This window comes from Stenotrophomonas sp. 1337, from assembly GCF_031455455.1.
GTDB lineage: Bacteria > Pseudomonadota > Gammaproteobacteria > Xanthomonadales > Xanthomonadaceae > Stenotrophomonas > Stenotrophomonas indicatrix.
The window spans coordinates 172,188-229,608 of the sequence record NZ_JAVDSR010000002.1; the positions used below are offsets into that span (position 1 = coordinate 172,188).

Annotated in this window: 49 protein-coding genes (2 of these 49 only partly in view); 27 read left to right on the forward strand and 22 right to left on the reverse strand. The window is 67.9% G+C overall.

Going from position 1 to position 57,421, the window contains the following annotated elements; all coding sequences use genetic code 11:
• Nucleotides 1-314, forward strand: partial view of a M56 family metallopeptidase gene (locus J2X70_RS04670; RefSeq protein ID WP_309909186.1) — the 3' end only. The gene continues 1,630 nt to the left of window position 1, outside the view; the window shows 314 of its 1,944 coding nt (coding positions 1,631-1,944); the start codon falls outside the window, past its left edge; the stop codon is at nt 312-314.
• Nucleotides 315-399: 85 nt separating this feature from the next.
• Here the strand turns inward: J2X70_RS04670 and J2X70_RS04675 are convergent, their stop codons facing one another.
• The 3 genes from J2X70_RS04675 to J2X70_RS04685 form a co-directional block, all read right to left on the reverse strand.
• Entirely contained in the window at nt 400-723 is a 324-nt protein-coding gene (locus J2X70_RS04675; RefSeq protein WP_025876032.1) for an I78 family peptidase inhibitor, read from the reverse strand.
• Nucleotides 724-812: 89 nt separating this feature from the next.
• Nucleotides 813-1,832, reverse strand: a complete 1,020-nt coding sequence (locus tag J2X70_RS04680) for a ribonuclease H-like domain-containing protein (RefSeq protein WP_223483148.1) — start codon at nt 1,830-1,832, stop codon at nt 813-815.
• Nucleotides 1,829-4,318: a DEAD/DEAH box helicase gene (locus J2X70_RS04685; protein WP_025876028.1), complete on the reverse strand. Its 2,490-nt coding sequence runs from the start codon at nt 4,316-4,318 to the stop codon at nt 1,829-1,831. The genes J2X70_RS04680 and J2X70_RS04685 overlap by 4 nt, the downstream gene beginning before the upstream one ends.
• A gap of 191 nt (nt 4,319-4,509) precedes the next feature.
• On the opposite strand from J2X70_RS04685, the gene J2X70_RS04690 reads away from it, so the two are divergent.
• Together J2X70_RS04690 and J2X70_RS04695 are read left to right on the forward strand one after the other, a co-directional pair.
• Complete coding sequence (locus tag J2X70_RS04690) at nt 4,510-5,040, forward strand: hypothetical protein (protein WP_059063117.1); 531 nt, start codon at nt 4,510-4,512, stop codon at nt 5,038-5,040.
• A gap of 37 nt (nt 5,041-5,077) precedes the next feature.
• Complete coding sequence (locus J2X70_RS04695; protein ID WP_025876024.1) at nt 5,078-5,743, forward strand: hypothetical protein; 666 nt, start codon at nt 5,078-5,080, stop codon at nt 5,741-5,743.
• 175 nt (nt 5,744-5,918) lie between these two features.
• On the opposite strand, the gene J2X70_RS04700 is transcribed toward J2X70_RS04695, so the two are convergent.
• The 9 genes from J2X70_RS04700 to J2X70_RS04740 are packed head-to-tail and all read right to left on the reverse strand — an operon-like array spanning nt 5,919 to nt 18,258.
• Complete coding sequence (locus tag J2X70_RS04700; protein WP_309909190.1) at nt 5,919-7,724, reverse strand: hypothetical protein; 1,806 nt, start codon at nt 7,722-7,724, stop codon at nt 5,919-5,921.
• Nucleotides 7,721-9,886, reverse strand: coding sequence for a hypothetical protein (locus J2X70_RS04705; RefSeq protein ID WP_059063124.1), 2,166 nt, complete (start codon nt 9,884-9,886; stop codon nt 7,721-7,723). Before J2X70_RS04705 ends, J2X70_RS04700 begins: the two co-directional genes overlap by 4 nt.
• Entirely contained in the window at nt 9,883-11,004 is a 1,122-nt protein-coding gene (locus J2X70_RS04710) for a BatA domain-containing protein (RefSeq protein ID WP_059063126.1), read from the reverse strand. The genes J2X70_RS04705 and J2X70_RS04710 overlap by 4 nt, the downstream gene beginning before the upstream one ends.
• Nucleotides 11,001-11,897: a DUF58 domain-containing protein gene (locus J2X70_RS04715; RefSeq protein WP_309909192.1), complete on the reverse strand. Its 897-nt coding sequence runs from the start codon at nt 11,895-11,897 to the stop codon at nt 11,001-11,003. The genes J2X70_RS04710 and J2X70_RS04715 overlap by 4 nt, the downstream gene beginning before the upstream one ends.
• 7 nt (nt 11,898-11,904) lie before the next feature.
• Complete coding sequence (locus tag J2X70_RS04720) at nt 11,905-12,888, reverse strand: MoxR family ATPase (protein ID WP_025876016.1); 984 nt, start codon at nt 12,886-12,888, stop codon at nt 11,905-11,907.
• 13 nt (nt 12,889-12,901) lie between these two features.
• A complete protein-coding gene (locus tag J2X70_RS04725) occupies nt 12,902-13,609 on the reverse strand; it encodes a DUF4159 domain-containing protein (RefSeq protein ID WP_025876014.1) in 708 nt (235 codons plus the stop codon).
• A complete protein-coding gene (locus tag J2X70_RS04730) occupies nt 13,609-14,943 on the reverse strand; it encodes a TldD/PmbA family protein (RefSeq protein WP_025876012.1) in 1,335 nt (444 codons plus the stop codon). The genes J2X70_RS04725 and J2X70_RS04730 overlap by 1 nt, the downstream gene beginning before the upstream one ends.
• Before the next feature lie 21 nt (nt 14,944-14,964).
• Nucleotides 14,965-16,599: a TldD/PmbA family protein gene (locus J2X70_RS04735; protein WP_025876010.1), complete on the reverse strand. Its 1,635-nt coding sequence runs from the start codon at nt 16,597-16,599 to the stop codon at nt 14,965-14,967.
• A 27-nt stretch (nt 16,600-16,626) separates the two neighbouring features.
• Complete coding sequence (locus J2X70_RS04740) at nt 16,627-18,258, reverse strand: TldD/PmbA family protein (protein WP_025876008.1); 1,632 nt, start codon at nt 18,256-18,258, stop codon at nt 16,627-16,629.
• Between the two features lie 701 nt (nt 18,259-18,959).
• Between J2X70_RS04740 and J2X70_RS04745 the strand changes: the two genes are divergently transcribed.
• Nucleotides 18,960-19,574 (forward strand): DUF938 domain-containing protein, encoded by a 615-nt coding sequence (locus tag J2X70_RS04745; protein WP_059063132.1) that lies wholly within the window; start codon nt 18,960-18,962, stop codon nt 19,572-19,574.
• Here J2X70_RS04745 and J2X70_RS04750 read toward each other — a convergent pair whose 3' ends face one another.
• From J2X70_RS04750 to J2X70_RS04760, 3 genes are all read right to left on the reverse strand, one after another.
• Nucleotides 19,575-20,861: a type II toxin-antitoxin system HipA family toxin gene (locus tag J2X70_RS04750; RefSeq protein WP_025876004.1), complete on the reverse strand. Its 1,287-nt coding sequence runs from the start codon at nt 20,859-20,861 to the stop codon at nt 19,575-19,577.
• A gap of 33 nt (nt 20,862-20,894) precedes the next feature.
• Nucleotides 20,895-21,254 carry a helix-turn-helix transcriptional regulator gene (locus tag J2X70_RS04755; RefSeq protein ID WP_223483158.1) on the reverse strand — a complete coding sequence of 120 codons (360 nt, stop codon included), beginning with the start codon at nt 21,252-21,254 and terminating at the stop codon, nt 20,895-20,897.
• A gap of 165 nt (nt 21,255-21,419) precedes the next feature.
• Nucleotides 21,420-25,106, reverse strand: coding sequence for an indolepyruvate ferredoxin oxidoreductase family protein (locus J2X70_RS04760; RefSeq protein WP_218788298.1), 3,687 nt, complete (start codon nt 25,104-25,106; stop codon nt 21,420-21,422).
• Nucleotides 25,107-25,277: 171 nt separating this feature from the next.
• Here J2X70_RS04760 and J2X70_RS04765 point away from each other — a divergent pair, with 171 nt between their 5' ends.
• Both J2X70_RS04765 and J2X70_RS04770 read left to right on the forward strand, forming a co-directional pair.
• Entirely contained in the window at nt 25,278-25,913 is a 636-nt protein-coding gene (locus J2X70_RS04765) for a tetratricopeptide repeat protein (protein ID WP_025875998.1), read from the forward strand.
• A 69-nt stretch (nt 25,914-25,982) separates the two neighbouring features.
• Complete coding sequence (locus tag J2X70_RS04770; protein WP_059063136.1) at nt 25,983-26,969, forward strand: hypothetical protein; 987 nt, start codon at nt 25,983-25,985, stop codon at nt 26,967-26,969.
• Between the two features lie 49 nt (nt 26,970-27,018).
• Here J2X70_RS04770 and J2X70_RS04775 read toward each other — a convergent pair whose 3' ends face one another.
• Nucleotides 27,019-28,503 (reverse strand): AAA family ATPase, encoded by a 1,485-nt coding sequence (locus tag J2X70_RS04775; RefSeq protein ID WP_025875996.1) that lies wholly within the window; start codon nt 28,501-28,503, stop codon nt 27,019-27,021.
• Between the two features lie 123 nt (nt 28,504-28,626).
• On the opposite strand from J2X70_RS04775, the gene J2X70_RS04780 reads away from it, so the two are divergent.
• The 9 genes from J2X70_RS04780 to J2X70_RS04820 all read left to right on the forward strand — a co-directional run bounded on the left by J2X70_RS04780 (nt 28,627) and on the right by J2X70_RS04820 (nt 37,601).
• Complete coding sequence (locus J2X70_RS04780) at nt 28,627-29,256, forward strand: ParA family protein (RefSeq protein WP_025875994.1); 630 nt, start codon at nt 28,627-28,629, stop codon at nt 29,254-29,256.
• A gap of 37 nt (nt 29,257-29,293) precedes the next feature.
• Entirely contained in the window at nt 29,294-29,770 is a 477-nt protein-coding gene (locus tag J2X70_RS04785) for a histidine phosphatase family protein (RefSeq protein ID WP_032977995.1), read from the forward strand.
• A 4-nt stretch (nt 29,771-29,774) separates the two neighbouring features.
• A complete protein-coding gene (locus tag J2X70_RS04790) occupies nt 29,775-30,392 on the forward strand; it encodes a YceI family protein (protein ID WP_025875990.1) in 618 nt (205 codons plus the stop codon).
• Complete coding sequence (locus J2X70_RS04795) at nt 30,389-32,446, forward strand: phospholipase D family protein (RefSeq protein ID WP_025875988.1); 2,058 nt, start codon at nt 30,389-30,391, stop codon at nt 32,444-32,446. The genes J2X70_RS04790 and J2X70_RS04795 overlap by 4 nt, the downstream gene beginning before the upstream one ends.
• A 10-nt stretch (nt 32,447-32,456) precedes the next feature.
• Nucleotides 32,457-32,891: a hotdog fold thioesterase gene (locus J2X70_RS04800; RefSeq protein ID WP_025875986.1), complete on the forward strand. Its 435-nt coding sequence runs from the start codon at nt 32,457-32,459 to the stop codon at nt 32,889-32,891.
• A gap of 119 nt (nt 32,892-33,010) precedes the next feature.
• Nucleotides 33,011-33,802, forward strand: coding sequence for a lysophospholipid acyltransferase family protein (locus J2X70_RS04805; protein ID WP_025875984.1), 792 nt, complete (start codon nt 33,011-33,013; stop codon nt 33,800-33,802).
• A gap of 7 nt (nt 33,803-33,809) precedes the next feature.
• Nucleotides 33,810-34,844: an alpha/beta fold hydrolase gene (locus tag J2X70_RS04810; RefSeq protein WP_025875982.1), complete on the forward strand. Its 1,035-nt coding sequence runs from the start codon at nt 33,810-33,812 to the stop codon at nt 34,842-34,844.
• 56 nt (nt 34,845-34,900) lie between these two features.
• Nucleotides 34,901-36,979, forward strand: coding sequence for a tetratricopeptide repeat protein (locus J2X70_RS04815; protein WP_025875980.1), 2,079 nt, complete (start codon nt 34,901-34,903; stop codon nt 36,977-36,979).
• A 10-nt stretch (nt 36,980-36,989) separates the two neighbouring features.
• The gene (locus J2X70_RS04820) at nt 36,990-37,601 is read left to right on the forward strand and encodes a YbhB/YbcL family Raf kinase inhibitor-like protein (RefSeq protein WP_059063140.1); all 612 of its coding nucleotides are present in this window, start codon (nt 36,990-36,992) and stop codon (nt 37,599-37,601) included.
• 110 nt (nt 37,602-37,711) lie between these two features.
• Here the strand turns inward: J2X70_RS04820 and J2X70_RS04825 are convergent, their stop codons facing one another.
• The 3 genes from J2X70_RS04825 to J2X70_RS04835 all read right to left on the reverse strand — a co-directional run bounded on the left by J2X70_RS04825 (nt 37,712) and on the right by J2X70_RS04835 (nt 40,018).
• Nucleotides 37,712-38,182: an META domain-containing protein gene (locus J2X70_RS04825; RefSeq protein WP_309909205.1), complete on the reverse strand. Its 471-nt coding sequence runs from the start codon at nt 38,180-38,182 to the stop codon at nt 37,712-37,714.
• A gap of 140 nt (nt 38,183-38,322) precedes the next feature.
• Entirely contained in the window at nt 38,323-39,150 is an 828-nt protein-coding gene (locus tag J2X70_RS04830; RefSeq protein ID WP_025875974.1) for an META and DUF4377 domain-containing protein, read from the reverse strand.
• 73 nt (nt 39,151-39,223) lie between these two features.
• The gene (locus tag J2X70_RS04835; protein ID WP_033832703.1) at nt 39,224-40,018 is read right to left on the reverse strand and encodes an undecaprenyl-diphosphate phosphatase; all 795 of its coding nucleotides are present in this window, start codon (nt 40,016-40,018) and stop codon (nt 39,224-39,226) included.
• A gap of 219 nt (nt 40,019-40,237) precedes the next feature.
• Here J2X70_RS04835 and glnA point away from each other — a divergent pair, with 219 nt between their 5' ends.
• The 11 genes from glnA (at nt 40,238) to J2X70_RS04890 (ending at nt 52,712) form a co-directional block, all read left to right on the forward strand.
• Nucleotides 40,238-41,647, forward strand: coding sequence for a type I glutamate--ammonia ligase (glnA, locus tag J2X70_RS04840; protein ID WP_010487206.1), 1,410 nt, complete (start codon nt 40,238-40,240; stop codon nt 41,645-41,647).
• 347 nt (nt 41,648-41,994) lie between these two features.
• Nucleotides 41,995-42,333 carry a P-II family nitrogen regulator gene (locus tag J2X70_RS04845; protein ID WP_004134334.1) on the forward strand — a complete coding sequence of 113 codons (339 nt, stop codon included), beginning with the start codon at nt 41,995-41,997 and terminating at the stop codon, nt 42,331-42,333.
• 22 nt (nt 42,334-42,355) lie between these two features.
• Nucleotides 42,356-43,786, forward strand: coding sequence for an ammonium transporter (gene amt, locus J2X70_RS04850; protein WP_025875965.1), 1,431 nt, complete (start codon nt 42,356-42,358; stop codon nt 43,784-43,786).
• A gap of 428 nt (nt 43,787-44,214) precedes the next feature.
• A complete protein-coding gene (locus J2X70_RS04855) occupies nt 44,215-44,961 on the forward strand; it encodes an N-acetylmuramoyl-L-alanine amidase (RefSeq protein ID WP_309909209.1) in 747 nt (248 codons plus the stop codon).
• Nucleotides 44,962-45,077: 116 nt separating this feature from the next.
• Nucleotides 45,078-46,232, forward strand: a complete 1,155-nt coding sequence (locus J2X70_RS04860; RefSeq protein ID WP_309909211.1) for an MltA domain-containing protein — start codon at nt 45,078-45,080, stop codon at nt 46,230-46,232.
• A gap of 109 nt (nt 46,233-46,341) precedes the next feature.
• A complete protein-coding gene (locus J2X70_RS04865) occupies nt 46,342-46,644 on the forward strand; it encodes a hypothetical protein (RefSeq protein WP_033832709.1) in 303 nt (100 codons plus the stop codon).
• A gap of 83 nt (nt 46,645-46,727) precedes the next feature.
• A complete protein-coding gene (locus J2X70_RS04870; protein WP_309909213.1) occupies nt 46,728-48,773 on the forward strand; it encodes a TonB-dependent receptor in 2,046 nt (681 codons plus the stop codon).
• 107 nt (nt 48,774-48,880) lie between these two features.
• The gene (locus J2X70_RS04875) at nt 48,881-49,942 is read left to right on the forward strand and encodes an ATP-binding protein (RefSeq protein ID WP_309909215.1); all 1,062 of its coding nucleotides are present in this window, start codon (nt 48,881-48,883) and stop codon (nt 49,940-49,942) included.
• A complete protein-coding gene (gene ntrC, locus J2X70_RS04880; RefSeq protein ID WP_309909217.1) occupies nt 49,935-51,383 on the forward strand; it encodes a nitrogen regulation protein NR(I) in 1,449 nt (482 codons plus the stop codon). The genes J2X70_RS04875 and ntrC overlap by 8 nt, the downstream gene beginning before the upstream one ends.
• A gap of 93 nt (nt 51,384-51,476) precedes the next feature.
• On the forward strand, nt 51,477-52,046 hold the full coding sequence (locus J2X70_RS04885) for a superoxide dismutase family protein (protein ID WP_025875951.1): 570 nt from the start codon (nt 51,477-51,479) through the stop codon (nt 52,044-52,046).
• 33 nt (nt 52,047-52,079) lie between these two features.
• The gene (locus tag J2X70_RS04890) at nt 52,080-52,712 is read left to right on the forward strand and encodes a superoxide dismutase family protein (protein WP_309909219.1); all 633 of its coding nucleotides are present in this window, start codon (nt 52,080-52,082) and stop codon (nt 52,710-52,712) included.
• A 115-nt stretch (nt 52,713-52,827) separates the two neighbouring features.
• Here the strand turns inward: J2X70_RS04890 and J2X70_RS04895 are convergent, their stop codons facing one another.
• A complete protein-coding gene (locus J2X70_RS04895) occupies nt 52,828-53,715 on the reverse strand; it encodes a hypothetical protein (protein ID WP_025875947.1) in 888 nt (295 codons plus the stop codon).
• Nucleotides 53,716-53,808: 93 nt separating this feature from the next.
• On the opposite strand from J2X70_RS04895, the gene J2X70_RS04900 reads away from it, so the two are divergent.
• A complete protein-coding gene (locus J2X70_RS04900) occupies nt 53,809-55,104 on the forward strand; it encodes an acetyl-CoA C-acetyltransferase (protein WP_088100805.1) in 1,296 nt (431 codons plus the stop codon).
• Nucleotides 55,105-55,227: 123 nt separating this feature from the next.
• Here the strand turns inward: J2X70_RS04900 and J2X70_RS04905 are convergent, their stop codons facing one another.
• A complete protein-coding gene (locus tag J2X70_RS04905; protein ID WP_309909222.1) occupies nt 55,228-56,535 on the reverse strand; it encodes a heme biosynthesis HemY N-terminal domain-containing protein in 1,308 nt (435 codons plus the stop codon).
• 6 nt (nt 56,536-56,541) lie between these two features.
• A protein-coding gene (locus tag J2X70_RS04910) for a uroporphyrinogen-III C-methyltransferase (protein WP_301869471.1) crosses the window boundary here: on the reverse strand, nt 56,542-57,421 show its 3' portion. The gene runs 101 nt beyond the window's last position; only the last 880 of its 981 coding nucleotides appear in the window; its start codon lies off the right edge, out of view — the gene reads right to left on this strand; it ends in the stop codon at nt 56,542-56,544.

Here is a 57,421-nt window from a genome sequence, read left to right on the forward strand (position 1 = left end):
ATCGCGAAGCGGCAGCCGAAGCGGCGCGGGCTACACGCGGCGCGGTGGATGATGCGGCGATTGCACGCAAGGCTGCGGCCGAAGCACAGCGCGCATCACAGGTTGCCCGCAACCGGGCGCTGCAGTCCGAGCGTAGCCGCGAGATGAGCCGACTCGCCAGCCAGCAGGCCGCGCTGGGAAGCCAGCAGGCGGCACTGGGCAGTCAACAGGCCGCGTTGGGTGAGCGTCAGGCACGGCTGCAGGCACAGGCAGCGAAGCAGGCAGAGCAGGTCATCGCGCGTGCGCTGGCCAGCGGCAAGGCCGAGCGGCTCTGACAGAGCGGAGCGCCGGGCCATGCCCGGCGCCCGCAGCGGCGCGTATGCGAATGGAATCCGCCGGGCAGGGCCCGGCGCTACCCCATCAACCGCAGCTGGCGCGCTCGATACGGTTCTGTGCGTCCACCTGCACGGTCACCCGGTCCTGGCGGAAGTCCATGGTCACCGCCATCCCCGGTTTGACCACGCGTGCGTTGCGCGCGCCACTGTCGGCCACCAGCTTCTTGATCGTCGCTTCGTCGGCGGTCTTGCCGGTGAATGCGTCCAGCGCCTCGGGGCGGCACTCCTGCGGACCATCGGACACCTTGGCTGGCAGGCTGCCGGCATCGGCGGAGGCGTTGCCACCGGCATGGCTGCAGGCGGCCAGCGGCAGGATGGCCGCAAGCAGCAACAGGGGGGATCGACGCATGGCAGTACTCCTGGGTGGTGTTCAGTAGCGGCAGTGTCGCCGAGCGCTGTGTCAGTGATGTCAACGCGGCCTGGATCCGCCCTCTCCGTTCATCCGCTTACCAGCGCCAGGGTCTCCCGTTCGCGCTGCTCTTCCCGCACCAACCGCTGCAGCAGCAGGGCCAGGGTCACCACGTCCTGGTGGTTGTGGTCGGCCACCCGGCGCAGATTCACCGCATCACCGCCACGCAGGTAACGCAGCCATGCGGCGGGGGCTTCCGAGCCGGGCAGGTCATCTTCGCGCACCACGCGCAGCAGTTGCCGCTCGATGGTGGACAGCTTGCAGTTCTCCCACGTACCGCGGTAACGGCGGCGAGTGGGATACAGCAGGTCGACATGGTCCAGCGCGGTGATGGGATCGGCCCGGCGGGCCAGCCGATAGCGCGTCTTCAGCAGAGGGGCGTCGTAGCTGCGGCCGTTGTAGCTGCAGAACACGGTATGCGGCTGCAGCCAGCGGGCGAAAGCGGCCAGCATCTCCTCCTCGGCAGCCATCGTCGACATCAGCAGCTGGCGGATGCGCAGGCCTTCGCCACGCTGCGGGCACACATGCCAGTCGGCCGCGCCGATCATGAAGGCGCGGGTGCCGGTGCCGCCGGCCAGGCCGGTGGTCTCGGTATCGAAGAACAGCAGGTCGCGCGCAGCCACGTGCTCACCCTCGCGCTTGGCGAAGGCCAGCGACAGCGGCATGGCGGGAATCGGCTGCGGCAGCAGTGACTCGATCAGGAACAGGCCGGGCGCAATCTCGTTGCCGGGCAGTTGGCGATCCTGCGCGCTGGCGCGTGCCGGCGCAGGTCCACCCCGCGAGCGCATGCCGAGCAGGCGATGCAGGCTGCCGACCTCGGGCCGTCGCAGTGTTGCCGGCGCAGGCGTGGTGGTGGCGGTGCCGGTCGGCTTGTGGCGGATCTCCTGTTCCACCCAGGCAAACACCGAACGCTCGGCCGGTGGCTGCCGCGCATCGTTGGCGGCCATCAGTGCCGGCGGCGTCTGCTGCGTCGGCGCGGCAGGCGTGGCTGCTTTCGGGTCACCCGCCTGCTTGCGAAGCAGCCGCAGCTTGTCCAGGCTCAGGCTCACGGGGCGATCAGCTCCATCGGGTCGCGCGTGCTCACCACCACATCGGCCACCTGCTGGCAGGCCTGCGCATCGAACAGGTCGAGCACGCGCAGCGCCAGCGCACGCGGCGAGGTTTCATCCTGTTCCTGCGCGGCCAGCACCGGGCCGACGCAGGCAGGGCAACCCGCCTTGCAGTCGCAGCGCTGTACCAGTTCGCGCGCGCGCTGCACCAGCTCGGCCTGGCGCTGCCACAGCGGCTCGCTCAGGCCGACGCCACCGGGGAAGTTGTCGTACAGGTATACGGTCGGCACGAATTCCTGCAGCAGTTCCACCGCGCCAGGCTCGCCATCGCTGCCCCGCAGCTGGCCGCGCCCGCTCTGGTCGGCAATCGCGATCCAGGTGCCATCGCCGTTGCCCACCGACTTCTGCAGGTCGCGCGCATCGGCCATCACCGCCACCGTGGCTACGATGTGCAGTGCATAGGCGGCGCCGAGGAACCCATCCAGCGCATCCTGCTTGCTGGCGAAGGCGCGCAGCAGCAGCGCCTGCGGCAGCTGCCACCACACCGCGGTGGTGTGCAGTTCCTGGTCGGGCAGGTTGACCGGGCCGTAGCCGATGTTCTCGTGGGTGTAGTACCGGATCTTCTTGTAACCGGCCACGCGGCGCACCACGTGCACTTCGCCATGGTGCGAATCACCACGGCCGGCCACGCCGCCATCGAAACGGTCCAGCACCTTGAGCTTGGTGAAGTCGATGCTGTCGGTGTAGTAGTCCACGTGGGTGCGGGTGACGTAGGCCTTGCGGCCTTCCCAGTCCAGCGTTTCCACCTGGTAGGGCGTGGACTGCACCATGTGGATGGCGCCCTCGTACAGGGTCAGCGCGGCAGCGGAGTAGTCCACTTCGGCGATGATCTGCTGGCGGCCATCGCTGCGGTCGACCACCACGAAGTTGCCATCGGCCACCGCGCGCAGGCTGACCGCGTTGGCCGGATAGCTGTCGGCGATCCACTCCCAGCGTTCGCCTTCGCGGTGGATGACCTCGGTTTCGGCCAGTGCTTCCAGGAACACCTCAGGATCGATCGGGCCGAAGCCATCGCCGACCCGGAACGGCAGTTCGAATGCCGCGCAGCGGATGTGATCGAACAGGATCAACGGCTGGTCGGGCGCGATGCGTGCGTGTTCCGGCGACGCCTCGGCGAAGAAGTCCGGATGGCGCACCACGTACTGGTCCAGTGGCTGCGAACTGGCCACCATCACTCCGAGCGCGGGCTGCTGGCGGCGTCCGGCGCGGCCGAAGCGCTGCCAGGTGGCAGCCACGCTGCCGGGGTAACCGTTGAGGATCACCACGTCCAGGCTGCCGATATCCACGCCCAGTTCCAGCGCCGAGGTGCTGACGATGCCGTCGATGTTGCCGGCACGCATCGCACGCTCGGTCTCGCGGCGCTCGGTGGGCAGGTAGCCGCCGCGGTACGCGCGGATGCGTGGTGGCTTGCGCGGATCGTGATCGAAGATGTCCTTCAGGTACTTGGTCAGCACCTCCACCATCAGCCGGGTCTGCGCGAACACCAGCGTCTTCAGCCCGGATTTGATCGCGATGCGGGCGATGCGGTTGCTCTGCGAGCGCGCCGAGGCACGCAGACCCAGGTCGGGGTTGATCACCGGCGGATTCCACAGCAGCACCTGCTTCGGCCCGCTGGGTGCACCGGATTCGGTGATGGCGGTGACCGGTGCTTCGATCAGCGCCTCGGCATGCGCCTGCGGGTTGCCGATGGTGGCCGAGCACAGGATGAACTGCGGTTGCACCCCGTAGAACGCGCAGATGCGCTTGAGCCGGCGCAGCACGTTGGTGACATGGCTGCCGAACACGCCGCGATAGGTGTGTACTTCGTCGATGACGATGTAGCGCAGGTTCTCGAAGAACTGCGCCCACTTGGTGTGATGCGGCAGGATCGCCTGGTGCAGCATGTCCGGGTTGGAGACCACGATGTCGCCATGCAGGCGGATCGCCTGCCGCGCGTCGCCGGGGGTGTCGCCGTCGAAGGTGAAGGCCTTCACCCCGAGGTCGCCGGCGCGGTTGAGCTCCAGCAGTTCGGCCACCTGGTCCTGGGCCAGTGCCTTGGTGGGGAACAGGTACAGCGCCTTGGCCTTGTCCTGCATGGCGGCGCTGACCACCGGCAGGGTGTAGCACAGCGACTTGCCGCTGGCGGTGGGGGTAACGATGGCGACGTGGTCGCCACGCTGGCTGGCCTCCCATGCCTCGGCCTGGTGGCTGTAGAGCTGCTCGATGCCGCGTGCCTTCAGTGCCGCAGTCAGGGCCGGTGGCACGGAATCAGGAATAGGCGCATAGCGGCCTTCGCGGCCGGGAATGGCGAAGCTGCCGGTGATGCGATCCTGGTAGCGGCGCTGCAGGCGTGCACTGAGCAGTGCGCCATCGCGCGCGGGCAGGCCATCGCGGGTGGCGAGCTGCTGCTCCGCATCGGCGGTGCGCTTGGCGAGTTCGTAGGCCATGGAAGATGGAGCCGGGACATTTTTCGAGGGGTCACATGGCACCACATTCACGTCTCAGGATGTGAGACACAGCGATGGGATGGAGTGAATCATTCAGTGCCGGGCGCTGTGCGCTGAACGCCTTTGCCACGTCCAACGAAATCTGAAGCCCGCACCCGTATCCTCGACACCTGGACGCAACAGGCAAGGGTATGGCTGTGGCAAAACGGGCAACGCAGGGAGCACTTCTGGCCGGCATGCTGCTGGCGGGCATCGCGCACGCGCAGCAGACGACGCCGGCGGCCGTACCCGTGCCCACGCCTGATCCCGTACCGGCGCCTGCCGTGCCGCCCGCTGCTGATGACGCGCCCGTGGTCGTGCCGCCTGCGCAGGGGAACGTCACCACGCTGGGCGAAGTGCGCGCGCTCAAACCCGAAGACGACCAGCCGCTGGACCTGTACCGCTTCAAGAACCCGATGCGCGCGGAGAACAACCGCTTCAGCCGCGACTGGAGTGAGCCGCCCTCGCCCGAGCAGGTCAGCATGGGCGGCGGTTACATCATGATGGGCGTGGTCAAGGGCGTGATGGCTGCGGCCAAGGGCCTGAACAAGATCACCGGCGGCCCGGACCAGATCCAGTCGGCCATCGCGCGGCCGCCACCGGAACTGAGCGCCGAGCAGCAACGGCGCGCGCTGCAGTTCTGCGCCCAGCAGGATGGTTGCGGCGCACCGCCGGAGAAGTAGGCGTTATCCTGCGGGCCTTCCCTTCGAGGCTGCCTGGATGCTGCTGCGTACCCTGTTCCTGCTTGCAACGCTGAGCCCGCTTGCCGCGTTCGCCAGCGACCTGACCGATGGCGGTTCGTGCCGCAATGGCGCGTTCCCTTCGGAACAATCGGGCTTTGCCCTGGCCAAGGTGGTGGGCACGCCGCGCCTGTACCTGCTGGGCGACATGGACGGCTGCCCGGCCAAGGGCGAACCCGCCTGCCGCCAGCGCAGCTACGTGGTGAGTGGCGATACGGTGGTGACCGGGCGTGATCTTGGTCGCTACCGCTGCGCGTTCTTCCCGAACAAGGTGGGTGGCAGCGCAGGCTGGGTGGATCGCAGCAAGCTGCAGGTGGTGCCGGTACCCGCGCCGACGCTGCAGGCCTGGTCGGGAGACTGGAAGGACAGTGACAACGGCCTGCGCATCCGCGTGCGTGACGGCCAGCTGCACGTGGAAGGCGATGCCTACTGGCCCTCGGCCAACCCGACGCCGGCAGAACGCCCAGGCGGCCCGAACATCGGCGCGGTAAGCGCGCAGGCAGTACCGCGTGGTGCCCAGGTCGACTTCGTGGAGGACACCTGCACGGTGCACGCGCAGCTGCTGGGCGATGTGCTGATCGTGGCCGACAACAGCGAGTGCGGCGGCATGAACGTGCGCTTCAACGGTGTGTATCGGCGCAAGTAGATCCACGCCATCCGTGGATGAAACGCGCGGACGGCCCGGCGCCAACCAAGGCGGCATCTACCCTGCACGGCATCAGTAGATCCACGCCATGCGTGGATGGTGTTCGCGATCCAATCGGTGTGGTCAGAGCCCTTTCGCAGGCGAAAGGGATCCGACCCCGGGATCAACCCCCGGATCAGCGCCGGCGCTCCAGCCACCACAGCAGCGATGCGCACAGCACGAATGCCAGCCACCACGGCCAGCGCGGTCCCGGCACGCGCTGGCTCGCCTGCGCGGTTGCCGGCGCCGCAGTGGCCAGCCGCTGCGCGGTGGCATCCATCATCGCCTGCCGGTGCAGGGCAGGGGCCTGCTTCGGATCGAACACATAGCGCCACTGGGTGCGGTCGCCGTGCTGCAGGCGCTGCCAACCGGCCTGGCGCGGCCACCAGCCCGCGCATCGTGCTGTGCCGGTGGTGCTGTCCACGATCAGTGGCACGCCATCGCCGCGTGCGTCGAAGGCCCGCAGAGGTGCCTGCACGCCGCACAGCGACTGCCGTTCGCCGGCCCAGGCCAGTGCCTGTGTCGACCATGGACCTTCGGTCCCCACCTGCGCGCGTGCGAGGGTGGCGAACGCCGTGCTCCACAACTCGCCGTGGCGATCCTCGCGACCGGCCAGTACCCAGCGCCAGCTGTCAGTGATCGGCAGCAGCCCGATGCGCCCCTTGCCGACGGCGCGCCACCCACCGATGGGCTTGCCGTCGCGATCCTGCAGCAGGGGGCGGCTGTCGGCTGCCTGCAGCGCCAGATATTCCAGCGCCGGCAACGGCGCGGCGTGCGACGCGCGGTCGGCGTCTTCGCCATCGGCGGTGGGCAGGGTGCCGGCGGCAAGCGGCCCGCGACGTGCCTGCAGCATCGTTGCGTCACCCTCGCCGGGCATCGCCGCAACCTGGCTGCTGGCATCGCCCTGCACGGGCAGGCCGAGATCGCGCAGGCGTTGCCGTGCGCTGGCTGATGGCGCGCCGGTACTGCGCACCAGCAGGCCCAGGCCATCGCGCAGGGCCTGGCGCACGGCCGCCAGCTGAGCGGCACCGAGCGCGGCCAGGCTGCGTTCGTCGAGCAGCAGCAGATCGCTGCGCGCCAGCGTGGACGCGTCCAACGCCACGTTGCCGTCGCCCAGGCTGAGGCCTGCGCCGGTCTCGGCCTGCACCTGCACGCGGATGCCGGCATCGGTGGCCCAGCGGCGCAGGTACTTCAGTTCGGCGCCGGGGGCAGCCGAGCGCACCAGCACGCGCAGCGGAGCGGCGGCCAGTGTCTGCTGCGGCACCGGCACACTGTCGGCGACATGGCCCTGCGCATCCAGCAGGCGCAGCTGGAACACGCTGCGGCCTTCGGCGCGGGCGATGCCGCTGAGCTGCACATGGCCGTCCGCCGCCAGCGGTGCACGATCGACCACCGCACCGGCCGGGTCCAGCAGTTCGGCCTGCGCGCGGTCTACCCCACGTGCCTGTGCGTGCACATCGAAGCGCGCACCGGGAGCGGTGTCCACGGGCGGCTGCAGGGCGATCCACCCGTTGGCTGCAGGGGGTGCCTGCCAGCGCGTGTCGGCGGGCAGCACGGCATCGCGGTCACGCGCGGCCAGGCCCGCACCGATCAGTGTCACCGTGGAGGACGGATAGCGGCGCAGTGCGGTGGCGAGGTCCGGCACGCGCGCTGCACCGGCCATATCGGTTGCTTCCGGCAGCAGCACCCGGGTGTCGCCGGTGGGCAGTGCACCCGTCTTGTCGGCCCCGGCGCCGATCACCACCAGGCCGGCCAGGGAAGCGCGCTGTGAGGGCGGCAGCAGGCAGACGTACAGCAGCGCAGCGGCGGCCGCCTGCAGCGTGAGCACGGCGATAAGACGGCCGCGCCTCTGCGTGGGCGAACGCAGCTGGCGCGCACTGGCGACCAGCACGATCAGCGCCAGCGCCACTGCGACCCACACGTTCAATGCCGATGTGCTCATGGCTGTGCGTCCAGCGCGTCGAGGTAGCGCTGCCCCATGGCATCGGCCGCACGGCGTCGCATCACCTGCGGCAGTGGCCGCTGCAGTGCGCGCCACAGCTGCGCGCGCAGGCGCTGCCGGCACTCGGTGCAGCCGGGATCGATGCGTAGTTGTTCGATGGCGGCAGCCAGGTCCAGTGCATCGGGCAGGAAGGCGATGTTGCGCTGCTGCCAGGCGGCCAGCATGTCCAGATCGGGCGTGCCGTCCTCGTCGCCCAATCGCTGCCAGGCCTCGACGACGGCCGGATCGGGCGGCGTGCGCGCGGCCAGCGGCAGGTCGCGGCTGGCCAGCCCGGCACGGTCGCCGCTCAGGCGCCGGCTCTCGTCGATCGGCGGCAGCTCCGGGCCGACGCGCGCCAGATAGATGCGCTCGGCCTGCTGCACCTGCTTGATGAACGCCAGCGCCTTGTAGGCAAACGGCAGGGCCTGCTCGGGGCGGCCCTGGCGCAGCTCGCCTTCGGCCGACCACATCTGGTCCAGCGCGGCTTTCAAGGTGGCGCGTGTCTGCGGGTCAAGCAGCGTCGCCGCCTCGGCGTGGTCGTGGGTATGCCCGTACTCGGACAGCACGTCGGTGGCGCTGCCGAACACCGGTGGCGTGTCATTGCCGCTGGCTGCGCCACCGTGGTCGTGGCCGTGCTCGTCGTGTGCGCCGGCCTCGGCGCCGTGACCGTGCTCATGATCGTCATCGTGTGCGTCTGCCGCCGGCGTATCGCTGGTGGGCAGGTCGCTGGTCGGCGGTGGCTTCGGCGCGCCCTCGCTTTCTTCGCCCAGGAACTGGCCGTAGCGCAGGCGCAGGATGCGCTGGTCGACGCCGATCGCATCGCTGCGCTTGACGAAGGTATCGGCGGCTACGCTCCGGCGTTCGCGGATCAACGCCTCGGCGTCGATGATGATCTGCCGCTGGCTGCGGAAGTACGCGGGCAGGGTCTTCTTGATGCGGCCTTCCAGTTCGGCACCGAGCACGGCCTCGGCGCTGGGCAGGCGCAGGATCACGCTGCTGCTGCGGCCGATTTGTGCTGCCGGCGCGTGGTTGTCGCGCACTTCCAGCTGGGCGATCACATCGTTGCCGGGCTGTGCGCCCAGCGCGGCCAGATCAAGGGTATGGGCAAAGCGCCGTGCCTTCACCTCGCCGCTGCCGCTGAGCGTCACGCTGCGGCGTACGAAGGTGATGTTCTCGCCGCTGCCCTGGGTGATGGTGATCGACAGCGTCGCCCGCGCGGAGACGCCATGATCGTCGCTGGCCTCGAAGCGCAGCGTCCACTGCCGTTGCCCGGGGGTGCCCAGCACCAGGCTGGTGGCAGGCTCGATCACGCGCACCGTCGGCGCACGGTCGGCGACCACGTCGAGCCGATGCAGGCGGGTGTCGGCCAGCGCCGGTTCGCTGACCACGCGATACAGCACCGGGGTACGCGCTACGTCCTGCGCCTGCCATTCACCATTGCGCTCGCGCAACGGCAGGCGTCGACCGTCGTGGAACTGCAGCCAGGCGTTGCTGGGTGCACGGTCGAAGCGCAGTGACCAGGACAGGCGACTGTCGGCGGCGACCTTGGCGTCGAGTGCGTTCTGCGTACGCGTGGGTTGGCCGGTGTAGGCCGGTGCGTCGATGCGCAGTCGAGTGGACTGCAGGCGCAATGGACCGGCCTTGGCGCTGCTTTGCGGCGAGGCAGGCGCCGTTGGGCGCGGTGCGTCGCTGTGCGGCCAGCCCAGTGCCAGCACAGCGACGGCGATGCCGCCAATCCAGCACAGCGCCACTGCCCTGCGTGGCCAGCGTGGTCGCAGCTCGGGGAGGTTGTGTTCAAGCGCAGCCAGCACGTGCGTGCGCTGGCGCTGCTGCAGTGGGTTGAGCGCAGCGCCATCGGCAAACAGCAGATCGGCGCTGTCTTCGCTGGCGCCACTGGCATCGAGCCTGCGCTGCAACCAGCGTCGGTCCAGCTGCCGGGCGCGCATCGTCGCGGCGGCCGCAATGATCAGCAGGGCCACGGTCGCCACGACGCAGGCGATATCGAATCCGGACACGCGCAGCGCGAGTGCCGCTGACGCCAGCGCCCACGGCAGGCCCAGCAGCAGGGTGATCGCCGCGCGGCGCCGACGTGCGCGCTGCCATGCCTGTTGCAGCGCCTTCATGGTGCAGCCCTGCGTCGCGCGCTGCTCGCCATCCAGCGCTCAAGCGCGAACAGCAGCACGATCACCAGCAGCAGCCAGGCGGTGGGTTCGCGCAGGGGCGGCGTTGCGGCGGGCAGGGCCGCCTGGCGTGGTGTCTGGTCCTGCGCATCACCCAGCTGCGGCGTTGATGGCGGTTGCAGGGCCTGCAGCAGGTCGCGCGGCAGGCCGTCATCGCGCAGTGCACTGTTGCGGGCCACGTTCCATTCGCCGGGCAGATGCAGCAGGCGGCCTTGGCCGATGCGCTGCTGCCACAGCAGCGGTGCATTGTCTGCATCGCGCAGCAGTACGGGTGCACCCGCTGGCGGTTTCGCAGCGGTCAGCACCGTGCCGCCCTGCTGCAGCCAGCGCTGCCAGGTGCCAGGCAGCGCATCGGTGGCGGTCCATACGCCGATCTCGCCGCGGGCAGGCAACGCGTCGTCGGCCAGGGGGGCCGCCAATGGTTGCGTGCTCCACGCGCGCTGCAACGCGCCCAGCCATTGCAGCGCAGCGGCCGGTGCATCGCTGCGCGTACGCAGGCGTGGTGCCGGGGAAGCGTGTGGCGGCGCGGTGACGGCCAGCGCGTGTGGCTGCCACTGCACCTCGCGCGACAGCTGCAGGCGGGCACCGTCAAGGCCGGGCAAGGGGTCGGGTACGTGAACGGTCAGCGCAGTGACGGCCGGCAACTGCGCGTCCAGCTCGCGCAGCAGGCTGGGCAGGGCAGCAGCGTCTGCCGGCGCGGGCTGGTCGATGGTGGGGAAGCCCGGCGCCAGCCAATGCCAGTTGCGCGCATCGGTGCTGCCGCGCAGCGCGGTCGCGTCCAGGCCCGGTGCCACCACCGTCCACGCTGCTGGCACGGGCGCAGGACCGGTCAGCGCCGGGCGCGCCAGCAGCAGGGCCAGTGCGGCCAGCAACAGCAGGCGCACCAGCAACAGCGGCCAATCATCGAAGCGGATGCGCTGGCGCGGTCGTACCTGGGCGCGCAGCCAGCGCAGCGCAGCGAAATCCAGTGGCATGTAGGGATGACGGCGGGCGAGGTGGATCAGCAGTGGCAGCAGCCATGCGGCCAGCGCCGCCAGGCCCAGCGGGAACAGCAGGCTCATGCGCCGCCCCTGCGGCCGAACAGCGCCTGCAGAGGCTTGTCCAGCGGCTGATCCAGCCAACCGGTCGCGCAGGCGATGCCACTGGCCTGCAGGCGCGACTGCAGCGCGGCGCGCGCCTGGGTGAAGCGCTGCAGGTAGTCGGCGCGGATCGCGGCGCCATCGCCGAGAAGTTCATCGCCCGTTTCCGGATCGCGGAAACGATGGCCTGCGTCGAAGGGGAAATCGCGCTCGTCGGCCGTCAGCACCTGCAGCAGCATCACCTCGCGGCGGGCGCTGGCCAGCTGCTCCAGCAGCACGATGCCCGCGTCGTCGAAGCCATCGCCGATGGCCAGCAGCAGATCGCCGGGGCGCACGCGCTCCCACAGCGGTCGCAGCCGCTCTGCGGCCGGCCATGCGCCGCGCGCCTGCAGGGCATGCAGCTGCAGATGCACGCGGTCGCGCTGGCGCGCGCCATGCGCGGCCGGCACCAGCTGCAGGCCTTCGCCATTGATCGCCAGCAGGCCGAAGCGATCACCCTGCTGCAGCGTCAGCTCGACCACGCAGGCAGCCAGCTGCCGCATGTGATCCAGGCGGCTGCGTCCGGGCGCTGTATGGTCGGACTGGCCCGCCGAGGCCGTGGCATCGAGCAGCAGCCAGACGGTGATCGGGCTTTCGCGCTCGGATTCGCGCACGAAGAAGCGGTCCGAGCGCGCATACAGCTTCCAGTCGATCTGGCGCAGTTCGTCACCGGGCTCGTAGGCGCGGTACTGGGCGAATTCCAGGCCGGCGCCGCGGCTGCGGCTGGCATGCTGGCCGATGCCGCTCGCACCGCTGGCCAGGCGTGGCCGCAGGCGCAGCGCACGCAGGCGCGCACGCAGGTCGGGTGGCAGCAGCAGCGGCGTGCCTGCGGTCACCAGTGGATCAACCCGGGAAGGGAACGGCCTGCAGCAGTGCGGCGACCACATCGTCGGCCCGCTTCTGCTCGGCTTCGGCGGCAAAGGACAGCAGCAGGCGATGGCGCATCACCGGTGCCGCCAGCGCCTGCACATCCTCGCGGGTGGCGGCGAAGCGTCCCTGCAGCAGGGCGCGCGCCTTGGCGGCCAGTACCAGCGACTGCCCGGCACGCGGACCCGCGCCCCATTTCACCCACTGGTTGATCGCCGCCGGTGCGCCATCGCCGGGGCGGCTGGCGCGGACCAGGCGGGTGATCCAGGCCAGCACGTCGGGGCTGACATGCACCTGGCGCACCGCCGCCTGCAGCGCGATCACCGCTTCGGCATCCATCACCTTCGGCACGCTTTCCGTGGCACCGCCGGTGGTCTGTTCAAGGATCTGCCGCTCTTCTTCCTCGCTGGGGTAATCGACCAGCACATGCAGCAGGAAGCGGTCCAGCTGTGCTTCGGGCAAGGGGTAGGTACCGGCCTGTTCGATCGGATTCTGCGTGGCCAGCACGAAGAACGGCGCCGGCAACGTGTAGGTCGTGCCGGCGTAGCTGACCGTACGCTCCTGCATCGCTTCCAGCAGCGCCGCCTGGGTCTTGGGCGGGGTGCGGTTGAGCTCGTCGGCCAGCAGCAGGTTGGTGAAGATCGGGCCCTGCTGGAAGCGGAAATGGCGATGACCGGTGCCGTGGTCTTCTTCCAGCAGTTCGGTGCCCAGGATGTCGCTGGGCATCAGGTCCGGGGTGAACTGCACGCGCCGGAACTGCAGTTCCAGTGCCTGCCCCAGCGAGCGCACCAGCAGGGTCTTGCCCAGCCCCGGCGCGCCTTCCAGCAGGCAGTGGCCACCGGCCAGCAGGCCGATCAGCAGCTGCTCGACCACGGTGTGCTGGCCGACCACGGCGTGGGCCAGGGCGCTGCGCAGCGCATGCAGGCGCGGCAGCAGGGAATCGAGGTCGGGGGAGGTCATGGGCGTGGTCCGTTCAATTGTTCAATGCGTACATCACGATGTTGACGCCGAAGCGGGTGTTGTCTTCGGCCAGGAAACGCTTGTTGCGCCAGTCGTAGTCCCACTCGCAGCCGTAATCCTTGTTGCTGTAGAGCAGACCCAGCCGGCCATCGACCTCGATGCCTTTCAGGTAGTCGTGCACCAGGTCATCGCCCCAGCCGTTGAGCTCGAAGCTGGTCGCGGGCGGGCCGTCGGGGAAGCGGAAGAAGCTGCGGTACAGCGCGTGGCTGTTGGGCAGTTTCTGCAGCGCCTTCGGCCCGAACAGCCGGCCCATCTGCGCTTCGAACGAGGTGGCGAACAGGCCGTCGATATCGTGGTTGCAGTCGTCGACGAAGACGAAGCCACCATTGCGCACGTAGCGCACGAAGTTCTGCCGTTCGGCGGCGTTGAACTCGACCAGGGTGTGCCCGGCCAGGTAGCAGAACGGCGCCTCCAGCATGCGCGGGTCGGCCAACGCCACCACGCGTTCCTGCGGGTCCACCCGCAGGGAGGTGTAGTCGATCAGCGAGGTGATCAGGTTGGACGGCATGCGCGCGTCCACGTCCCAGTCGCCGGAGTCGTACTGCAGGCGGGTGAACCAGAAGTCGTAGCGCGAACTGCGCGGGCCTGCCTGCGCCCATGCTGGCAGCGCCGCCGCCGAAGCGGCAGCGGCCAACCAGCGCAGGCAGGCCCGTCGATCCATCAGACCGCGTCGGACAACGAGGTAAAGGTGAAATCGCGCAGCTTCATCGGCGGAATCATCATCACGAAGTTGGACTCGTCACCGGCCACGCGCACCGGCTTGCCCAGCTCTTCGATGTTGTTGAGCATGATCACCGGCGATTCGTTGAAGCGGAAGTTCTTCACCGGATGCTTGATCTGCCCGTTCTCGATGTAGAAGGTGCCATCGCGGGTCAGGCCGGTCAGCAGCACGGTCTGCGGATCGACCATGCGGATGTACCAGGTACGGGTGACCAGGATGCCCTTCTGGGTGCCGCGCACCAGTTCGGCGGTGCTCTTCTCGCCACCGCTCATCAGCAGGTTGCCGGGCGTGGCCTTGGCGGTCTTGCCCTGCTTCTGAGCCCAGAAGCGCGAGTAGTCGAGGTTGGCGACCTTGCCGTTCTCGATGATGGCGATGCGCTCACGCGGCATGCCCTCGTTGTCCCACGGCAGCACCGGCGCGTCCGGGTGCCACGGGTCGGCATGCATGTTCACGCGCGGATCGTAGACCTGCTCGCCCAGCTTGTTGCCACCGCCCTTCTTCGACAGGAAGCTGCGCCCTTCATCGGCCGAGCGTGCGCTGAAGAAGTTCATCATGAAGCTGATCAGGCCGGCGGCTGCTGCCGGCTCCAGGATCACCGTGTACTTGCCGGGTTCCAGTGCCTTGGCTTCCTGCGACTCGGTCGCCTTGCGCATGGCGATGCGGATGTCCTGGTCGGCCTTGAAGTCGGCAGCGTCCTTCAGGTTGCGACCCACCCAGCCCGAACCACGGCCGTCTTCGGTGCGCACGGTGCAGGTGTAGTCGAAGTTGGTGGTGCGCTGGTAGCCGAAGTTGCCATTGCTGTTGGCCGTGGCGTAGAAACCCTGGCCGTCTTCGAGGAAGCCTGCAGCGATCAGCCCGTTGCCACGGCACGGCGCGATCGAATCGGCGGCGACCTTGGCGCGGAAGGCCGGATCGATGGCGGCGGTGGATTCGCTGAAGGTCGGGCTGGGGCGGTAGGTCTGCTTGCCGATGGCCGGCATGAACTCCGGGTTTTCCGGGGCCAGGCGGGCCAGGTCTTCGGCGCGACGCACCACGCGCTGCAGCGCCGCGTCGTCGAACTCGTTGATCGAGGCGGTACCCACGCGCTTGCCGAAGGCCACGGTGACGGCCAGCTCGGTGTTGTCGACGATGCCGCTGGTGGACACGTTGTTCAGCGCGAAACGGATGTTGCCGTTGATGGAACCGGCCAGTACGGCCGTGCACTCATCGGCCTTGGACAGGGCGATGACCTTGTCGAGGATGGCCTTGGCCTGGGCTTCGGTGAAGATACTCATGGTGTAAGGGCTCCTGACCGGTCAGCCGAGGCTGCGTGCGGTGTTGATGACGTTGATGCCGTTGAAGCGCGCGGTGGACGAACCGTGCGAGACCGCCGAGACCTGGCCGGGCTGGCCCTTGCCATCGAAGAACGAACCGCCCAGGCGGTAGTCGCGTTCATCAGCCACGGCGCTGCAGGCATTCCAGAATTCCGGCGTGCGGATCTGGTAGGCCACGTCTTCGAGCATGCGGGTGATCTTTCCGTTCTTGATCTCGTAGAACAGCTGGCCGCCGAACTGCGCGTTGTAGCGCTGCTGGTCGATCGAGAACGAACCATCCCCGATGATGTAGATGCCGTTCTCCACGTCCTTGATCATGTCCGACACGCTCAGCGGCGACTTGCCCGGCGCCATGGACACGTTGGCCATGCGCTGGAACTGCACGCTGGACCACGAGTCGGCATAGCAGCAGCCATCGGATTCGGTCTTGCCGAGGATGTGGGCCTGGTCGCGGATGGTCTGGTAGTCGACCAGCTTGCCGTTGCTGATCAGGTCCCAGCGCTTGCACTTCACGCCTTCATCGTCGTACGCGACCGCGCCGAGGCTGCCCGGCTGGGTCTTGTCGGCAAAGATGTTCACGTGCTCGCTGCCGTACTGGAAATGCTGCTCGCGCTTGTCCAGGGTGGCGAAGCTGGTACCGGCGTAGTTGGCTTCGTAGCCGAGCACGCGGTCCAGTTCCAGCGGGTGGCCGATCGACTCGTGGATGGTCAGCCAGGTGTGCGACGGATCCAGGATCAGGTCGTACTTGCCGGGCTTCACCGACGGCGCCTTCAGCTTCTCCTGCGCCTGCTTGGCCGCCGCGATGGCATCTTCCTTCATGTCGTAGGACGAGCCGTAGTTGACCACGCCATTGGGCGTGAGCACCTTGCCGGCAGCCGCGCCATCGAGGTACTCGTAGCCCAGGCCCATCGGTGCGGACAGGCCTTCGCGGGTGCGGAACTTGCCGCTGGCCTTGTCGATGGCGGTGATCGTCATCGGTGCCCAGATGCGGTGCACGTCCTGGTCGATGTAGGAACCGTCGGTGGAGGCGAAGTACTTCTGCTCGTTCACCAGGAACAGCATCGAGTTGACGAAGCTGGCACCGGCGCCCATCGCCGCAGCATTGACGTCCAGCAGCAGGTCGACCTTCTCCTTGATCGGCACCTCCATCGCGTTCTTGCGGATCGGCGTCTTCCAGCTGACCTCGCCCACGCCCGGTGCCTTGGCCAGCTGCACCGGCGCGGTCTGCACGCCCGCGTTGGCCTTGGCGATCGCCGCGGCCTGCTGCGCGGCACGGGCCACGTCGGCGGTGCTGAGCGCATTGGTGGCGGCAAAGCCCCAGGCGCCGTTGACGATCACGCGGATGCCCACACCGGTGGACTCGGTGTTGACCACGTTCTGCACCTTGTCCTCGCGGGTGATCACGAACTGCCGCAGGTAGCGGCCGATGCGCACGTCGCAGTAGGTAGCGCCGGCGCTGCGCGCGGCCTGCAGGGCGGCGTCGGCCAGGCGCTTCTTCAGCGCAGGGTCGAGGCTGGACTGCAGTTGCTCGGCGGCGATCGCCTTGCCGAAGAACGACGGCACGATCAGGCCGCCAGCGGTAAGCCCGGTCAGGGCCAGGAAGTCACGTCTGTGCAAGGCTGCTCTCCATGAAGGACGGGTGGCTCAAGCGCCGAGACTGCGCGCGGTGTTGATGATGTTGATGCCGTTGAAACGGGTGGTGGACGAACCGTGCGAGACCGCCGACACCTGGCCGGGCTGGCCCTTGCCGTCGAAGAACGAACCGCCAAGGCGGAAGTCGCGTTCATCGCAGATGGCGGTGCAGGCGTTCCAGAACTCCGGCGTGCGGATCTGGTAGGCCGCATCCTCGACCATGCCGGTGATCTTTCCGTTCCTGATCTGGTAGTACAGCTGGCCGCCAAACTGCGCGTTGTAGCGCTGCTGGTCGATGGAGTACGAGCCGCGGCCATGGATGTAGATGCCGTTCTCCACGTCCTTGATCATGTCCTCCACGCTGAGCGGCGTCCTGCCCGGCGCCAGCGAGACATTGGCCATGCGCTGGAACTGCACGCTGGACCACGAGTCGGCATAGCTGCAGCCATGCGAGGCGTCGCGGCCGAGGATGTGCGCCTCATCGCGCGTCGCCTGGTAGTCGACCAGGATGCCGTCGCGCACCAGGTCCCAGCGCTGGGTCTTCACCCCTTCGTCGTCGTAGCCGACCGCGCCGAGGCTGCCCGGCTGGGTCTTGTCGGCGAAGAAGGTGACGATGTCGCTGCCCCAGCGGAAACCGGCATCGCGCTTGTCCAGCGTGGCGAAGCTGGTGCCGGCGTAGTTGGCCTCGTAGCCGAGCACGCGGTCCAGTTCCAGCGGGTGGCCGACGTTCTCGTGGATGGTGAGGAACAGGTTGGACGGATCCAGCACCAGGTCGTACTTGCCGGGCTTCACCGAGGGCGCCTTCAGCTTCTCGCGCGCCTGGCGGGCGGCGGCGATGGCGTCCTCGACCGGGTCATAGGAATCACGGTACGCAGTGATGCCACCGGGCAGCTGCACCTTGCCGCGTGCATCGCCATCAAGGAACTCGTAGCCCATGCCCATCGGCGAGGACAGGCCGGCGCGGGTGCGGAACTTGCCGCTGGCCTTGTCGATGGCGGTGGCGGTGAACGGCAGCCAGATACGGTGGATGTCCTGGTCGATGAACGAGCCGTCGCTGGAAGCGAAGTACTTCTGCTCGTTGACCAGGAACAGGGTGGAATTGATGTAGTCGGCACCCGCATTCAGTGCGGCCGCATTGAGCGCCAGCAGCAGCTCGACCTTGTCCTGGATCGGCACTTCCATCGCATTGCGGCGGATGGGTGTCTGCCAACGCACCTCGCCGACGGCCGGGGTGGGCGCCAGCTGCACCGGGCGGGACTGGATGCTGGCATTGGCGCGGGCGATGGCGGTGGCCTGTTCGACGGCGGTGCGCACCGCCGCTTCGGTCTGCTGGTGGGTGGCGGCGAAACCCCAGGCACCGTTGACGATCACCCGCACGCCCACACCGGACGATTCGCGGTTGGTCACGTTGCCGACCTGGTGCTCGCGGGTGATCACCGACTGGTTGAGGTAGCGCCCGATGCGCACGTCGCAGTAGCTGGCCTTGGCCGAACGCGCGGCAGCGAGGGCGACCTCGGCCAGGCGCCGGCGCTTGGCCGGGTCGACCGGGGCCAGCAACTGCTCGGCGGCGATCAGCCGCGAATGCGGCAGGGCCAGGCCCGCCAGGCCCAGAGCGGAAAATGCCAGGAACTCACGTCGTTGCACAGCGTCTCTCTCTCACTTCCGTGCGGCCGGCAAAGGACCGATCCGATCACGTCAACTCCTCGACTTTCGCCAGCGGCGGACATTCGGGCAAGTGACTGCAGTCATGGTCGGGGAGGGTTTCGGCAGGGCTTGTAGCCCTGCACCTGCGGTAGTGCCGGCCGCTGGCCGGCAACCTCAGCAGCAACGTCAACGTCAAAAGCGGGCTCTCCGTGGGATGGTGGGGCGGTGTGGGGTGGCAGGACACGCCGTAAACCCGTCCATGGGGGCTCGATGGCGCCATCCATGGCGCCAACGGTCCTGCCACCCCACACCACCCCACCTCTGACAGATCTCCGTGGCTGTTGGTAGGTGTCGACCTTGGTCGACACATCTGTCAGGTATCGAAATAAATCTGGGGTCAGATCCGTTTTCCGCAGGAAAACGGATCTGACCCCAAGAGCCGTTCCAGCAGATCGCGGAAAACTGTCGAAGGCGGGAGGGGGCCGGTGGCGGGGGTGTCCGCGGCATGGATGCCGCGGCCAAGCCCCCAAGGATGGGTTTACGGCGTCCCCCGCCACCGGACCCCCCCCGCCATCCCGCAGGAGCCAGCTTCTGCTGTTGCTCTGGCAGTTGCCGCGGCCTCTGCAGGTGCAGGGCGCAGCCCTGCCGAGCAATACCCCCCTCGTGCACAATGAAGCCGACCCCGCCTGGACGCCGTCTCGATGTCGAGCAAGCCGTATTCAGAAGCCTGCGAACGCAACCGCGAACCGATCGCCGCTGCGCTCGACCCGTGGATGGGAGATCGCCACCGGGTGCTGGAGATCGGTAGCGGCACCGGCCAGCATGCTGCTTTCTTCACCGAGCGCTGGCCATGGCTGCGCTGGCAGCCCAGCGACCATCCGGATCATCTGCCCGGCATCGAGTCCTGGCGCGCGGAGGCGGCGCTGCTGAACCTGCTGCCACCGGTGGCGCTGCAGGTGGAACTGCCGCCAGCGCCCGGCCTGAGCTTGCCGGAAGGCAGCACGTTCGACGCTGCATTCAGTGCCAATACCCTGCACATCATGAGCTGGGAGCACGTGCAGGCGTTGTTTGCCGCACTGCCACCCCTGCTGCGCCACGGCGCGTTGCTGGCGGTGTACGGCCCGTTCAACTACGGCGGTCGCTACACCAGCGACAGCAATGCGCAGTTCGATGCGTGGCTGAAGGCGCGTGATCCGCGCAGCGGCATCCGCGATAGCGAAGCGGTGCAGGCACTGGCCGCCGACAACGGCTTTACCCGCCTGGGGGATGTGGCGATGCCGTCCAACAACCGCCTGCTGCTGTGGCGGTTGGGGTGATCAGGCGTCGGGTTGTTCAAACTGCCGCAGGCAGCGTTGACAGCTCATATCGATGGCATCGAGCAAGCGGTTCAGTACCGGGTGACAAATCCCCTCCGCGTGGAGTTCCGCATGTAACTGTCGCGCGAGCGTGGGAAGTTGGCTGGCCATGTCGAACAATCCAGACAGTGCCTTGTCTGCATCAAGTCTCATTGCCTCAGCGGTAGACCGCCAATCCATCAAGCGGACGTCCCACCAGCGGTAGTGGCTGCCAATCTTCATCGCCATCTTGATCTTGCGGTGCTCAAGTTCGGTGTAGGGCAGGGCACTGGAGATATCGTACAGAGGGGCAAGGCGGGCCCTTCCCTGGGCGCCTATCAGCAGCGAATAATTCTTCGCGTGCGCATCCGTGCCGCCGATGAGGTAGTTGAATTGCAGTGCCTGCAGCAGTGCCTCGACATCCGAGCGCGGTTGACTGGAGTGATCCCATAGCGCTCGTGCAAGATCGGCAGGACCGGGTCCACCCTGATTCTGATACTTGATTTGGGGCATCACGCCCAGAGCCTGGCAGAAGTCTTCCTGGTGTACACGCTGCCATCCAGCCGCCGTACGTATGCGGTCGTATCGCCTTACGGAGATTGCCTGTGCGTCTTCCACGCAGATCATTTCAGCAAACGCGGCGGACATGCCAACGTGTCTGGCCAGACGTAGGCAGAACACCTCATTCTCGATGAATCCGTCGTAGTCGCCGCTGGGTGGCTTGAGGATATGGGTCGTTGGAATACGACCGGCGGGAATCTCCCAGCCCCCGTCGTCGCGCTGTAACAGGGCGATCTTGGCTTGCGCCCCGGCCAGGCTGAACTGTCCGACATCATCGAGTCGGCGTGCTGCGGCTTGGTCCACACGTACACGCTGCAGGCGTTGGGCGATTTCATGCGTGGACAGTGGCTCCTGCCTGTCGCTCTCGCCCGAAAGGACGGCCGCGAGCCGTTCACTTCTCACAAACTGGACGGCTCCCGCGCAGTCCTCACCCACGTGGGAGAGCAATGCGACCGGATTGCGGGCTGATACATGGAATCGCGAGGCCCATCGTTGCAGCAGTACCTCGTTGTCCGGAAGCAGTCCCCACAACACCGCCGATAGCGTTGCGCTGGGCGCACTGTCCTGCGCCAACGGAAGTGCGAGAGACAAGGGATAGGCCCCCGGCGTCTGGCGCCAACTGTCCGCGTAACGGAACGTTGGATGCCCATGTGCATCCTGCCCAAGGTATCCAGCCACTCTGTTGGAAAGGAGTACGTTGAGGTCCATGCCGGAAGCGCGGTTTCCAGGGAGAAGAGGTTCTCAGAGATCCTTGCTGCGGTTACGACCATCGATCGGCACACCTGCCTTGCGACGTTCATCCGGGTACAGCCGGTTGCCATCCACGATAGTGTCGATATCGGGCAGCACTAGAGGCATTTCCGACGAATCAGCAACGGATGACTCGCCCTCGACGTTACCGACGGTCAGTACCAGGCCGAGTACATTCAGTGTCCGCAGTACAAGTTGCAGTTCGGCCCGGGGTTTGCCCTTCTCCATTTCGATGACCCACTGCCGGCTCACTCCCACGCGTTCGGCCAACTGCGCCTGATCCCAGCGGAGTGTCTTGCGACGTTGGCGGATGACCACGCCCAGGTCTCGGGAAGTTCGGAGGACGTCCATTCCGCGAATGTATGCGCTCGACGACATCCAGGCAATAGTCGCCGTTCGATGACATTTCGTCGAATGTAATCGAACGGCGACTATTTACAAAATGTCAGCGTTCGTTGTCATGAAGCGACGGTATGCGTGGGGCAGGCAGAGGCCGGCCAGCGGCCGGCACTCCCTTCAAGCCACCTGCACGATATGCAGCGCCTTCGGGTTGCGCCACTGCGCCAGCAGCACTGCTTCGCGGGCCTTGGCCTTCTCGAAGTGCGCTTCCTTGACGTGGCCGAAGCCGCGGATGTGCTCGGGCACGCTGGCAATCTCCACCGCCAGTGCCAGGCGGTCGTCATCCAGTCCGTCGATCAGCTGCTGCACAGTCGCCTCGTAATCGGTGATCAGCTGGCGCTCCATGCGACGCTCTTCGGTGCGGCCGAACACATCCAGGCGACCACCGCGCAGGAACTTCAGCTTCGCCAGCAGGCCGAACGCCTTGAACATCCACGGGCCGTATTCCTTCTTCTGCAGCCGGCCCTGTTCGTCCTTCCTGGCGAACAGCGGCGGTGCCAGATGGAAACGCAGCTGGTAATCGCCTTCGAACTGCTGCTGCAGGCGCCGCTGGAAATCGCCGCTGGTGTACAGACGCGCCACTTCGTACTCGTCCTTGTACGCCATCAGCTTGAACAGGTAGCGGGCCACGGTTTCGGTCAACGCGGTGGAGCCGCCGATGCGCTCGGCTTCGGCCGCGCGTACGCGCTCGACCAGGCTGCGGTAGCGGTTGGCGTAGGCGGCATCCTGGTAGTCGGTCAGGAAGGCCGAGCGGCGCTCGATCATCTCGTCCAGCGAGCGCGACAGGCGCGCGTCGTCCAGCGGCAGGAAGGCGACATCACCACCGTGCGTCGGCAGCCCGCGCAGCTCGCGCTCGTCACCGGTGTTGCGCGGTGCGGCGGTAGCGCCCCACTCGTTGCCTTCCCATTCGCCCGGCGGCAGCGCATGCAGCGGGCCCGGCGTGTTCTCGGTGTCGGTGTGGCGGTTACGCACCAGGCCGGCGGCCTGCTGCACGGCCTGCGGATCGACCGCGGCCAGGCGGCCCCAGGCGAAGGCCTGCTGGTTCATCGCCACGGCCGCGCCGTTGAGTTCGATGGCGCGCATCAGCGACTCGAACGACAGCGGCACCAGGCCCTGCTGCCAGGCGTAGCCGAGGATGAACAGGTTGGCGGCGATCGCATCGCCGAGCAGCGCGGTGGCCAGCTGGGTTGCGTCCAGCAGCAGCGGCTCCTCGCCACCCAGGGCCACGCGCACGCCGGCGATGATGTCGGCGGCGGGGAACTGCATGTCCGGGCGGGTGGTGAAGGTGCCCGGCATCGCTTCGTAGGTATTGAGCACCACCTGCGAACGGCCAGCGCGTACCTTCGACAGCGCCCAGTAGTCGTTGACCACCACCATGTCGCAGCCCAGCACCAGATCGGCTTCACCAGCGGCGATGCGCACCGCATGGATGTCGTCCGGGCGGCGGGCGATGCGGATGTGCGTGGTCACCGCGCCACCCTTCTGCGCCAGGCCGGTCTGGTCGAGCACCGAGGCGCCCTTGCCTTCAAGGTGACCGGCCATGCCCAGCAGGGCGCCGATGGTTACCACGCCGGTACCGCCAACGCCGGTGATCAGGATGTTCCAGGGGTGCTCCAGGGTGCCGCGCACCACCGGTGCCGGCAGGTTGTCCAGCAGCGTGGAGGCATCGCGCTTGCTGCCCTTGCGCGGTTGCCCACCGTGCACGGTGACGAAGCTCGGGCAGAAGCCGTTGACGCAGGAATAGTCCTTGTTGCAGTTGGACTGGTCGATGTCGCGCTTGCGACCGAACTCGGTCTCCTTCGGCAGCACCGACACGCAGAAACTCTTCTTGCCGCAGTCGCCGCAGCCTTCGCAGACCAGCGAATTGATCATCACCCGCTTGGCCGGGTCTTCCAGCTTGCCGCGCTTGCGGCGGCGGCGCTTCTCGGTGGCGCAGGTCTGTTCGTAGATCAGGATCGAAACACCCTTCACTTCGCGCAGGCGCTTCTGCACCGCATCCAGCTCGCTGCGGTCGTGGAATTCCACGTCGCTGGGGAAATGCTCGCGCTGGCGCGTCCACTTGGCGATGTTGTCCGACAACACCATGATGGTGTGGATGCCCTCGGCCCGCATCTGCTTTGCGATGTCCGGCACGCTCAACGGGCCGTCCACCGGCTGCCCGCCGGTCATCGCCACCGCGTCGTTGTAGAGGATCTTGTAAGTGATGTTGACGCCGGCGGCGATCGCCTGGCGGATGGCCAGCGAACCGCTATGGAAATAGGTGCCGTCGCCCAGGTTCTGGAACACGTGCTGGGTGTCGGTGAACGCGGCCTGCCCGGCCCACGTCACGCCTTCGCCACCCATGTGGGTGAAGGTGTCGGTGCTGCGGTCCATCCAGGTCACCATGTAATGGCAACCGATGCCAGCCAGCGCACGCGAACCGTCCGGCACGGTGGTGGAGGTGTTGTGCGGGCAGCCGGAGCAGTAGTGCGGCACGCGCGGGAAGCTGGCGCGCGGCAACGCAAGCTCGGCTTCCTTCTCCTGCATCCACTGCAGGCGCTGCTCGATGGATTCGTTGTTGAAGAACTTCTGGATGCGGCGACCGATCACGCCGGCGATGGTGGCCGGGGTCAGTTCGCCGGTGGACGGCAGGATCCACTCGCCGGCCTCGTCGTACTTGCCGACGATGGACGGGCGCTGGCCCCAGCTGGCCGGCCAGTTGAAGAACTGCTCCTTCATCTGGCGCTCGATGAAGGCACGCTTCTCCTCCACCACGATGATGTCTTCCAGGCCCTGCGCAAAGCGCGCGATGCCTTCCGGTTCCAGCGGCCAGGTCATGCCGACCTTGTACACGCGGATGCCGATGTCGGCGCAGGCCTGCTCGTCCAGGCCCAGGTATTCCAGTGCCTGCAGCACGTCCAGGTAGCTCTTGCCGGTGGTGACGATGCCCAGCCGCGCACGCGGCGCGTCCATCACCACCTTGTCGATGCCGTTGGCACGCGCGAAGGCCTGCGCGGCTTTCACCGCATAGCGGTGCAGGCGCATCTCCTGGTCCAGCGGCGGATCGGGCCAGCGGATGTTGAGGCCGCCGGCGGGCATGTCGAAGTCCTCCGGCAGCACGATGCGCCGGGCCAGCGGATCAACCTCGACCGAGGCCGACGATTCCACCGTCTCGGCAATCGTCTTGAAGCCGACCCAACGCCCGGTGTAACGGCTCATCGCCCAGCCGAGCAGGCCCATGTCGAGGATGTCCTGCACGCCGGCCGGGTTCAGCACCGGCATCATCGCGCTGACGAATTCGTCCTCGCTGCCATGCGGCAGCGTCGAGCTGCGGCAGGCATGGTCATCGGCGGCCAGTGCCAGCACACCACCATGGCGCGACGTGCCGGCGGCATTGGCGTGCTTGAACACGTCGCCGCAGCGGTCCACGCCCGGGCCCTTGCCGTACCACATGCCGAATACGCCCTGCACGTTGGCACCGGGGAACAGATTGGTCTGCTGGGTACCCCACACCATGGTGGCGCCCAGGTCCTCGTTGAGGCCCGGGGTGAACTTCACCTTGGCCGTTTCCAGGTGCTTGCGCGCGCGCCACAGTTCCAGGTCGAAGCCGCCCAGCGGGCTGCCGCGATAGCCACTGATGAAACCGGCGCTGTCGATGCCCGCAGCTTCGTCGCGCAGGCGCTGCATCAGCGGCAGCCGCACCAGCGCCTGCACGCCACTCAGGTAGATCCGCCCTTCGTTGCGGGTGTACTTGTGGTCGAGCGTGTAATCACGGTCGAGCAGGTCGGCGGAAGCGGGCGAGGTGAGTTGCGCGGTACTGGTCATGGCTGGCCTGTCAGGATCGGCTGGCACCGGCCGCGCAGGTGCACGCGGCGGGAAAGGCGCGAATTGTAACAGTGGGGGGCCAGGGCCCCCGGCACTCGCGCCGGGGCCGTGCTGGGGTTAGGATCGGGGAGAGAGAGGGAGGGTTGGTGTTTCAACCTTGGGGGAATTGGGATGTCAGTTGCAGGACAGTTCCTGGCCGGCGTGTTGCTGGTTTCGGGAGCGGCCACTGTGTGGGCCGCGCCGGCATTGCCGGCACCGCAGGAGTTCTATTTCGACAGCGACGCCGCTGCCGCGCCGATCACGGTGGTGCAGGGTGAAGGCGAAGACCTGGTGGCACAGCTGCTGAAGCATCGCGAGCGTGGCCGCAAGGGGCTGGAAGCCACGGCGCAGCTGGCGTCGGTGGCCATCGCGCAGGGGCGCGCGGAACTGGGCGACAAGCTCTATCGCGAGGCACTGGCCGAGGCGCCGGTGCAGAGCGCGCTGGGCCGCAGCGTACGCTGGAACTATGGCTGGGACCTGTTGCGGCAGGGCCAGGCGCTGGCCGCGCTGGAACAGTGGCAGGCCGCTGCCAGCACCCTGCGCAGCAATCCGGGCTGGGTACCGCCGAGCTATGCGTTGGCGCTGTGGCGGGCTGGCCAGCAGCAGGAGGCGGTGAAGTGGTATGCCGCCGCCGTACGGACCGAGCCGGGGCAATGGCGCGACAGCAGTCATTACGCGCAGCTGTTGCCGCAATGGCGCGACGACGAGCGTGCCACGCTGGGTGAAGTACAGCAGGCCTGGGCGGCCGCACCTCCAGCCTGGCCCTGACAGCGGCCGGCCGCTGGCGGCGTGCAAGGGGGCCTACAATGGTTGGCCCTTCGCTGCCATGAGCTCCGGATGCGCCAACGCGCTACCTTGCTGTTGTTCCTGTCGCTGCTGCTGCCAGGGGGACTGAATGCTCAGGACCGGTCCGTGCCGGACTGGCTGCAGCCGGTCGTCACCCGCATCGCCGCCCTGCAGGCCAGCGATGTCCCGGCCGAGCGCTGGCAGGGGGCCGAGTTGTCGCTGGCATTGGGCGTACAGGCCGACGGCCAGCGCCTGACCGATGCCGATGCACTCACGCCGGTTTTCCTGGACGCCTGGCAGGCCGCGCCAGCGCACCGCTTCCACCGCCACCGCCTGTTGCGGCTGTGCCAGGGCACGCTCACCTGCGGTGACCCCGTCGGTCGCAATCTTGGCTTGCCCACGGCTGCGCCCACAGGTGCCGGGCTGTTGCCGGCACTGCTGGAGGCGCAGCGTGCGGACGATCAGGACAACGGCGAGGGCGCGTGGCAGGCGGTGCAGGTGGCCTGGCGGTTGGAAGAAGTCGGCATGGCGACACAGCAGCTGCGCGCCGCCGCGGAACGGCAACCGTTCGGTGATGGGACGCGGCGGCTGCTGGCGATGCAGCTGCAGGCGCTGGCAGGGGTGTCGTTGTCCGACACGCCGCTGGAGGAGGCGGACCGCAGCCCGCGGCAGATCGTCGAAGACGCCCTGCTGGGGTCGCTGGAGGAACGCACCTTGTGGGACTTCGCCGGCATTGCGCTGTGCGGGCAGGCACAGCACAGCGCAACGTGCAGGAGGCTGGCCACGCAGATGACAGCCAGTGGCGATCTGGGTCTGCAGGAACTGGCGCTGCGGCTGGTGCCCGCCGATCCTGATGCCCAGCGCGCACTTGACTGGCTGCAGTGGCAACAGCTGAGTGCGCGGCGGCGGGGGCTGCCCGCCGGCTACCTGCAGCGCGCCGCGCGCGAAGGCACGACGGCAGCCATCAGCCGCCTGTTGCAGGAAAACGGTCTGCCGCTGACCCCGCCCGCTGGCTGGAGCCCAGACACCGCACCCTGACCGACAGGGAATCCACGCCCCGCGTGGATGGACGCGGTGGCGGCGACCCTCAGTCGTCCGCGGACACCGTGCGCCCCGACGCCCATTCCCGCAACGCCGCCACCTGCTCGGCCATCAGCACCGACAACGGCCGTGTCGTGCGGATCTCGCCCATCAGCAGCTCGGTGTCCAGCGGCCGGCCTTCGGCATGCGCCGAATACAGCCCGGCCACGATCGCCTGCTCGATTTCCGCACCGGAAAACCCGTTGGCCGCTGCGGCCAGTGCCGGCAGCGCGAAGTCGTCGGCATTGAGCTGGCGCCGTCCCAAGTGCAGCCGCAGCAGTTCCACGCGCACATCGGCCGAGGGCAGGTCGACGAAGAAGATCTCGTCGAAGCGGCCCTTGCGCAGCAGCTCGGCCGGCAGCTCGTGCACCTGGTTGGCGGTGGCCACGATGAACACCGGCGCCTTGCGCTCGGCCATCCAGGTCAGCAGGTAGCCGAGCACGCGGCGCGACACGCCGCCATCCTCGGTGCCGGTGGCCAGGCCCTTTTCGATCTCATCCATCCACAGCACGCACGGCGCCAGCTGCTCGGCCGAGGCCAGTGCCTGGCGCAGGTTGGCTTCGGTCTCGCCGTGGTACTTGTTGTACAGCGCGCCCACGTCCAGGCGCAGCAGCGGCACGCCGAAGCCGGCGGCGGTGGCCTTGGCCAGCATCGACTTGCCGCAGCCCTGCACGCCCAGCAGCAGCATGCCGCGCGGCGGGTCCAGCCCGGCCGGTGCCGAGCCGGCGATGAAGGCGACGCGACGCTGGTTGATCCAGCGCTTGAGCCGGTTGGCGCCGGCCACATCGCCGAAGCGCGCGCTGTCATGTTCAAAGAACAGGTGGCCGCTGCGGTTGAGCAGCTCGAACTTCAGCCGCGCCAACTGTGGCAGGTCGTCGTCGCGCAGCGCGCCATCGGCATAGATCAGCTGCCGCGCGATGCGCCGCGCATCGACCAGGCTCAGGCCCTGCAGGTTCTTCAGGATCTTCTTGACCGCCTCGCTGTCCACTTCCACCCGGCGCCCGCCGTGTTCGCGTGCATAGGCATCGGCTTCCTCGCGCAGCATCTTCAACAGTGCATTGGCGTCGGGCAGGCGCGGGTTGAAGCGCACCGCCAGGGCTTCCAGTTCGGCGGGCAGTTCCACCTTGGCGCCGATCAGCACCAGCACGTGCGGTTCGCTGTGGCGGCGCTGGATCAGGTCGCGCAGGGCACGCTGGTGGCTGGCGTAGCCCAGGTAAGGGTGGAAATCGAGCAGCAGGTACACGCCGCGCTGGTCGGCCTGGCGGATCATCTGCAATGCGGCGCTGGCATCGGGCGGACCGACCGGCTCGTCCTCGCGCTCCAGGTCGATGCGACGCAGGCCCTCGGTGATCGACCAGCGGTGCAGGGCCCGCCAGACATGCATCAGCGTCTGCCGGAACAGCTCGACGATGCGACCCTCATCCTGGGTCTCGACCACGATCAACGGCGTGTTGGCGCGGATCAGCGCGCTCAGGTCCTGCAGTTCGCTCATGGCGGTTCGATCCTTCGGGGGCGCCACGATAGCAAAGGCCGGGGGCACTGGTTCAGCACGGCTCTACCTTCCGTCACCATCGGCGGTGTACGCTCGGGGCACGTACCCGGAAGCGAGGCTGGCATGAAGACGATCCTGGTGGCCGGTTCCAAGGGCGGGGTGGGCAAGACCACCATCGCCACCCACCTGGCCGCGTACGCGGCATTGCAAGGCAAGGCCACGGTGATCGCCGATGCCGACCCGCAGGGCTCCAGCACCCGCTGGGCACAGCGCCGGGCCGGGCTGGAAAGCGCGGTGCTGCCGATCGACGTGTACCGCAAGAAGCAATGGGCGCAGAAGCTGCCCGACGGTACCGATACCGTGGTGATCGATGCACCGGCCGGCGCGCTGGCCGACGATATCCCGCATTTCCTCGACGCTGCCGATGCCGTGGTGGTGCCGGTGCTGCCCTCGGCACTGGACATCGAAGCCATCGTCGGCTTCCTCAACAGCCTGGCCCAGGTACCGCGCGTGCACAGCCGCAAGCTGCCGGTCGGGCTGGTGCTGAACCGCACCAAGCCCTGGACCCAGACCTCGCAGCAGGCCCTGCAGATGCTGGCTGACTGGCCTTATCCGGTGGTCGCCCAGCTGCGCGACAGCCAGAGCTATGTGGTCATGACCGGCCTGGGCCGCAGTCTTTTCGATTACCGCTCCGCCCAGGTGCGCGAGCACCAGGCCGACTGGGAACCCCTGTTGTCCTGGCTGAAGCTGTAACAGCCGTAGGTCTCCATCCCTTCATTGGAATCCCGCAATGCGCGAACTGATCCTGCTCCGCCACGCCCACGCCGAACCGGCCACCACCGGCCAGGCCGACCTCGACCGGCCGTTGTCGCCGGTGGGGCTCGCTGAAGCCGAAGCCGCCGGCAAGTGGCTGAAGGAGAACAACCTGCTGCCGGACTGCGTGCTGTGTTCACCGTCGCGGCGGACCCGCGAAACCCTGGAAGCGGTGATGGCAGCCATCGGCTATGTCGAAAAGCGCCTGGAAGACCGCATCTACGAGGCCACCCCCGGCACCCTGGCCGCGCTGGTGGACGAGCGCCGTGACCTGGACCGGGTGCTGATCGTCGGCCACAACCCCGGGCTGGAGCAGCTGGTGGCGCTGATGACCGATGGCACCAGCAGTGATTACCGTGGCATGCCGCCGGGCGGCGTGGCCGTGCTCGGGTTCGCCCGCGAGGCGACGATCGAGCCGGGCGTGGCCAGCCTGAACGCCTTCTGGTGGCCGTGAGCCGATGAGGTTGGCGTTGCCGGGCCGCTGTCTGCTGCCAGTCGTTCTGGCGATCGGCCCGGCCTGGGCTGCCGCACCGCCACCGACCGCGCTGCCGGCGGTCGTGGCCGAACCGCCGCGTACGCTGCAGCTGGATGTGGTGCGCTCGCAGATCGGTTTCGAAGTCCGCACCCGCTTCGGCCAGCGCATCGAGGGCGTGTTCCCCCGTTTCGAGGGGCGTATCGAAGTGCTGTCCGATGGCCGCCACCAGGTCCACCTGAAGATGTTCACCCGCACCGTGGAGATTCCCGGCAAGGACCGCTATACCGGCTGGATGCGCGGCCCCGAGTTCTTCGACGCCGGTCGTTACCCGTTCGTGGAGTTCGACTCGCTGCCGTACTGGCCGGAGACGGTTGCCGAGGGCGGCGGTATCGACGGCCGGTTGACCCTGCGCGGGGTCAGCCATCCGGAGACGCTCAAGGTCGAGAAAGCGGAATGTGCCCGACCCGGCTATGATTGCGACGTCGTCAGCCGCGGTACCGTGCAACGAGGTCGGTATGGCATGGACAGCTGGCAGCTTGCCTTGAGTGACCGAGTGACTTTCGTATTGCGTGCGCGCCTCAGCGAGGCGCCGAAACCGTGAATCCTTTGCTGCGTGTATTGGCGCTGGCAACCGTGTTGCTGGGCAGCGGCTGCGCGTCGCTGTCGCATGCCCAGCGTGATCGCGCCGAGGCGATTGCCGTGCAGGCGCGCTCGACGCAGGTCGATTGCCAGCAGGCCGACCGCTGCGCGCTGGATTCGCCCCTGCGGGCACTGGCCGGCCGGGCGTTCAGCGAATCGACCCCGGACCAGCCGCGGCACTACGCCACCCTGCTGGACGAGGGCGAAGGTGCGCTGGTCGCGCGCCTGAACCTGCTGCGCAGCGCCACCCGCAGCATCGACCTGCAGACCTACATCTTCGACAAGGACGACAGCGCCCGCCTGGTCATCGACGAGCTGCTGGCGGCATCGCGGCGCGGGGTGAAGGTGCGGTTGCTGATCGACCAGCTTTCGGCGATCTCCGACCTGCAGATCCTCGGCGCACTGGCCGGTGCCCACGAGAACTTCCAGCTGCGGGTCTACAACCCGACCTTCGGCAAGGCCCGTCTGAACTACTTCGACTATGCCGGCAGCGTGCTGTGCTGCTTCCGCCGCTTCAACCAGCGCATGCACAACAAGCTGCTGGTGGTTGACGATGCGATCGGCGTGGTCGGTGGGCGCAACTACCAGGACGACTATTACGACTGGGACCGCGAATACAACTTCCGCGACCGTGACGTGCTGATCGCCGGCCCCGAAGCACGCGCGATGGCGGCCAACTTCGATGCCTTCTGGCGCGCGCAGCGCAGCGTGCCGGCCGAGCGCCTGAACGATGTCGGCCGTACCCTGCTCAAGCAGGGCGTGCCGCTGCTGCCGCCGGCGCAGTTCCGCAGGCCCGAGCGGGTGGAGCGGGTCAGCGAGGAAGCCAACGACGTCGCCTTCGTCACCCGTTCGTTCGTGGATACCGCCCTGCCGGTCGCCTCGGTGCGCTATGTGGCCGATCTGCCGCGCAAGCACCGGCGTGAGCGCGCCGACGCCCCACTGGCCGGGCAGCATGTCACCGAGCCGCAGCTGGATGCACTGATCTCCAGTGCGCAGCACGAAGTGATCCTGCAGACACCCTACCTGGTGCTGTCCAAGCCGGCACAGAAACTGTTCCGCGAGCTGCGCAAGCGCCCGCAGCCGCCGCGCGTGGTGGTATCCAGCAACAGCCTGGCCGCCACCGACAACCCGATCGTGTATGCGCTGTCCTACAAGTACAAGCGGCGCAACATGCGCGAGCTGGGCTTCAACATCTTCGAATTCAAGCCGTTCCCGCTGGATGCCCCGGTCGACTACCGCAACCTGCTGCCCGACCCGATCGCAGCGCCGGGCAGCGATACCGGCCGCAATCCGCTGCTCGGTGGCAGCGCGGCGGGCAGCAATGCCGGTGGCGGTAGTGGTGGTGATGCGGTGGCCGCTGCGGATGTGGACGACCGGCCGGCGCGGGTGATCCATCCGCGTACCGGCAGTGCGTATGAGAATGCCCGTGCGCGCCGGCGTGCTGCCGGCAGCGAAGTCGAGACCCGCCTGCTGCGTACCGAAACGCGCCCCTCGTTCCTGGGCAGCAAGGCGGTCAACAAGCCGCTGCCGGTCACCCGCAAGGGCGCGCGCATGGGCCTGCATGCCAAGTCGCTGGTGGTCGACCGCCGCATCGGCGTGGTCGGCACCCATAACTTCGATCCGCGCAGCGAGAACTACAACACCGAAGGCGCGGTGATCATCGACGATCCGGCCTTCGCCGAGCAGCTGGCCCAGAGCATCCTGCGCGATACCCACCCGCAGAACTCCTGGACGGTGGCGCCGCGTGCCAAGCCGCCGGTCCTGTCCGGCCTGAACTACAGCGTCGGCAAGGCCTCCGAGGCGCTGCCGATCCTCGACTTCTGGCCGTGGCGCTACGCCACCGACTACGAATTCAAGCCCGGCCCGGACTGCCCGCAGCCACTGCCGCGGCAGAGCGCCGATTTCCACCGTTGCTATGTCGCGGTGGGCGACTTCCCCGAGGTCAATGTCGGGCCGAAGTGGCTGCTGGTGCGCATGCTGACCGCATTCGGCGCCGGCCTCGTTCCCATCCTCTGAAGGTAGCCGCATGACCCAGGTATTCCGCGAAGCCGTTTCCATCGAGCAGCTCAACGCACTCAGCCGCAATACCGCCATCGATACCCTCGGCATCGTCTTCAGCGCCGCTGGCGAGGACTGGCTGCAGGCGACCATGCCGGTGGATGAGCGCACCCGCCAGCCGTACGGCATCCTGCACGGTGGCGCCTCGGTGGTGCTGGCCGAAACCCTGGGCAGCAGCGCCGGCAACCTCTGCGTGGATACCGCCAAGCAGGTCTGCGTGGGCCTGGAGATCAACGCCAACCACGTACGCGCCGTGCGTTCGGGTACGGTCACCGGCACCGCGCGCGCGGTGCACGTGGGCCGCAGCACCCAGCTGTGGGAAATCCGCATCGAGGACGAGCAGGGCCGGCTGGTCTGCATCTCGCGGCTGACCCTGGCCGTGGTGGCGGCCGGGCACGGTTGAGCCGTCGCGGCATCGGTGACGGCGGCGGAACCCAGCGTTCCCCGCCGATGGCCGCCGTCAATGAGACTTATGGCCGAATTCGGCTGGCAGCGATGGCAGCCCTCCGGTATCGTGCGTGGATGACTTCCCCCACTCCGGCCCCCCGCGGCGGCGTGGCGCGTGTGTGCCGTTACCTGTACCGCGTACCGCTGCTGTTGGTCCACATCACCGTGTTCCTGCCGCTGATCCTGATCGGCATGCTTCCGCCATGGGGCGAGCTGCGCGTGGGCGATGCCACCTTCGGCGCCAAGGTAGTGAACTGGTGGCAGGGCGGCCTGATGTGGATCTTCGGCTTCCGCCTGTCGCGCGTCGGCCAGCCGCTGCCGGGCGCAGTGCTGTTCGTCGCCAACCATGTCAGCTGGGTCGATATCTCCATCCTGCACAGCCAGCGCATGATGGGCTTTGTCGCCAAGCGCGAGATCGCCAGCTGGCCGGTGGTCGGTTGGCTTGCCGCGCGCGGCCAGACCATTTTCCACCAGCGTGGCAACACCGAATCGCTCGGTGGGGTGATGCAGGTGATGGCCGACCGCCTGCGCGCCGGCAAGGCGGTAGGCGTGTTCCCGGAAGGGCGTACCCGCGGCGGCCACGACGTTGGCCCGTTCCATGCGCGCATCTTCCAGGCCGCCGTCGAAACCAGCGTGCCGGTGCAGCCGGTGGCGCTGATCTACGGCGTGCGCGGGGATGCACAGACCATCGTGGCCTTCGGCCCGGGCGAGAGTTTCTTCGCCAATTTCCTGCGCCTGCTCGGTGAGCCGGCGCGGCATACCGAAGTGCATTTCCTGGAGCCGATCGGCACCCAGGACCTGGAAGGCCGTCGGCGCATCGCGGAAACTTCGCGCGCGCGCATCGTGGCGGCCATGAGCGGGGATTGAGGCGAGGGTGGCCGTGTCTCCGCCACCGACCCTCGACGCTGATGCGCCGATGCTCACCGCGTCCGACTATCAGCCGCCGCGCTGGCTGCGCAATCCGCACCTGCAGTCGATGCTCAGCTCCAGCCGCATGCGCCTGCAGCGCGGCCTGCTGCTGCTGGCCGCCACCGGCGCGGTCAGCGAGGAGCTGATCCTCGATGGTGGCGAAGGTGTGCGCCTGCAGGGCTGGCACAGCCATGTCGAAGGGCGCGAACCGCGCGGCATCGCATTGCTGCTGCATGGCTGGGAGGGCAGCGCCGAATCCAGCTACATGCGCATGGCCGCTGCCCGCATGCTGGAGCAGGGGTTCGACGTGGTGCGGTTGAATTTCCGCGACCACGGCAACACCCATCACCTCAATCCCGGCATCTTCCACTCCAACCTCATCGACGAAGTGGTGCATGCCGCAGGCGATGTCGCCCAGCGCTGGCCCGATCTGCCGCTGGTTGCAGCCGGCTATTCACTGGGCGGCAACTTCGTGCTGCGGCTGGCCCTGCGCGCGCCGGCCGCCGGTGTACCGCTGCAGCACGTGGCCGCGGTCTGCCCGGTGCTCGACCCCGGGCTGACCATGGAGAACATCGAGAACGGCCCGGCGATGTACGACTGGTACTTCCGCCGCAAGTGGGCCGGCTCGCTGCGGCGCAAGCGCGATCTGTTCCCCGAACTGAGCGACTGCGACGACCGTGTGCTGAACATGGACATCCGTTCGCTGACCGCCTGGCTGGTCGAGCGGCACACCACGTTCGGTTCGTTGCAGGCCTATTTCGATGGCTACTCCATCGCCGGCGACCGCCTGTCCACGCTGCAGGTACCTGCTGACATCCTGATGGCGCAGGACGATCCGGTGATCCCCTACGCGACCTTCCGCGATTGGCAGCTGCCGCAGCAGGCGCGGCTGGAAACCGCCTGCTGGGGCGGCCACTGTGGCTTCCTGGAAAACTGGCGCGGCGATGGGTTCTCCGAGCGCTGGGTCGCACAGCGCCTGCGGCGGGTCCTGCCGGGCTGAACCGGCACCGGCGCGCGGCCCGCTACAATGCGGGTTTGACCTTGAACCGGACGGCCATGCAAGACCAGATCCTCCAAGCGTTGCGCCAGAACGATGCCGGCCAGGCCGTGCAGCTGGCCCAGGCGTGGACCCGTGACGAACCCGGCAAGGCCGAGGCCCACCGCTGGCTGGCGCTTGCGCTGCAGCAGCAGGGCCAGGCCGAGGCCGCAATGGAGGCGTTGCAGCAGGCGCTGCAGCTGGCCCCCGATGATGCGCAGCTGCACCTGCAGCACGCCGGCCTGCTGCTGGCACTGCGCCAGTTCGACGGGGCCGATGAAGCCCTGCTGCGCACCACCGGGCTGGACCCCAACGCCTTCCCGGCCTACCTGATGCAGGCGCACCTGGCGGTGGGCCGCAACGATTTCGACGAGGCCCAGCGGCTGTCGACCCTGGCCTCGCGGCTGGAGCCGGACCATCCGGAACTGCTGACCATCGATGGCATGGTCGCGCTGCGCCGCGGCGACGCCGACCGTGCGCTGGCCCTGCTGTCGGCGGCCAGCCAGGCGCTACCGGACGATACCCGCGTGCTGTACGCACTGGGCTTTGCCTATCTGGGCAAGGACATGCTGGCGTTTGCCGAGCAGGCGTTCCGTCGCGTGCTGGCGTTGAACCCGAAGATGTCCTCGCTGCACGGCATGGTGGTGCAGCTGGCCTTGCGCCAGGGCAACGTGGAGGCCGCCGCCGAGGCAATGCAGCAGGCGCTGCAGGAGCCGGAGCTGGACGTGCCGCCGATGCGCCGCCTGGCCGGCGAACTGGCACTGCGCAGTGGCCAGCCGCTGCAGGCGCTGGAGCACCTGCTGCCGCTGCTGCAATCGCTGCAGGGTGATCGCCAGGTGCTGCAGCTGCTGCTGATGTCCTGGCAGCGCCTGGGCCGCGAAGATGAAGCCCGCACACGCCTGGATGACGCTCTGGAAAGCAATGACCAGCTGCATGACCTGTGGCTGGCACGACTGGCCGTGGAAGACGTCGGCAGTGCCGGCGCCGTAGCCGTCGTGGAGCGCTGGATGGCAGCGATGCCTGGCCACCTGCCGGCGCTGGAAGCGCGCATGCGCCTGCATGACATGGCCGGCGAGCATGAGCAGGGCGAAGCCATCGCCGAGCGCATCACCACCCTGGAACCGGGCCGCGTCAGCGGTGAAAGCCGTCGCGTCGAGGGGCTGCTGCAGCGTGACCCGGCCGCCGCCGTGGAGCGCGTGCAGGCCCTGATCGCACAGGCACCGGAGGGACACCGCGCGGATCTGCGGACCTGGCTGGGCGAGATCCAGGATCGCGCCGGGCAGCCGGAAGAAGCGCTGCGTACGTGGATGGCGCTGCAGACCGACCAGGCTTCGCAGCGGCTGCCGTTGCCGCCGCAGGCCAAGGCACCGCCGAGCTGGCCGGAGATGGCCAGCATCGACGAAGCGACGCGCGACAGCGGCTCGGCGCCGATCTTCCTGTGGGGCGCCCCGGGTTCGGGCGTGGAGCGGGTGGCAACCGGCCTGGCCGCTGCCAGCCCGGTGCTGCGCAGTGATCGTTACACCGCCACGCCACCGGACGATGCCTTCCAGAACTACAACACGCTGCAGGACCTGGCGTCGGGCGTGCTGAGCCCGGAACGCCTGGTCGAGCGTTGGCGCGAGCACCTGCCCGCCCGCGGCCTGGAAAGTGACACCGTGATCGACTGGCTGCTGTGGTGGGACAACGCGCTGTTGTGGGCATTGCGCCCGCAGCTGCCGCAGGGTCGCCTGCTGCTGGTGCTGCGCGACCCGCGCGACATGCTGCTGGACTGGATCGCCTATGGTGCCGCCGCGCCGCTGGCGATGACCTCGATGGCCGAAGCCAGCCAGTGGCTGGTGCGTTCGCTGACCCAGATCGCCGCGCTGCACGAGGAAGACCTGTATCCGCACGTGCTGCTGCGCATCGACGACATCGGCAACGATGCGCATGCGATGGCCGACCTGCTGGGCCGCGTGTTCGGGCGTCCGATGCCGCCGGCTGCACAGCTGGGTGCACCGCGCCTGCCTGCCGGCCACTGGCGCAGGTATCGCGACGTGATGGGCGCCGCTTTCGCCCAGCTCACCCCGGTCGCGGTGCGCTTGGGTTACCCGGAAGAGTGAGGAGCATCTGATGCAACTGAGCAGTCACAGCCTGGTCAACGGTGCGCCGATCGACCGTGAGTTCGCCGCCGGCGATGCCGCCGGCTTCGCCCCCGACCGCAACCCGCACCTGGCCTGGAGCGGCGTGCCCGATGGCACCCGCTCGTTCCTGCTGGTGTGCGTGGACCCGGACGTGCCAACGGTGCCGGAGACGGTCGGCCGCGATGACATGAGCGTGCCGCGCGATCAGCCGCGCGGCGATTTCGTGCACTGGGTGATGGCCGACATTCCGGCCTCGGTGCAGGAGATCGCCGCTGGCAGCTGCAGCGATGGTTTCGTGGTGAAGGGCAAGACCGCGCCGGCCGGCCCGGCCGGCAGCCGCCAGGGCCTGAATGATTTCACCGGCTGGTTCGCCGGCAATCCGGACATGGCCGGTGATTACCTCGGCTACGACGGCCCGTACCCGCCGTTCAACGACGAGCGCGTGCACCGCTACTTCTTCCGCGTGTTTGCGCTGGATGTGGCCACGCTGTCGTTGCCGGAACGCTTCACCGCCGCCGATGCGTACCGTGCAATGCACGGCCACGTACTGGCCGAAGCGGCGCTGCACGGCACCTATACGTTGAACCCGGCGTTGGCCTGATAACAGCCTTCGGGTAGTGCCGGCCGCTGGCCGGCATCCGCTGTACGTGGCAGCCGGCCAGCGGCCGGCTCTACCCACCAGCGAAGAAGGGCGGCCAGTGGCCGCCCTCTTCATTTCGCCGGCTGCGGCGCGGGTTTGAACACCAGCACTTCGCCCTTGGCATTGCGCACGACCAATGCACCGGTGTCGTCCAACGCGAGGGTGGGTGCGGTATCGCGACCGTGAAACAGCGTTTCGGCTCGCCGTTCCTGCGCATCCACCTTGGGATTGATGCACAGCGCGGTGGTCCGGATGCCGCTCTCCAGGATCAGCCGGTCGTCCTGCAGGTGGTAATGACTGCTGGCCTGGTTGCACAGGTTCAACTCGCTCATGTAGCCGGGCTGGAAGCGCAGCGTGTACGGCGCCCGGCCCCTGACGAACAACGCGTCGATACGCTTGCCCTGCGCGTCGGTGGCGCGCGTGAGCTGCCACGGATGGGCTTCAAGCTGGTCGGTGGTGGGTGTGCTGGCGGCGCGTGCACTGCTGCCAATGCCAATGCCGATGGCCAGCCAGGCCAGTGTGAGCATGTACGTCCGTTTCATGCCGATCTCCCTGATGCATGTGGGTAGTGCCGGCCGCTGGCCGGCATGTTCCGCAGGTCGCCTGAGCTGTGTGCAGCCGCCGGCCAGCGGCCGGCCCTACCCACAACGAAGAAGGGCGACCTCGCGGCCGCCCTTCTGCATTACTTCTTCTCGATGGCCGACTCGACCACCATGTCCAGCACGTACGCCTGCGACGGCGCATCGGCCGGCGGGTTCTTCACTTCGTAGCGCTTCACGCGCACCACGTTGCGCACGCCGTCTTCGTGGGTGTAACCCTCGATGTTGCCGTAGAAGTTCTCGAACTTGCCCGGCTCGCCCTGCTTCAGGCCCTTGTCGTCGAACTTCACTTCGCGCACCTGCAGGCACTGGTAATCCGGGATCAGCGGGTGCGAGCACTTCTCGGTCTTCGCAGCCACTTCCAGGAACACGGTTTCGCCGGCGCCGCCATAGCGCGTTTCAGCGGTCGGTTCCGGGTTGAACACCAGCACGTCGCCCTTGGCGGTGGTCAGGGTCAGCACGCCGTTGGCATCCTGTTCGGCCTTCAGTTCGCCCTGCAGACGGCTGGAGACGGCTTCGTCCAGCGCCATCAGCGCCTTGTCAGTGCAGGCCATCATGGTCGAGGCCATCGCGCTCACGCTCAGCTTGCCATCGGCCAGGGTGTAACCGCCGCCCATGCGGTTGCAGGTGTTGCTGACCGACAGGCGGCCATCAACGAAGTCCAGGGTGACCGGCTTGTCTTCGCGGGCGAACAGCGCATCGATGCGCTTGCCATCGGCCGCGGTGGCCTGCTGCAGCAGCCAGTGCTGGCTCTGCAGGCGCTGCGCATCCAGGTGTGCCAGCGCCTTCTGGTCGCCGGCCTTGGCCGCGGCCGGGGCCAGATCGTCACCGCCGGTACCGGCCGGGGCAGGGGTCTGGCTGCAGGCGGCCAGCAGGGCCAGCGGGAGGAGCAGGGTGAGCTTGCGGTTCATGGTGATTCTCCTTGGGGAACCGAGGGGGAAACGGAGCGGGGCCGGCAACGGGGTTCCCCTGCCCCGGCGCTGTTCAGCTGCCGGATGGCAACCACAGCAGCAATGCAGCGCCCAGGGCGATGCGGTAAATCGCGAACGCCGTGAAGCGATGCGACTTGATGTAGCCCATCAACCACTTCACTACGACGAAGCCGGTGATGGCTGCGGCAAGGAAGGCCACGCCAACGTCGGTCCAGTTCTCGCTGCCCAGATTCCCTTCCTTGGCCAGTTCCAGGAAGGTGTAGGCGCTGGCGGCGAACATGGTGGGAATGCCGACCAGGAACACGAACTCGGCAGCGGCCGCGCGGCGGCTCAGGCCCAGCAGCATGGCCAGGAAGATCGCCGAGGCCGAGCGCGAGGTACCGGGGAACACGCCGGCCAGCACCTGCGCCAGGCCAACACCGATGGCCACCGTCCAGGTCACCTGGTCGCGATCGGGCAGGCGCGCGGTATAGGCCTCCACCAGCAGCATCCAGATGCCGCCGATGATCAGCGCCCAGGCCACCGGGCTGACGGTTTCCGGCAGCGACCAGCCGGCCTTGCGCACCACCAGGCCGACTACTGCGGTTACCAGGAAGGCCGCGCCGAGCTTGAACACGTACTCGCGGTTCTCGCGCTGGCCGAAGCCGGTGGCCAGCTGCAGCAGGCGCTGGCGGAACACCAGCACCACGGCCAGGATCGCACCGGCCTGGATGATGATGTTGAAGAAGTCCGATCGTGCGCCCAGCCAGTGCTGGGCGATCAGCAGGTGGCCGGTGCTGGAGATCGGCAGGAATTCGGTCAAGCCTTCGAGGATGCCCAGCAGCAGGGCGGAGAGCAGGTCGGACATGGACGGTGCGGGCGCTGGCGGCGGAAGAAGCCCGAGAGAATAGACGATCCACGCCGCACCAAACGGGTGCGTGCGGTAATCCGCGCACCCGTTTGGTGCATGTGCGTCTGCACCGCGCTGGGGCAGGCGCTTTGAAATCAACAACTTGTGAAGGCCGAAAAGTTGGCACGGTCGTTGCTGTACCTCAGCAGGCATTCATTCCCATCCGAGGTCGTACCGATGTCCGTGGAAAACGTTGAGAAGCTGATCAAGGACAACCAGATCGAGTTCGTCGATCTGCGTTTCGTCGACATGCGTGGCGTCGAGCAGCACGTCACCTTCCCGGTCAGCATCATCGAGCCGTCGCTGTTCGAAGAAGGCAAGATGTTCGATGGCAGCTCGATCGCCGGCTGGAAGGGCATCAACGAATCGGACATGGTGCTGCTGCCCGATACCGCCAGCGCCTACGTCGACCCGTTCTATGCCGATCCGACCATCGTGATCAGCTGCGACATCCTCGACCCGGCCACCATGCAGCCGTACGGCCGCTGCCCGCGCGGCATCGCCAAGCGCGCCGAGGCCTACCTGAAGTCCTCGGGCATCGCCGAAACCGCGTTCTTCGGCCCGGAGCCGGAATTCTTCATCTTCGATTCGGTCCGCTTCGCCAATGAAATGGGCAACACCTTCTTCAAGGTCGATTCGGAAGAAGCCGCCTGGAACAGCGGCGCCAAGTACGACGGCGCCAACAGCGGCTACCGTCCGGGCGTGAAGGGCGGTTACTTCCCCGTTCCGCCGACCGACACCCTGCACGACCTGCGTGCGGAGATGTGCAAGACCCTGGAACAGGTCGGCATCGAAGTGGAAGTGCAGCACCACGAAGTGGCCACCGCCGGCCAGTGCGAGATCGGCACCAAGTTCAGCACCCTGGTGCAGAAGGCCGACGAACTGCTGCGGATGAAGTACGTCATCAAGAACGTCGCCCACCGCAACGGCAAGACCGTCACCTTCATGCCCAAGCCGATCGTCGGCGACAACGGCAGCGGCATGCACGTGCACCAGTCGCTGTCCAAGGGCGGCACCAACCTGTTCTCCGGTGACGGCTACGGCGGCCTGAGCCAGCTGGCACTGTGGTACATCGGCGGCATCTTCAAGCATGCCAAGGCCATCAACGCCTTCGCCAACTCGGGCACCAACAGCTACAAGCGCCTGGTGCCGGGCTTCGAAGCCCCGGTGATGCTGGCCTACTCGGCGCGCAACCGTTCGGCCTCGTGCCGCATTCCGTGGGTGTCCAACCCGAAGGCGCGCCGCATTGAAATGCGCTTCCCCGATCCGATCCAGTCGGGCTACCTGACCTTCACCGCGCTGATGATGGCCGGCCTGGACGGCATCAAGAACCAGATCGACCCGGGCGCACCGAGCGACAAGGATCTGTACGACCTGCCGCCGGAAGAAGAGAAGCTGATCCCGCAGGTCTGCTCCTCGCTGGACCAGGCGCTGGAAGCGCTGGACAAGGACCGCGAGTTCCTCAAGGCCGGTGGCGTGATGAGCGATGACTTCATCGACGGTTACATCGCGCTGAAGATGCAGGAAGTGACCAAGTTCCGCGCGGCGACCCACCCGCTGGAATACCAGCTGTACTACGCCAGCTGACCGGCTGCGATGGCGGTGGGTAACCCCTCCCACCCGCCGCCATCGCATCCGTCTTTGCGGCTGGGGAGCCGCAGGGCGGGCTCCGGCCCGCCGTGGTAGAGCGGACCGTTGGTCCGCTGCATTGGAAACGCGGGCCCTTGGCCCGCAGATCCAGGGGCAAGAGAGAGACCGGACACGCGACATGGGCCGCCCTCCCTCCCGCGTCGGCCGTGCAAGGAGAGAGGCACGGCTGTCCCGGCCCGATTCGTGTCCGGTGCAACAGCCACGGCCATCACCACGATGGCCCGTGGTTGCCTGATGCCATCGCGCGTTCGCGCGCTGGCCCCATCCACCATCGGGACATGCGCATGAAACTGATCTCCGCCATCATCCGACCGTTCAAGCTCGACGAGGTCCGCGAGGCCCTGTCCGATGCCGGCGTGTCGGGCATCACCGTGACCGAAGTGAAAGGCTTCGGCCGCCAGAAGGGCCACACCGAGCTGTATCGCGGTGCCGAGTACGTTGTCGACTTCCTGCCCAAGATCAAGATCGAAACCGTGGTCACCGACGAACGTGCCGACGCAGTGATCGAAGCGATCCAGTCGTCTGCAGGCACCGGCAAGATCGGCGACGGCAAGATCTTCGTGACCGCTGTCGAGCAGGTCATCCGCATCCGCACCGGCGAAATCGGCGCCGACGCGCTGTAAGCCCCCTTCCGGAGACTCCCCCATGAAGATGCGCCTTTTCACCGGGTGGCAAGCCCGGTTCCATCTGGTGTGCCTGCTGATGCTGTTCAGTGCGCTGGCCGCCGGTGTCTGGCCAGGCAGTGCACATGCCCAGGCCCAGGTCACGCCGCTGCAGAGCGAAGCCGTGGCCGTCGAGCCCTTGCAGGACCCGACGGCCGCTGCGCCTGCGGCTGCCGAAGCAGTGGCCGCGCCCGCCTATGACCACGGCGACGTCGCCTGGATGCTCACCTCCACCCTGCTGGTGCTGCTGATGGTGGTACCGGGCCTGGCCCTGTTCTACGGCGGCCTGGTGCGTTCGAAGAACGTGCTGTCGGTGCTCAGCCAGATCCTGGTGGTGTTCTCGCTGGTGCTGCTGTTGTGGGTGGCCTATGGCTACAGCGCAGTGTTCAGCGCCGGCAATCCGTTCTTCGGCTCGTTCACCGAATTCGCCTTCCTCAAGGGCTTCACCCCGGAGTCGGTGGGCAACACGCCGATCAAGGGATTGCCGGACTACCTGTTCGTCGCCTTCCAGTCGACCTTCGCCGGCATCACCACCGCGCTGATCGTCGGTGCCTTCGCCGAGCGCATCAAGTTCCGCGCGGTGCTGCTGTTCTCGGCGCTGTGGTTCACCCTCAGCTACATCCCGATGGCGCACATCGTCTGGGGCGGCGGCTACCTGGGCGAACTGGGCGCGATCGATTTCGCTGGTGGCACCGTGGTGCACATCAACGCCGGCGTGGCCGGTCTGGTGGCTGCATGGTTCGTCGGCAAGCGGCTGGGCTACGGGCAGACCGCGTTGAAGCCGCACAACGTGCCGTTCACCTATATCGGCGCGATGCTGCTGTGGGTCGGCTGGTTCGGCTTCAATGCCGGTTCTGCCGCCGCCGCCGACACCGTCGCCTCGCTGGCCTTCCTCAACACTGTGCTGGCCACCGCTGCAGCGGTGCTGGGCTGGACGCTGGTGGAAGCGATCAGCAAGGGCAAGCCGTCGGCACTGGGCGCGGCCTCGGGTGCGGTGGCAGGCCTGGTTGGCATCACCCCGGCGTGCGGTACCGTCGGCCCGCTCGGCGCGATCGTCATCGGCCTGGTTGCCGGCGTGGTCTGCGTGTGGGGCGTGACCGGCCTCAAGCGTCTGCTGAAGGTGGACGACACCGCCGACGTGTTCGGTGTGCATGGCGTGGGCGGCATCGTCGGTGCGATCCTCACCGGTGTGTTCAGCGCGCAGTCGCTGGGCGGCACCAAGGCCGATCTGGATATCGGCCACCAGGTGTGGGTGCAGGTGGTCAGCGTCGGCCTCACCGTGCTGTGGTCGGCCGTGGTGACCGCAGCCATCCTGCTGCTGGTCAAGGTGGTGGTCGGCCTGCGGGTGACCGAGGAGGCCGAGCGTACCGGCCTGGATGTGACCTCGCATGGTGAATCGGCCTACGAGGCCTGATGCATCTACATGGTGGGTGCCGACCGTTGGTCGGCACTGCACCTGCTCTGGTAGGTGCCAAGCTTGCTTGGCACTGCTCCTGCGCTGGACTGCTCCTGCTCTGGTGGGTGCCGACCGTTGGTCGGCACTGCATCTACTCTGGTAGTTGCCAAGCTTGCTTGGCACTGCTCCTGCGCTGGATTGCTCCCGCTCTGGTGGGTGCCGACCGTTGGTCGGCACGGTCGGTGGCCCAGCCACGCATGGCGTGGCTCTACTCCTGCTCTGGTGGGTGCCGACCGTTGGTCGGCACGGTCGGTAGCCCAGCCACGCATGGCGTGGCTCTACTCCCGCTCTGGTGGGTGCCGACCGTTGGTCGGCACGGTCGGTGGCCCAGCCACGCATGGCGTGGCTCTACTGCATCGTCCGGGCTTATCGCGCACAATCGGGGCATGCACCCGATCCGCACTTCCCTGATGCTCTCGGCCTGCCTGCTGCTGGCCGCCTGTGCCTCCACGCCGCAGGAAACCCGCAACCCGCTTGCCACCTGGGTGCCGTCGCCGAACCAGAACGCGCGCACGCCGGTCATCATCGTCATCCACCACACCGAGCAGAAATCGGTGCAGCAGAGCCTGCACACGCTGCGTACCGCCAACAGCGGCGGGCGGGTCAGTGCGCATTATCTGATCGGCGCCGATGGCCATCGCTACCAGCTGGTGGCCGATGAGCGCCGCGCCTGGCACGCCGGCTCCGGGCGCTGGGGCACCATCACCGACCTCAACTCCGCGTCCATCGGCATCGAGCTGGACAATGACGGCCGTACGCCCTTCAGCCCCGCGCAGATCGAAGCGCTGATCGTGCTGCTGCGCGACCTCACTGACCGGCTCAACATCCCACCGCGACAGGTGATCGGTCACGCCGACCTGGCGCCGACGCGCAAGGAAGATCCCAGCCGCTTCTTCCCGTGGCAACAGTTGGCCGAAGCCGGTTTCGGCGTGTGGCCGCGCGCTGCCGATGGTGCTGCGCCGGAAGGATTCGATGCATGGGCCGCGCTGGCGCGCTTCGGTTATCCGCTCGACAACCGCGAAGCAGCGGTACGGGCGTTCCACCGCCGTTTCCGTGGCAGCGACACCCTGCCGAAAGTCCTCGACGCCGAAGACGCGCGCATCCTGCATTCGCTGTTGCTGCAGACCCCGTAGCCGGTAGCGCCGGGCCATGCCCGGCGAGCGCACCGCGCGGGATCCGCTTCTCGCCGGGCATGGCCCGGCGCTACCCAAGGTTGCCGCGCCACCATCGGCCCCACTACATTGCGACGATGATCACTGTTACGTCGCCGCGCGCGCTCCTCACTTTCTTGGCCGTTGCCCTGCTTGCCGGCTGCGCCACCACGGGCACCCGGCCTGAAGCGCCGGCCGCTGCCAAGCCCGCTGCCGCCACCTACGCCAAGGTCGACTGGAAGGCTCTCCCGGCCGTGACCGATGCCGACCTGCAGGCCGGCTTCGCCGCTTGGCGCAGCAGCTGCACCCGCCTGAAGAACGATGCGACCTGGGCCAAGCCCTGCGCGACCGCCAGCACCGTGTCCGACAAGGACGCCAGCGCGATCCGCGCATTCCTGCAGCGCGATCTCGATGTCTATTCCCTGCGCGCCGGCGGCCATCGCGCCGACGGCCTGATCACCGGCTACTACGAACCCATCTATCCGGGCAGCCTCACCCGTACCGACACCGCCACCGTGCCGGTGTACGGCACACCCGATGATCTGGTGGTGGTGCAGCTGGACAGCGTCTATCCCGAACTGAAGGGCAAGCGCCTGCGCGGTCGCGTGGAGGGCAAGGTGCTCAAGCCCTACGACGATGCCGGCAGCATCGCCAGCAAGGGGGCCAAGGCGCCGGTGCTGGCCTGGCTGACCGATCCGATGGACCTGCAGCTGCTGCAGATCCAGGGTTCGGGGCGGGTGCGCCTGGCCGATGGCAAGCAGGTGCGGCTGGCCTATGCCGAACAGAACGGCCATCCCTATCGCGCGATCGGCCGCTGGCTGGTGGAGCAGGGCGAGCTGAAGAAGGAAGACGTCACCATGGACGCGATCCGCGCGTGGGCGAAGGCACATCCGACGCGCGTACCGGAACTGCTGCGCAGCAATCCCAGCTACGTGTTCTTCGTGCGCAGCGCGGACAGCCCGGAAGGTCCGCGCGGTTCGTTGAACGTGCCGCTGACCGCCGGCTACAGCGTGGCGGTGGATCGCACCGTGGTGCCGCTGGGCAGCCTGCTGTGGCTGTCCACCACGCGCCCGGACGGCACGCCGGTGGTACGCCCGGTGGCCGCGCAGGACACCGGTGGCGCCATTGCCGGCGAGGTACGTGCCGATCTGTACTGGGGCAGCGGCGATGCCGCCGGCAAGCTGGCCGGCGACATGAAGCAGCAGGGCAACCTGTGGCTGCTGTGGCCGAAGGGTGTGGCGTTGCCGCAGTAGGTCAGCAGGGGTCAGATCCCCCTCCGCAGGAAAGGGATCTGACCCCCATATGCCTGATAATGGCGCCATTCCGAACTTTCCGGTCGCGCATGCGGCCAGGACCCATGCAATGAAATACGCAAAGAACAACGCAAAATCCAACACGAAGAAGTACTACAAGCACTGGGCCGAATCGGGCCTGGGCAAGGGCAACGTGCTGATGGAAGCCCGTGGCGAGAAGATCGTGCGCCAGGTGGAAATCTACGGGGCCAAGGTCGTGTGGGCCGATGAAACCGGCCAGAGCGATGACCGCTTCGTGCTGGCCGACCAGCCGGTGTCGTTCATGGATTTCGACGAAGACGACGAGATCAGCGCGCGCGAGTTTGAAATCGCCTGGAAGAAGGCCCGGGAAGCCACCGGCTACCCCGTCTAAGGTCGAGGGAGCTGCAGTCATCGGATGGCTGGCGGAATCGAAATGTTATAAAGTTTCATTTCCAACCTCCCGCCCGCCCCCTGATGAAGACTCCCACGCTGGTGGCCGCGCTCGCGGCCGCCCCGTTCGCCCCTGAAGCATTCGCCCAGTCCGCCGACGCAGCGCTCACCCTGGGCAAGGTCGATGTGCACCAGCACAGCGAGGGGCAGCTGAGCGCACACCAGGTGCTGACCTCGGTGGACGTGCTGGGCGCGGACCAGATCGAAAGCCGCAATGTGTCGCACAGCTGGGAACTGCTCGGGCAGATGCCCGGCATCCAGCTGACCGAAACCCGGCAGGGCGCCGAGTCGGGCAAGGTCAGCTTCCGCGCCTTCAACGGCGAGGGCTACCTCAATGCCATCAAGACGCTGATCGACGGTATCCCCAGCAACGTCAACAGCGGCAACCAGCGCTTCATCGACATGCTGTTCCCGCTGGAGATCAGCTACATCGAAGTGGTGCGCGGTACCAACGATCCGCGCTATGGCCTGCACAACATCGGCGGCAACGTGAACTTCGGCACGCGCCAGGGCGGAACCTACACCGACGCGCGGCTGGCCTATGGCAGCTACAACACCCGCGATGTGCAGCTGGCGGTGGGCCGCGAAGCCGACGGCTTCGCGCAGAACTACTTCGTCGGCACCCAGGCCAGTGACGGTTATCGCGACCACGACAGCTCGAAGAAATACGCGCTGGGCGGCAAGTGGTTCTTCGGCTCGCTGGAGGAGGGGCTGCGCATCGGCCTGACCGCGCGCGCCTACCATCACGAGGCCGACGAACCCGGTTTCATGACCGCGGAAGAGCTGCATGCGGGCCGCCGTGGCAGCGACCTGCGCAACGCCAATGACGGCGATGACCGCGACATGCGTCAGTTCGCCGCGCACCTGGACATGAAGCTGTCCGACGCGGTGACCTTCGGCACGCGGCTGTACTACAACCGCTATGAAGACGACCGTCGTGTGACCTTCAGTGACCTGCCCAGCGGCAACCTGCCGCGCCAGCGTCGTGTCTGGGACGAGCGCCAGGCAGGCCTGCTCGGCACGCTCACCTGGCAGGCCAGCCCCATGCTTACCGTGGAAGGCGGGCTGAACTACGAGCAGCAGGACAATGGCTACCGTCGCGAGCGCTACGCCTACGCCGAGCCCACCGATTTCAGCCAGGTACCGGCACGCGTGCAGAACAACGACCGCCACAGCTTCGACAACTGGGGCGCCTACGTGCAGGCCATCTACCAGCCGGTCGAAGCGTGGAAGATCGTGCCGGCCTACCGCGTGGACCGTTTCAGCGGCCACACCCGGCTGATGAACGGCGCCACCGGCCGCCTGCAGGACTACGGCAGCATCGGCCAGCCCAAACTGAGTGTCATCCACAGCCTGGGTGAGTACACGCACATCTACGCCAACTGGGGCCGTACTTTCCAGGTGCTGACTGGTTCCACCGCGCCGGCCTACCTCACCCCGGGGCAGGCACCGATGCAGCCCTCCACCAACACCGGCATGGAGCTGGGCCTGAAATTCCAGCCCTTCGCCGGCAGCCAGGCCCGGCTGGCGGTATGGCAGCAGGACGCGGAAAACGAAGTGTCCAACATGCCGGCCACCGGCACCACGGTCATGCTGGGCAAGACCCGCCGCCGCGGCGTGGATGCGCAGATCAGCGCGCAGCTGGGTGACGCGTGGACGCTGTGGGCCTCGCATGCCTACCAGGAGGCGAAGATCACCCGCGACGACCGCGCCGCTGGCGTGACCCTGCAGGGACGCGAAGTGGCCGCCACCCAGCGCCACATCAGCAACCTCGGCCTGGACTACCAGGCCAGCGATGCCCTGCAACTGGGCCTGCAGGCGCGCGCGCAGGGCGATTACTACCTGGAAGAGCGCAACGCCACTGGCAAGTTCGGCGGCTTCGCCGTGCTCGACCTCAGCGCGAAGTATCAGATCACCCCGGCCTGGAGCGTGGACCTGCAGCTGAAGAACGTGACCGGCCGCGAGTATGCCTACGCGTGGTACGACAGCTTCTTCTGGGACAGCGCCCGGCCGATGTTCTCGCCCGCCCCGGGCCGCGCGGTCTTCGTCGGCCTCAACATGAAGCTGTAACCGCAAAGCCGGTAGTGGTCGAGCTTGCTCGACCTGCAGGGGTCAGCGCCCTTTCCTGACGGAAAGGGCTCTGACCCCACACCCACGTTTTGCACTACATTGGTGCAATGCCCGACCCCGCACCCCCGCCGTCCCTCGATGCCCTCGGCACGCCGCTGGCCTGGGCCGGGCCCGATGGCCGCATCGCCGGCTGCAACCCGGCCTTCGCGCGCTGGCTGGGCGTCAGCGGCCGGCGCCTGCTCGGTCAACCCTTGGCCGCGCTGGAAGTGCAGGGTGAGGCGCTGGCCCATTTCCTGGCCCGCGACGAGCGCGACAGCCTGCGCCTGAACCGGCTGGCGTTGGCGCTGCCAGGCGAAGCCGCGCGTTTTGCCGAAGGCTGGATGAGCCGCCGCGACGATGGCGGCTGGCTGCTGGAGGCGCATCCGGTCGATGAGTTCCCCGGGCTCGACCCGACCCAGGCCCTGCCCAGCGCGCTCAGCGCAGCGCTGAAGGGCCTGGCGCACGAACTGCGCAATCCGCTGGCCGGGTTGAAGGGCGCCGCACAGCTGCTGGCCCGCCGCGCGGCGCAGCGCGATGCCAGCGAACGCGAACTGATCGACCTGATCGGCTCGGAGATCGAGCGGCTCAATGGCCTGCTCGAGCAGCTGCTGTCACCAGCACCCGCCGCGCCACACGCGGCGCTGAACATCCACGCCGCGTTGGAGCGGGTGCTGCGCCTGGCCGAGAACGAGGCCGGCTGGGCGGTGCGCCTGCAGCGCGACTACGACCCCAGCATCCCCGAATTCGGTGGCGACGCCGACCGCCTCACCCAGGCGGTATGGAACCTGGTGCGCAATGCCATCCAGGCCGGTGCCGGCAACATCACCCTGCGCACCCGCGTTGAACACGGTGTGCGCATCGCCGAGCAGCTGCACACCCTGGCGTTGCGGCTGGAAATCGCCGACGACGGCCGTGGCGTGCCCGAAGAACTGGCCGAACATCTGTTCCTGCCCCTGGTCAGCGGTCGCGCCGAAGGCACCGGCCTGGGCCTGGCGCTGGCCCAGCAGGTCGCGCGCGAGCATCGCGGCACGCTGACCTACCGGTCGCGCCCGGGCCATACCGTATTCACCCTGCTGCTGCCGATCGGCAACGGCACCGCCGCCGCCGAGGAGGCCCCGCGCGATGTCTGAGTCTTCCGTGTCCCCGCCGTGCATCTGGGTGGTCGACGATGACCGCGCCGTGCGCTTCGTGTTGTGCACCGCGCTGCGCGAGGCCGGCTACCAGGTGGTCGACTTCGACAGCGCCGCTCCCGCACTGCAGGCGCTGGCCGATAGCCCGCCGCCTGCGCTGCTGTTCACCGACGTGCGCATGCCCGGCGACGATGGCCTGGTGCTGCTGGACAAGCTGAAGGCCGCGCTGCCGCAGCTGCCGGTGGTGGTGATGTCGGCCTACACCGACGTCGCCAGTACCGCCGGTGCGTTCCGCGGCGGTGCGCACGAGTTCCTGTCCAAGCCGTTCGATCTGGACGACGCGGTGGCACTGGCCCAGCGCGTGCTGCCTGCGGTGGCGCCGGCCATGGCCGCGCCGACGCCCGCGGCAGAAGCCGCCAGCGACCAGCCGCCGCAACTGGTGGGCGATACGCCACCGATGCGCGCGCTGTTCCGCGCCATCGGCCGCCTCGCGCAGGCGCCATTGGCGGTGTTGATCATCGGCGAAACCGGTACCGGCAAGGAGCTGGTGGCCAACGCGCTGCACCGCGAATCACCGCGTGCGCAGCATCCGTTCGTCGCGCTGAACACCGCCGCCATTCCCGCCGAGCTGCTGGAAAGCGAGCTGTTTGGTCATGAAGCGGGTGCGTTCACCGGCGCGCAGCGGCGCCACATCGGCCGCTTCGAGCAGGCCAACGGCGGCACCCTGTTCCTCGATGAAATCGGTGACATGCCGTTGCCGTTGCAGACGCGCCTGCTGCGCGTGCTCGCCCAAGGCGAATTCTTCCGCGTGGGCGGACGCGAACTGATCCGTGTCGATGTGCGCGTGGTCGCCGCCACCCACCAGGATCTGGAAGGGCTGGTCGCGCAGGGAAAATTCCGAGCCGATCTGCTGCACCGCCTGGATGTGGTGCGCCTGCAGCTGCCGCCGCTGCGCGAGCGCCGCGAGGACATCGCGCAACTGGCCACCACGTTCCTGGCGGCTGCCGCGCGCAGGCTCGATACGCCGCCCAAGCGGCTGACCGCCGCCGCCCTGCAGGCGCTGCGCGAGCACGACTGGCCGGGCAACGTCCGCGAACTGGAAAACGTGTGCTGGCGCATGGCCGCACTGGCCGCCGCCGACACCATCGGTGTGGCTGATGTTGATACCGCGCTCAACCGCACCCGCAGCCGGCGCAGCAGCGCGGCCGCCGGTGACCCGGGCCAATGGGAAGCGCTGCTGTCCGAATGGGCACGCCGGCAGCTGGCCGAGGGCACCGAGGGCCTGCACGCGCAGGTGCGCGAACGGGTCGACCACGCCCTGTTGGAGGCCGCCCTGCAGATCACCCACGGTCGTCGCGCCGAAGCCGCCGCGCGCCTGGGCCTCGGCCGCAATACGCTTACCCGCAAGCTGGGCGCCGGTCGCCGCCGCGGCGGCCATTGAACGGTGCCTGCACGCGATCCTCGCACCCGCTTGCCGAACTGTTGATCCTCCATGGACGATGCCGTCCGTAGTGTTACCTGCAAGGAGTCCTCGATGCGTTTGTCCTTCGCCCTTCTGCCGCTGTCCGCTGCCGTGCTCCTGTCTGCCTGTGGCAGCGCACCGAAGAAGCCGCAGCCCACACCGCCGCCGGTGGTCACCACGCCCGTGGCCCAGCTGGCCGAAGCCAACCTGGCGCCAGCCTCGGCCAGCATCGTCAGCGGCCGTCTGGTGCTGAAGACCGAAAGCGGTGGCGTGCACTTGACCGGCCTGGTCGGCGGCCTGCAGCCGATGCAGCAGGCCGGCTTCCACATCCACGAGCGCGGTGACTGCAGCGCGGTGGACGCCAGCAGCGCCGGCAACCACTTCAATCCCGCCGGCGTCGCGCACGGTCGTGCAGGCAGCGGCAAGCACCACCTCGGTGACATCGACAACCTGCAGGCAGACGCGCAGGGCCGCGCCAACATCGATGTGCATCTGAAGGGCGTTACTCTGGGCGGAGGCGCCGCCACGGATATCGCCGGGCGTGCACTGGTCGTGCATGCCAGGGCCGACGACTATCGCAGCCAGCCCGCCGGCAATGCCGGCGTCCGCATCGCCTGCGGCGTGATCCGGGTAACCCGCTGATCACACCACCGGCATTTCCCAAGGAGAGTTTCCATGCGTCTGATCCACACTTCGCTGTTCGCGGCCATCGCTGCACTGGGCCTTGCCGCCTGCAACCAGCAGCCGGCAGCACCGGCAGCCGAAGCCCCGGCCACCACCCCGGCCGAAGGTTCGGCAGCGCCGGCCGACCCGGTCACTGCACCGGCTGCCGCAGCGGCCCCGGCAGCCGATGCCTCGGCCACTGCCGAACTGGCACCGACCCAGGGCAATGAAACCAAGGGCTCGATCACCTTCAAGCTGGTCGACGGCAAGGTGCACGCATCCGGCCAGATCAGTGGCCTGAAGCCGGGCAGCGAGCACGGCTTCCATATCCACGAGAAGGGTGACTGCAGCGCGCCGGACGGCATGAGCGCCGGTGGCCACTTCAATCCGGGCAAGCAGGACCACGGCAACGTGGCCACTGATCCGCACCACGGTGGTGACATGCCCAACATCAAGGCCGACGACAAGGGCGTAGCCACCATTGATGGTCCGGTGTCGAGCAACGTCAACATCGGCAAGGGTGATGATTTCGACATCATCGGCCGCGGCCTGATCGTCCACGCCGACGCGGACGACTACAAGACCCAGCCGACCGGCAACGCCGGCGCGCGACTGGCGTGCGCGGTGATCAGCAAGGCACCGTAAGAAAACGAAAACGCCGGCGCAAGCCGGCGTTTTTCAGTTGATCCGCCGGGCATGGCCCGGCGCTACCGTATTCCGTGGGTAGCGCCGGGCCATGCCCGGCGGCATTACCTGGTCGTCAGCGCGCCAGCAGTTCGCGCGCGTCCTGGCCGGCTTCGCAATGCACGAACAGCACCGGCACACCGTGCGCTTCCAGCACCGCGGCCATCTGCCGCTGGCGCATCAGGAACTGCTCGTAGATGCCCTGCAGGCGCTCGCAGTCGCCCTTGCCGTGGTTGTAATGCGCGCACCAGCCGGCCGGGTCGAACAGCGCCATGCGCGCTTCGCCCTGCGTATAGCGCAGCAACGGCTCGGGTGCGTCACTCAGCCACTCGTCCTGGCCCGGGGCCATGATCGCGGTTTCAATCAGCGGCCACAGCGCGGCCAGTCCCTGGTTGTCGTACTGCATCGACATCATCGCGGCCAGATCGTTCACGGTGAAATAGCGTGCGTGCTCCACGCGTGCACCGAACGTGTTCTGTGCCATCAGCGCGGTATCGGCATGGGCCATGCCATTGGCCAGCAGCACCTCTTCCAGCGCATCGGCCACGGCTGTCGTGGTTGCCACGTCGGTACCGGTCAGCAGGAACGGCACCACCCGCAGGCCACCGCCTACCAGGGTAGCGTCGGCCTGGAACGGCAGCGGCACATCACCGCTGGCATCGGCGCCGAAGGCCAGCACGCGCGGGCCCTGGTTGCTACCGGGCGCGCGCATCTGCAGTTCTTCCAGGCGGCGATGGATCGGCCAGCCGGGGCGAAGCACTTCGGCCGGATCGAAATGGGCGGCGGCGAACACCAGGTCCAGCTCGGCCACCTGTGGCACCAGCTTGGACAGGTCGCGGCCGACGCGTTCGGCCAGTTCACCGGCCTGTTCAGCGCTGAGCACCGCCTGGCGGGGGATTTCGCCGCCGGCCAGTTCCAGGGCCAGCACGCCAAGGGCATTCATCGCAGGGTCGGGTTTGCTCATGGTTCCACGGTTGGCCCATCACAGGGCGGCAGCTACACTTGGCCCCATTATGCCTGCTCTGTCGTGCAGGCCATGTTGCAGACACCCTCATCCATGCCAGGTATCTCCATGCCCAACGCTCGTCCCGTCGCCATCCTCGGTGGCGTCCGCATTCCGTTCTGCCGGCAGAACACCGCGTATTCGGATGTCGGCAACCTCGGCATGTCGGTGCGTACGCTGGGAGCGCTGGTCGAGCGCTTCGGCCTGCACGGCCAGCAGCTGGGCGAAGTGGCGATGGGTGCGGTCATCAAGCACTCCAGCGACTGGAACCTGGGCCGCGAAGCCACGCTGTCCTCGGGCCTGTCGCCGTTGACCCCCGGCATCACCCTGCAGCGCGCCTGCGGCACCTCGCTGGACAGCATCATCACCGTTGCCAACAAGATCGCCCTGGGCCAGATCGAGTCCGGCATCGGCGGTGGTTCGGACACCACGTCCGACGTGCCGATCGTCTACGGCAAGAAGCTGCGCGCGCGCCTGCTGGCGGCCAACCGTGCCAAGAGCACCGGCGACAAGATCCGCGCACTGACCTCCGGCTTCAAGTTCGCCGAGCTCAAGCCGGAGTTTCCGGGCGTGGCCGAGCCGCGTACCGGCAAGAGCATGGGCGACCACTGCGAGGACATGGCCAAGGAGTGGAACATCTCGCGCGACTCGCAGGACGAGTGGGCGGTGTCTTCGCACAAGAAGCTGGCCGCAGCCTATGAGCGCGGCTTCTTCAATGACCTGATCGCACCGTTCCGCGGCGTCGAGCGCGACAACATCCTGCGTGCCGACACCTCGCTGGAGAAGCTGGCCACGCTGAAGCCGGCCTTCGACAAGGTATCCGGCCGCGGCACCCTGACCGCCGCCAATTCCACCCCGCTGACCGATGGCGCAGCCGCGGTGCTGCTGGCCAGCGAAGAGTGGGCACGCGCACATGGCCACGAGCCGCAGGCCTACCTGCGCGACGCACACGTGTCGGCCGTCGATTTCGTGCACGGCGAAGGCCTGTTGATGGCGCCGACCGTGGCCGTGCCGGAGATGCTCAAGCGCAACGGCCTGACCCTGCAGGACTTCGACATCTACGAGATCCACGAAGCCTTCGCCGCACAGGTGCTGTGCACCCTGCGTGCGTGGGAGAGCGAGGATTACTGCCGCAACCGCCTCGGCCTGGATGCGCCGATGGGCCGCATCGACCCGGACAAGATCAACCTGCTGGGTTCGTCGCTGGCCACCGGTCACCCGTTCGCCGCCACCGGTGCACGCGTGATCGCCACGGCGGCCAAGCAGCTGGCCGAGCGCGGCGGTGGCCGTGCGCTGGTGTCGATCTGCACCGCCGGCGGCATGGGCGTGGTGGCGATCGTCGAACGTTGAACGCCACGGTAGTGCCGGCCGCTGGCCGGCAACGTTGGAATTGAAAACGCCGCCCGATGGGCGGCGTTTTTGTTATCCCGGTGGGCTCACACGCCAACCAAGGTTGGCGTCTACCGAAGCGGGTCACGGCACCCGCGGGTTGCCGAACGCGTCGCGCTCTTCATTGGCGTCGTACACCGGCGGCAGCGGTGCAATCGACTGCTCCTCGACGGTCGCATGCCGCGGCGGGTCAACCACCGCTGCCGGTGCACGCACCAGCGCCACGCTGTCTTCGCCACGCTGCAGGCGCAGCGCGTTGGCCAGGCACTGCGCGGCCAGCACGTGTTCGCCACGTTGCGCGAAGGCTTCGCCCAGCGCTTCCCATGCAGGGGCACCGGCACCCGCGGCGATGGCTTCATGCAGGAACGCATCGGCCGCGTCCCACTGCTGCTGCGCCAGCGCGATGCGGCCCTGGGCCAGGCGCAGGGCCGCCGAGTCGTCATGCACGTTGCGCCAGCGCTGCAGGTTGGCCTGGCGCGTGGCCAGACGTTCGGCCGGCAGACGGCCATACACGGCCACCAGTTCGTCATCCCAGCGGTGGTCCAGCGCCTGCTCAAGCGCCAGCAGTGCCGGTTCGTCCCAGTCCAGTGCAACTGCACGAGTGGCGTAGGCGGCAACTACGTCCGGGGTCGGTCGCAGCGCCTTCGGCGTGGCTTCCCACTGCGCAGCCAGGGCGTTGACGTCGCCCGCTTCCAGCAGTGCCTGCGCGGCCAGGCGTGCTTCCAGCTCGCTGCTGGCCTCGGCCGGAAGCACCTTGGTCTGGCGCAGCGCGCCCAGCTGGCCGTAAGCCTCGTGCGCGCGGCCAGCACGTGCCAGCGCTTCGGTACGCAGCCACAGACCACGCGGCGGCAGCGGCTGGATCGCCGCCACATCCAATGCGTTGATCGCATCCACCGGCAGATCGTTGGCCAACAGCTGCTCGGCACGCAGCAGTGCCTGCAAGGTCGCATCGCTTTCGCCCAGGCGCTGCAGCAGCGCCTCTGCAGCGGGTGCATCGGCCCGCACCTGCGCGCTGCGCACGGCATTGGCCAGGGCAACCCCGCTCACTTCCGGATCCTTGGCGGCGCCATCCAGCAGCTTCTCGGCGCGCTGCCACTGGCCATGCTCATAGGCCAGCAGACCATCGATCAGGCGCACCCGGCCCTGCTTGCGGCGGTAGCGGCCCCAGGCACGGAACGGTGCGGCGATCAGGCTCCACAGCAGCCACAGCACCAGCACGCCGATCACCGACAGCAGCGCTACCTTCGGCAGGTTGCTGTGGTAGTCGTAGCCGCCATAGCGCAGGGTCACTTCGCCGTAGCGGTTCAGGTCATCGGTGCCGAGCCATTGCGCGGCAACTACGCCAATGGCCACGGCCAGCAACAGCACGACCAGTGATTGCAGGGGTTTCATACGGGCTTACCTCCGGTCGGTCTGGGTACGCAGTTGTTGCAGGGTGCTGCCAAGCACGGTGTCATCGGCCTGCAATGGCAGCGAGCGCAGGGCATGGAGTTCAGCACGTTGCGCGCGCAGGTCCGGTGAATCCGGCCAGCGCCGCTGCGCCCAGAGATCGATTCTGTTCAGCGCGGCATCGCGGCCTTTGCCGTCGCCGCGCTCGATCGCTGCGCGGGCCAGGGTCAGTTCCAGCTGCAGCGCCGTATCGATGGTGGCGCGCTCGGCCGACGTCAGCGGGCCGTTCAGGCGGCTCGGGGTGATATCCACGAAGGGCGCCAGCGCGGCCTGCCACCACGGTTTTGCGGTGTTGTTGGCCGACGTCTGCGCGATCTGCGAAGGCAGGCCCTGCAGGGCCTTGCCCAGCGCGTCCAGGCGTTGCAGTGACAGCACGCGCGGGCCAGCGCCCAACGCATCCAGCGCGTTGCGTTCCTGCACCAGTGCCTGGCGCAGGTTCAGGCCGTCGCTGTCGGGCAGATCGGCCAATGCAGTGGCGGCCAGCGCATACAGCCGGCGTGAGCCTTCCACGTCATCGGCGAAGGCCAGCCGCTGTGCGGCCTGGGTCAGCAGCAGTTCGGCCTCATCGCGCTGCACGGCCTGACGGCCCTGGTTGGCGCTGTCGGCCAGCTTGGCCAGGTTTTCTTCCAGCAGGGCACTGCGTTGCGACAGGCCCAGCACTTCGTCGCGCAGCACCCGGTTGGTGGTGGCCGCATCCTGCAAGCGCTGGCTGGCAGCACGCTGGTCGCGGCGCAGGGCCTCGACCGTAGCCTCCAGCCCCTTCAGCTGCACGGCGGTGGTCTGCGCCTGCGCCAGCTGGTCGCTCTGCTGCTTCTGCCAATAGTGGTAG

Coding starts and splice junctions, on each gene's coding strand:
- J2X70_RS04890 (WP_309909219.1), top strand. CDS start 52,080: ATGCGTCTGATCCACACTTCGCTGTTCGCGGCCATCGCTGCACTGGGC.
- J2X70_RS04875 (WP_309909215.1), top strand. CDS start 48,881: ATGCCCGACCCCGCACCCCCGCCGTCCCTCGATGCCCTCGGCACGCCG.
- J2X70_RS04720 (WP_025876016.1), bottom strand. CDS start 12,888: ATGACCTCCCCCGACCTCGATTCCCTGCTGCCGCGCCTGCATGCGCTG.
- ntrC (WP_309909217.1), top strand. CDS start 49,935: ATGTCTGAGTCTTCCGTGTCCCCGCCGTGCATCTGGGTGGTCGACGAT.
- J2X70_RS04730 (WP_025876012.1), bottom strand. CDS start 14,943: ATGAGTATCTTCACCGAAGCCCAGGCCAAGGCCATCCTCGACAAGGTC.
- J2X70_RS04825 (WP_309909205.1), bottom strand. CDS start 38,182: ATGAAACGGACGTACATGCTCACACTGGCCTGGCTGGCCATCGGCATT.
- J2X70_RS04765 (WP_025875998.1), top strand. CDS start 25,278: ATGTCAGTTGCAGGACAGTTCCTGGCCGGCGTGTTGCTGGTTTCGGGA.
- J2X70_RS04865 (WP_033832709.1), top strand. CDS start 46,342: ATGAAATACGCAAAGAACAACGCAAAATCCAACACGAAGAAGTACTAC.
- J2X70_RS04780 (WP_025875994.1), top strand. CDS start 28,627: ATGAAGACGATCCTGGTGGCCGGTTCCAAGGGCGGGGTGGGCAAGACC.
- J2X70_RS04675 (WP_025876032.1), bottom strand. CDS start 723: ATGCGTCGATCCCCCCTGTTGCTGCTTGCGGCCATCCTGCCGCTGGCC.
- J2X70_RS04700 (WP_309909190.1), bottom strand. CDS start 7,724: ATGAGCACATCGGCATTGAACGTGTGGGTCGCAGTGGCGCTGGCGCTG.
- J2X70_RS04815 (WP_025875980.1), top strand. CDS start 34,901: ATGCAAGACCAGATCCTCCAAGCGTTGCGCCAGAACGATGCCGGCCAG.
- J2X70_RS04790 (WP_025875990.1), top strand. CDS start 29,775: ATGAGGTTGGCGTTGCCGGGCCGCTGTCTGCTGCCAGTCGTTCTGGCG.
- J2X70_RS04805 (WP_025875984.1), top strand. CDS start 33,011: ATGACTTCCCCCACTCCGGCCCCCCGCGGCGGCGTGGCGCGTGTGTGC.
- J2X70_RS04900 (WP_088100805.1), top strand. CDS start 53,809: ATGCCAGGTATCTCCATGCCCAACGCTCGTCCCGTCGCCATCCTCGGT.
- J2X70_RS04895 (WP_025875947.1), bottom strand. CDS start 53,715: ATGAGCAAACCCGACCCTGCGATGAATGCCCTTGGCGTGCTGGCCCTG.
- J2X70_RS04725 (WP_025876014.1), bottom strand. CDS start 13,609: ATGGATCGACGGGCCTGCCTGCGCTGGTTGGCCGCTGCCGCTTCGGCG.
- J2X70_RS04710 (WP_059063126.1), bottom strand. CDS start 11,004: ATGAGCCTGCTGTTCCCGCTGGGCCTGGCGGCGCTGGCCGCATGGCTG.
- J2X70_RS04820 (WP_059063140.1), top strand. CDS start 36,990: ATGCAACTGAGCAGTCACAGCCTGGTCAACGGTGCGCCGATCGACCGT.
- J2X70_RS04870 (WP_309909213.1), top strand. CDS start 46,728: ATGAAGACTCCCACGCTGGTGGCCGCGCTCGCGGCCGCCCCGTTCGCC.
- J2X70_RS04855 (WP_309909209.1), top strand. CDS start 44,215: ATGCACCCGATCCGCACTTCCCTGATGCTCTCGGCCTGCCTGCTGCTG.
- J2X70_RS04760 (WP_218788298.1), bottom strand. CDS start 25,106: ATGACCAGTACCGCGCAACTCACCTCGCCCGCTTCCGCCGACCTGCTC.
- J2X70_RS04775 (WP_025875996.1), bottom strand. CDS start 28,503: ATGAGCGAACTGCAGGACCTGAGCGCGCTGATCCGCGCCAACACGCCG.
- amt (WP_025875965.1), top strand. CDS start 42,356: ATGAAGATGCGCCTTTTCACCGGGTGGCAAGCCCGGTTCCATCTGGTG.
- J2X70_RS04905 (WP_309909222.1), bottom strand. CDS start 56,535: ATGAAACCCCTGCAATCACTGGTCGTGCTGTTGCTGGCCGTGGCCATT.
- J2X70_RS04885 (WP_025875951.1), top strand. CDS start 51,477: ATGCGTTTGTCCTTCGCCCTTCTGCCGCTGTCCGCTGCCGTGCTCCTG.
- J2X70_RS04745 (WP_059063132.1), top strand. CDS start 18,960: ATGTCGAGCAAGCCGTATTCAGAAGCCTGCGAACGCAACCGCGAACCG.
- J2X70_RS04755 (WP_223483158.1), bottom strand. CDS start 21,254: ATGGACGTCCTCCGAACTTCCCGAGACCTGGGCGTGGTCATCCGCCAA.
- glnA (WP_010487206.1), top strand. CDS start 40,238: ATGTCCGTGGAAAACGTTGAGAAGCTGATCAAGGACAACCAGATCGAG.
- J2X70_RS04835 (WP_033832703.1), bottom strand. CDS start 40,018: ATGTCCGACCTGCTCTCCGCCCTGCTGCTGGGCATCCTCGAAGGCTTG.
- J2X70_RS04695 (WP_025876024.1), top strand. CDS start 5,078: ATGCTGCTGCGTACCCTGTTCCTGCTTGCAACGCTGAGCCCGCTTGCC.
- J2X70_RS04750 (WP_025876004.1), bottom strand. CDS start 20,861: ATGGACCTCAACGTACTCCTTTCCAACAGAGTGGCTGGATACCTTGGG.
- J2X70_RS04845 (WP_004134334.1), top strand. CDS start 41,995: ATGAAACTGATCTCCGCCATCATCCGACCGTTCAAGCTCGACGAGGTC.
- J2X70_RS04685 (WP_025876028.1), bottom strand. CDS start 4,318: ATGGCCTACGAACTCGCCAAGCGCACCGCCGATGCGGAGCAGCAGCTC.
- J2X70_RS04860 (WP_309909211.1), top strand. CDS start 45,078: ATGATCACTGTTACGTCGCCGCGCGCGCTCCTCACTTTCTTGGCCGTT.
- J2X70_RS04800 (WP_025875986.1), top strand. CDS start 32,457: ATGACCCAGGTATTCCGCGAAGCCGTTTCCATCGAGCAGCTCAACGCA.
- J2X70_RS04690 (WP_059063117.1), top strand. CDS start 4,510: ATGGCTGTGGCAAAACGGGCAACGCAGGGAGCACTTCTGGCCGGCATG.
- J2X70_RS04785 (WP_032977995.1), top strand. CDS start 29,294: ATGCGCGAACTGATCCTGCTCCGCCACGCCCACGCCGAACCGGCCACC.
- J2X70_RS04830 (WP_025875974.1), bottom strand. CDS start 39,150: ATGAACCGCAAGCTCACCCTGCTCCTCCCGCTGGCCCTGCTGGCCGCC.
- J2X70_RS04705 (WP_059063124.1), bottom strand. CDS start 9,886: ATGAAGGCGCTGCAACAGGCATGGCAGCGCGCACGTCGGCGCCGCGCG.
- J2X70_RS04770 (WP_059063136.1), top strand. CDS start 25,983: ATGCGCCAACGCGCTACCTTGCTGTTGTTCCTGTCGCTGCTGCTGCCA.